Origin of the sequence: Bacillus cereus group sp. BfR-BA-01355, assembly GCF_022663675.1 — a bacterium.
Classification (GTDB): Bacteria; Bacillota; Bacilli; order Bacillales; family Bacillaceae_G; genus Bacillus_A; species Bacillus_A thuringiensis_S.
Window position 1 is genome coordinate 57,672 of sequence record NZ_JAKUFY010000004.1, and the last position, 57,671, is coordinate 115,342.

Consider the following 57,671-nt stretch of genomic DNA (forward strand, 5'->3'; position numbering starts at 1 on the left):
TCCAACCAACAAATGGCGTTAATTACGAAGTTAGCAATAAAGATGTTATTTTTAAACTAAGAAAACGGAATGATCGCTATCCTTTTATCATAATCAGTGCAGATTATGACTGGGTTGATACCATTTTTAGCGTGTTACCTACAGACGCCGAAATGCAATCTTTCGCGCAAGAAACGTATGAATTTTGTCCAGATATAGTGGAACAAGGAACAGAAAGCATTGAGGAGTTAGTCGAAGAAATTAAGAAAACGAAAAAGCTTTTTTTATGGTGGGATTAATCATAACTAAGGCCGTTACCCTTTTTTACATACCAGAGGCGTTTCTATCACTTACAGAAACGCTTTTTAAGCAATATAGCGTTTTTCCTTAATAAGAACAATAAAAAAACGTCTCATACGAAATGAGACGTTTTTTTATGCTAATAGCTGGATAACTAACTTATTCACAAGTGATCCGTCTGTTTTACCTTTTACTTTCGGCATAACAGCAGTCATCACCTTACCCATATCTGCTTTAGAAGTCGCACCAACTTCAGAAATAACTTGTTTGATTACATCAACTAGTTCTTCTTCAGTTAATTGCTCTGGCAAATATGCGCTTAAAATCTGAATTTCACTTTGCAGTTTATTAACAAGGTCTTCACGACCAGCTTTTTTAAATTCAAGGAGGGAGTCCTTATACTGTTTTACTTCACGAGCTAAAACTGTTACTTCCTCTTCTTCAGTAAGAGTATGTTGCAGTTTAATACCTTCATTTTGTAAAGCAGCCTTAACCATACGAATAACGGTTAATTTTTCTTTTTGTTTATTCTTCATCGCTTGTTTCATATCATCGTTTAAACGACCGAGAAGACTCATAACTTACACCCTCTCTTAGAATTTACGCTTTCTTGCCGCTTCAGATTTCTTCTTACGTTTTACACTTGGTTTTTCATAAAACTCGCGCTTTCTTGCTTCAGCAAGTGTACCAGTTTTAGAAACCGATCTTTTAAAACGGCGAAGTGCATCCTCCAAAGACTCGTTTTTACGAACGACTGTTTTTGACATTCTCTTTCCCTCCCTCCGAAACATCACACTTACATACTAACTTCAGCATGCAAAAAGAAACACTTCTTCAGCATGTCTTTTACGATTATAATACATTTTATCACTTCAGGTCAACTATTTGGCAGAATAAAAGAAGAATAGAAGCATTTCCTTTTCAAAAGTTATACAAATATCTAGTATCCTTCTTTCATGAAGACAACTATATTTTTATCATTTCAACTTTTTTCATAAAGGGATGCACGAAACGCCTCCCCACCTTCTAGTACTTAACCGCTTCAAATAAAGAAAGCATGCAAACCATTTCCGGTTGCACGCTCTTTTTTATGCGCTTGCTGATTCTTTTTTCACATCATCTTCAAGAACACGAACAAATTGCGCTTCGTTATATGGATAGCCAGCTTTCGTAATTTTCACTTTCACTAGCTTACCAATTAATTCTTCTGATCCTTCAAATACAATTTTCAAGTAGTTATCTGTATACCCTACATATAACCCTTCACGGTCGCCGTCTTTAAATTGCTCTTCTGGAATGATTTCAAGCACTTCACCTTCAAACGCTGATGCATATTCTTTCGCTAATTGATTAGATAGCTCAATTAAACGATGAACACGATCGTTCTTCACATCTTCAGGAACTTGATCTTCCATGCGTGCTGCAGGTGTTCCTGTACGTTTTGAATAAGGGAACACGTGTAACTCAGAGAAGCGGTTCTCTTTAATGAAATTGTATGTTTCCATGAATTCTTCTTCTGTTTCACCTGGGAAACCAACGATTACGTCAGATGTAATCGCAAGGCCTGGTAACGCTTCTTTCAAACGATCTAAACGCTCTTGGAAGAATTCCATCGTATATTTACGACGCATACGTTTTAATACAGTATTAGAACCAGATTGCAACGGAATATGCAAGTGACGTACAACTACTTCAGATTTATCTAACACTTCAATTACTTCATCTGAAATTTGACTCGCTTCAATAGAAGAAATACGAAGACGTTTTAATCCGCCTACTTCCGCTTCCATATCACGAAGTAATCCAGCTAAGTTATAATCTTTTATATCTTCGCCGTATCCACCTGTATGAATACCCGTTAATACGATTTCTTTATAGCCTGCATCCACTAATTGTTGTGCTTGTTTAATAACCTCTTTTCCATCACGAGAACGCATTAAACCACGCGCCCAAGGAATGATACAGAATGTACAGAAGTTATTGCAACCCTCTTGTATTTTTAAAGACGCACGTGTACGATCCGTGAAATAAGGTACATCAAGTTCTTCGTACACACGTGTTTTCATAATATTGCGGACAGCATTAATTGGTTGACGCTCTTTACGGAATTCTTCGATGTAACCTAACATCTTTTCACGATCCTGTGTACCAACTACAATATCTACACCTGGAATCGCCATAATTTCAGCTGGAGATGTTTGTGCATAACATCCCGTTACGCAAATAACTGCATCTGGATTTTGACGCACAGCACGTCTGATTACTTGACGGCTTTTTTTGTCCCCAGTATTCGTTACTGTACATGTGTTAATAACATAAACATCAGCTTTCTTTTCATATTCTGTTCTTTCATAACCACCTTGTTTAAACAATTGCCAAATGGCTTCTGTTTCATAGTGGTTTACTTTACAACCTAACGTATGGAACGCAACAGTTGACATTGATCATCACCCCATCAATTCAAAATGATACGAAGCAGCACTTAACGCGTATAACGGCGCCGTTTCTGTTCTTAAAATTCTTGGTCCTAAACTACATGGTACAAATTTATGTTCACGAAGCGCTGTAATCTCTTCCTCAGCTAAACCGCCTTCTGGGCCAAATACAATCAATAGCTTTTGACCTGGTTTCATTGTCGTTAAAGCTTTCGCAAAATTAGATTTCTCGCCTTGTTTTGCTTCCTCTTCGTAAGCAACAAGACAAACATCATAATCACCACTCATTGTAAGCAGTTGCTTAAATGATGCCGGAGCATGTACTTCCGGAATTTCACTTCTATGTGATTGTTCCGCAGCTTCTTTCACAATTTTTCTTAAACGCTCAACTTTTTTATCAGCTTTTTTCGCATCCCATTTTACGATAGAGCGAGATGCTTGAAATGGTAAGAATGCAGCTGCCCCAAGCTCAGTTCCTTTTTGAAAAATCAACTCTAGCTTGTCTCCTTTTGGCAGTCCACTTGCAATCGTCACGAAAACAGGAAGTTCACTTGACGCCTCTACCCATTCTACAATAGCCGTATTAATAAATTCACTGGTAATTTCATCAATTGAACATACTGCTGTTTTTCCGTTTACACAGCAATAAATTTGATCGCCAGCTGTCATACGCATTACTCTCGCAATGTGATGTACATCATCACCTACAATGCGAATTTTTGCTTCACTTACATGTTTTTCTTCTACAAAATAACGTTGCATATAATCACCTTAGTAGAGTTTCGTTCCTTTCGTAAGTCAACACTTACGAAAAGAACGAAATATTATCATTTTTCATATAACAAACGGCAAGTCCCTCACCTTATAGTGAGAGACTCCCCTTTTCATTATAGACTAAAATCTATATTACGCATTTCGTGCAATAATTGCTACCCAATCTTCCATTCGTAACACTTCTTCAATTGTAAATCCAGCTTGTTCTAACGCCTCAGAAATTACTTTTTCCTTCACAGCAATAATGCCCGATGTAATAAATAATCCACCTGACTTCACAACTCTCGCTGCATCTTCAGGGAATAAAAGAATAATTTCTGCTAATAAGTTAGCTACGATTAAATCAACAGGACCTTCAATACCTTCTAAAAGACTATTTTGCCCAACAGACACGATATCATCTGTTTTATTTAAACGCACATTCATTTCTGCACTTTCAACTGCAACCGGATCTAAATCATATGCTTGAACAGAAGACGCACCTAATTTTGCCGCTGCAATACTAAGCACACCAGAACCTGTTCCTACATCAATGATAGCGTCACCTGGCTGTACTGTTTTTTCTAAAGCACGAATACACATCGTTGTTGTTGGATGAGTTCCTGTACCAAACGCCATACCTGGGTCTAATTCAATGATTTTTTCATCAGGAGAAGATGGTGTATATTCTTCCCACGTCGGTACGATTGTGAATGTATCAGAAATTTGTACTGGATGGTAATATTTTTTCCAAGCAGTAGCCCAATCTTCTTCATTGACTTCGTTAACGGTAATATTTCCAGTACCAATTTCAATGTCGTAAGATGGAAGCACATCAATAGATGATTTTACACCTGCAATCGTTTCATGTAAAGAATCCGTTTGCGGGAAATATGCTTTTATTAATACACCTTCCGCCGGATATTCATCTGGATTCAATGCATAAATTTCACCATATTGTTGCTCGCGCTCTTTCGTTAACTCCGCTGGATCCTCAATCGCAACTCCGCTAGCACCAGCTTCATGTAAAATATGAGAGACAGCTTCTACTGCTTCTTCTGTTGTATGAATACTAATTTCTGACCATTTCACAATTTACCAACTCCATTTTTTATTTCCATTATTCCCCTTTGAAAGCACGTTTAAGCTTTCCGAATAAACTATCATCCTGCTCTTCTTGTCCTGCAAATTCACGTAATAAATCTTTTTGCTGTGAAGTCAATTTCGTCGGTACAACAACACGAACGACTACATATTGATCTCCTTGGCCGTATCCACGTACGTTCGGAGCACCTTTTCCTTTTAAGCGGAATTCTGTTCCAGTTTGTGTTCCTGCTGGAATTTTCAGCTTCACTTTACCATGAACAGTAGGAACTTCCACTTCATCACCAAGCGCCATTTGCGCAAATGTTAATGGCATTTCGCAAATAATGTGATCTCCTTCACGCTCGAAGAATTCATGATTTCTTACATGAACGACAACATATAAGTCTCCTGCTGGTCCGCCATTTACGCCGGCTTCACCTTTTCCAGACACACGAATTTGTTGACCATTATCGATACCCGCTGGAATTTTAACATTGATTTTTTTACGTTTACGAACTTTACCTGAACCGTGACATGTCGTACATTTTTCTTTAATAATTTGTCCAGTTCCTGAACAATGACCACAAGCTTGACGGTTTACGATACGACCAAACGGTGTGTTTTGCTCTACACTCACTTGACCAGAGCCTGAACAATGTTTACATGTTTCTTTTGAAGTTCCTGGTTTTGCTCCACTACCTTTACAAGTATCACATGGATCTTCTACTGGAATTTCCACATTTAATTCCTTACCAAAAATAGCTTCTTCAAAATCTAAAGTGACTTGATATTGTAAGTCAGCACCTTGGCGCGGAGCATTTGGATCACGACGTCTGCCGCCGCCACCGCCAAAGAAAGAACTAAATATATCTTCAAAACCGAAGCCACCGCCGAAGTCTCCTCCGCCGCCAAATCCACCGAATCCTTGATTTGCACCAGCATGACCAAATTGATCGTACTGCGCACGCTTTTGATCATCACTTAACACTTCGTATGCTTCTTGTACTTCTTTAAACTTTTCAATTGCATTTTCTTCTTTGCTTACGTCTGGATGGTATTTTTTAGCCAAACGACGATACGCTTTTTTTATTTCATCTGTTGAAGCGCCCTTGCTAAGTCCAAGGACCTCATAATAGTCTCGTTTACTCATAAATTTACAACCCCCGAATCTTTCACATAAACGTAATTTTAACACCGAAAGAAAGTGCTTTGCAACAAAGTTTCCTCACTTACAGTATGCAAAGCGAAAAACTTAAGATCCTCACACATCACTTCTCATTCGTGAAAAAAGCCAAAGTCAAGGCACGCTTGACTTTGACTTTTTGTCATCTTACTTATTATGTTTACAGTTGAATTACTTGTCTTCTTTTACTTCTTCAAACTCAGCGTCAACTACATTGTCTTTCTTCGTGCCAGCGTCTTGTGCACCTTGCGCACCTTCTGCTTGACCAGCAGCTGCTTGAGCTTGCTCGTATAATTTAACAGTTAATTGTTGTACGATTTCTTGTAAAGCATCTTTTTTCGCACGAATTTCTTCAAGCTCGTTTTTCTCAATTGCAGCTTGTAATGCTTCTTTCGCTTCTGTTGCTTTTGCAACTTCAGCTGCATCTACTTTACCTTCTAAATCTTTTACAACTTTGTCTGTTTGGAATACAAGTTGGTCAGCTTCGTTACGAAGTTCAACTTCTTCCTTACGTTTTTGGTCAGCGTCAGCATTTGCTTCCGCTTCTTGTACCATACGTTCTACTTCTTCATCAGAAAGACCTGAAGAAGATTGGATTGTAATAGCTTGCTCTTTGCTTGTTCCTAAGTCTTTCGCACGTACGTTAACGATACCGTTCGCATCAATATCGAATGTTACTTCGATTTGTGGAATACCACGTGGTGCTGGTGGAAGGTCAGTTAATTGGAAACGACCTAACGTTTTGTTGTCAGCTGACATTGGACGCTCACCTTGTAATACGTGAATGTCTACTGCTGGTTGATTATCAGCAGCTGTCGAGAATACTTGTGACTTACTTGTTGGAATTGTAGTGTTACGCTCGATTAATTTCGTGAACACGCCACCCATAGTTTCAATACCTAAAGAAAGTGGAGTTACGTCTAATAATAGAACGCCTTCTACATCACCAGTAAGTACGCCACCTTGAACTGCAGCACCTAATGCTACAACTTCATCAGGGTTTACACCTTTATATGGCTCTTTACCAGTTTCACGTTTAATAGCTTCTTGTACAGCTGGGATACGAGTAGATCCACCAACAAGAATAACTTTATCTAATTCGCTTGGAGCAAAACCAGCGTCTTTTAATGCACGACGAGTTGGCTCTAATGTTCTTTCAACAAGACCTGCTGAAAGCTCTTCGAATTTCGCTCTTGTTAACGTTAATTCTAGGTGTAATGGACCAGCAGCTCCAGCACTAATGAATGGTAATGAAATTTGAGTTTGTGTTACACCAGAAAGATCTTTTTTCGCTTTTTCAGCTGCATCTTTCAAGCGTTGAAGCGCCATTTTATCTTGGCTTAAATCAATGTTATTTTCTTTTTTGAACTCAGCTACTAAGTGATCGATGATAACTTGGTCAAAGTCATCGCCACCAAGACGGTTGTCACCAGCAGTTGAAATAACTTCGAATGTGCCGTCTGCTAACTCAAGGATAGATACGTCAAATGTACCGCCACCTAAGTCATATACTAAGATTTTTTGTTCTTCGTCTTGTTTTTCTAAACCGTAAGCAAGTGCTGCTGCTGTTGGCTCGTTAATGATACGCTCAACTTCTAAACCAGCGATACGACCAGCATCTTTCGTTGCTTGACGCTCTGCATCGTTGAAGTATGCAGGTACTGTAATAACAGCTTTCGTTACTGTTTCACCTAAGTATGCTTCAGCAGAAGCTTTTAAGTTTTGTAAAATGATTGCAGAAATTTCTTGAGGTGTATAATCTTTACCTTCAACTTCTACTTTGTAGTCTGTACCCATATGACGTTTAACAGACATGATTGTATTTGGGTTTGTAATTGCTTGGCGCTTTGCAACTTCCCCAACTTGACGTTCTTCATTTTTGAAAGCTACAACAGAAGGTGTTGTACGGTTTCCTTCTGGATTTGGGATAACCTTTGGTTCTCCACCTTCCATAACAGCTACACAAGAGTTTGTTGTACCTAAGTCAATACCGATAATTTTACTCATGGCGAATCCTCCTAGTTTTATGTAAATTATTGATTTACTTTTACCATTGATGGGCGAATCACACGGTCTTTTAATTTATAACCTTTTTGGAATTCTTCCACAACCGCGTTTGATTCAAATTCACTATCTTCCACTTGCATAATAGCTTGGTGTTCATTAGGATCAAACTGTTTACCAACAGCTTCAATCACTTCCACACCTTCTTTAGTCAGCGCTTCTAACAATTGACGATGCACCATTTCCATGCCTTGTAACAAGGATTTCGTTTGCTCATCAGTTGCTTCCACTTGCATTGCTCTTTCAAAATTATCAAGAGCTGGCAAGATGTCTGAAACTAGACTTTGTGCTCTATATTTTTCAGCAGCCTGTTTATCCATTTGGACACGGCGCTTATAATTTTCAAAATCAGCTTGTAGACGTAATGTGCGACCTTCCGTTTCCGTTAGTTTCGCTTGTAACTCATCTACTTTTTCTTGTAAAAGAGCAGCCTCACTTTTTTCTTCTACAGTTTCTTCACTGTTTTCTGGCGTGACAGCTTCTTCAACTTGCGCTTCTTTTACTTCTTCTACCACTTGTTCGTTACGCTCTTCCACAATATTCACCTCCTTAAAAGGTATTAGGTATCATGCATAGCATGATTACCTAAGCATTATATATTACACACAGCAATGAAAATTTCATCACTTGAGCGAATGTATTACTCTCATTTACTTTTTAAGTCCATCTGTAAATTGTCTCGTAAATAACTGTAACAAACTAATTACACGAGAATATTGCATTCTTGTCGGACCTAAAATAGCAATTGTTCCAAGTTGCTCTTCGCCGATCGAATATGTTGCAGAAATTAAACTGCAATCCTCCATAGCCGTCGAAGTGTTTTCCCTACCAATTTTCACTTGAATCCCGACTTGTTTATGACGCAAAATGTCATAAAATTCGGCTTCATTATCAATCATGGTAAGCAAAGATCTAACCTTTTGAATGTCATGGAACTCTGGCTGCGAAAGCATATTTGCTTTTCCTCCAAAGTATATCTTTTCCGATAACGGAACTTGAAATGTACCATCTAACATTTTTATTGCACTATCGTAATTATGAACATACCCACGTAAAACTGTAACAATTTCCTTAAAGATTTTATTATGAAGTTCTTCCATCGGTACGCCAGATAGCTTTTCATTTAAAACATTAACCATTTTTTCTAAATCTGATAAATCAACAGATTCCGGAACGGTAATCGTTTTACTTTGTACATGCCCTGTATCAGTTACAATAATAGCGACTGCAGTTTGACGATCAAGCGGCACAATTTGTACATTTTTAAGTTTATTTGTACTTAACTTCGGTCCAAGAACAATGGCCGTATAATTCGTAAGTTCTGATAAAATTTGAGCAGATTGCTGTGCAATTTTTTCCGCTTCAAAAATTCTTTCAGCAAATAAATCTTTAATTTGTACAATTTCAGCGTTCGGTAAGTTTTGCGGCGCTAAAAGATGGTCTACATAAAATCGGTAGCCTTTCTCAGAAGGAACACGTCCAGAAGAACTGTGCGTTTTTTCAATAAAACCTAATTCTTCTAAGTCCGCCATTTCATTTCGAATAGTAGCTGAACTAAATGTAATTTCATCTTTTTTAGCCAACGTTCTAGACCCAACAGGCTGCGCTGATCCAATAAAGTCATCAATAATTGTTTGTAAAATTAAGAGCTGACGTTCCGTAAGCATCTCATCATCACCTCTGTTAGCACTCTTTGTCTTTGAGTGCTAAATCTATTAATAACTTACCAAAATTGACATTCAATTGTCAACGGAAACGTCACGAAATAATGAAACTTTTTCACGTTAATGGAACATTTAATTAGTCAATTAAAAATGATTGGAATACTTCATTCCCTAATAATTTTCCTTTTCGCGTTAAACGAACATATCCATCGCTCTCTTCAAGCAATCCTTGTTCTTGGTTGTTTTGTAACTGCTTCGCGAAAACTTGATCCATCTCCATATTAAATTTCTTTTGAAATGCTATTTTAGATACACCTTTTGTTTTTCGAAGTCCTAAGAACAACTCTTCTTCCATCTTTTCTTTCTCCGTCACCACGTGAACATCTAAATACGGAAATCCTGTTTCATCAATTTTATTAAAATATTGCTTCAGCGGACCTACATTTTGAATACGTTCCCCATTCACATAACTATGAGCTCCAGCTCCAAAGCCATAATACTCTTCATTATTCCAGTATGTGAGATTATGTCTACTTTTATTGTCACCTTTTGAGAAATTACTAATTTCATACTGGTTATAACCGTGTTTCTCCATTTCATCCATTACCATTTCATACATTTTCGCTTCATGGTCTTCACCCGGAAGACGCAATTTCCCTTTATTCATTAAGTTATAAAACACTGTTTTAGGTTCCACAATTAATGAATATGCCGAGAAATGTTGTACACCAAGCGTAAAAGCAATGTCTAATGTTTCCTTCACATCTTCTATCGTTTGTCCTGGCAAAGCATAAATAATATCTACATTAATATTTTTAAAGCCTACTTCCTGAGCTTCTCGAATCGCTAGGAATGCATCTTCCCTCGTATGCTTGCGCCCGATTTTCTCAAGCAGTTCATCACGGAACGTTTGCACACCAAAACTAATTCGATTCACTCCACCTTCTAGTAGTACATTCAACTTCTCTTTCGGTAGATCTCCTGGATTCGCTTCAAATGTCAATTCACAATTCGGAGCAAACGGGCGCAAATGACGATTAATAATCTCGAGTAATTTTTTTGTCTGTTCCATATTTAACGCTGTCGGAGTTCCACCGCCCACAAAAATCGTTTTCATACTATCAAACGGAACTCTTTGAACCGTATTTATTATTTCCTTCTCTAAATAATCTAAATATTGATCAACCGGTTGGCGTTCAATAAACACTTTATTAAAATCACAATAGTGACAAATGTGCTGACAAAACGGGATATGAATATATGCAGCTTGTACCAAATATAACTCCTACCTTTCTAAAAAGAAAACCTCCGCACTCCGGAGGATTCTCTACTTCTCTAACGTATTACGAATTTGTTCCATTCGCATTTTTCCCCAATCATACATCATTTCAACGATCGGTAAAAGTGACATGCCTAGTTCCGTCATATAATACTCAACACGAGGAGGAATTTCGGGATATACTGTTCGATCAACAATCCCATCTTCCATTAACTCTTTTAATTGGTTCGACAAAACTTTATGAGAAATGCTTGGGAATAACCGTTGTAATTCACTAAAACGATGAGGCCCTTCCACACCAAGATGCCACAGTATCACAACTTTCCACTTTCCACTAATAATAGAAAGCGTCAATTCCTTTTCACAATTAAAATTGCCATTTTGTATTTTATCTTGAATATCTTTTCGAATATTTTCGGACATTAACAATCTCCTAACTCTATATGAACTAAAAAGCTCTCTCATTATTGTAAATGAGAGCTGCTCAGATGTCTAAAAAGTAATTATACAGAAAAAAGAAGCCGCACAAACGACTTCTTTTTTATTTCAAATATTAGTTGTCATCCATTTTCAGTACAGCCATGAATGCCTCTTGCGGCACTTCTACAGAACCAACAGACTTCATACGTTTTTTACCTTCTTTTTGCTTATCAAGAAGTTTACGCTTACGAGAAATGTCACCGCCGTAACATTTTGCAAGTACGTTTTTACGCATCGCCTTAATTGTAGAACGTGCTACAACTTTATTTCCGATAGTCGCCTGAATTGGCACTTCGAACTGTTGTCTCGGAATTAATTCTTTTAATTTCTCTACAATTACTTTACCACGGTCATACGCTGAATCACGGTGTACGATAAATGATAAAGCATCCACTTGTTCATTATTTAAAAGAATATCCATTTTCACAAGTTTAGATGGTTTATAACCAATTAACTCATAATCAAATGATGCATACCCTTTCGTATTTGATTTCAATTGATCGAAGAAGTCATATACGATTTCTGATAACGGGATTTCATATGTTAATGTAACACGCGTTTCATCTAAATATTGCATATCAATAAACGTTCCACGTTTACCTTGGCAAATTTCCATTACAGCTCCAACATAGTCATTCGGAACCATAATTGAAGCCTTCACAAACGGCTCTTCTACACGATCGATAGACTGTGGGTCTGGCATATTAGATGGATTATCAACAATAACATCTTCACCGTTTGTTAAATAAACTTTATAAATAACGCTTGGCGCTGTTGTAATTAAGTCAATCTTAAATTCACGTTCAATACGTTCTTGAATGATTTCCATGTGAAGAAGTCCTAAGAATCCACAACGGAAACCAAATCCTAACGCTTGAGATGTTTCTGGTTCAAACTCAAGAGCAGAATCGTTTAACTCTAATTTTTCTAACGCATCACGTAAATCGTTATAACGAGCAGAATCAATTGGATACAGCCCACAGAATACCATCGGGTTTAATTTACGGTAACCTGGTAACGCCTCTGCAGCTGGACGTTTCGCATGTGTAATCGTATCACCAACACGTGTATCACCTACGTTTTTAATAGATGCTGCTAAGAAACCTACATCACCTACTGTTAACTCGTCACGTTGCGTAGTTTTCGGTGTAAATACACCTACTTCTGTTACTTCAAATTCTTTACCCGTTGCCATCATACGTACTTTATCGCCAACTTTTACCGTTCCATTTACAACACGGATATAAGCAATTACACCACGGTACGGATCATATAAAGAGTCGAAAATCATACATTGTAACGGCTCTTCTGAATCACCTGCCGGAGCTGGTACTTTTTCAACAATTTGTTCTAAAATTTCTTCAATACCAATTCCAGCTTTTGCAGAAGCAAGTACCGCTTCTGATGCATCTAAACCAATTACATCTTCTACCTCTTGACGTACACGTTCTGGATCCGCACTTGGTAAGTCGATTTTATTGATAACTGGTAAAATTTCCAAGTTGTTATCAAGCGCTAAGTATACGTTCGCTAACGTTTGCGCTTCAATACCTTGCGCTGCATCTACTACAAGAATCGCGCCTTCACAAGCCGCTAAACTACGAGATACTTCGTACGTAAAGTCGACGTGTCCTGGTGTATCAATTAAATGAAGAATATACTCTTCACCATCTTTTGCTTTATAGTTTAATTGTACTGCGTTTAATTTGATTGTAATACCACGCTCACGCTCTAAATCCATAGAGTCAAGCAACTGAGCTTTCATTTCGCGTTGTGTTAACGCATTTGTTTTCTCTAAAATACGGTCTGCTAACGTTGATTTTCCGTGGTCAATATGAGCAATAATAGAGAAATTACGAATTTTGGACTGTCTTTTTGCTCTTTCTTCTTTGTTCATCTATGTTCTCAACTCCTAATAGTCTCGCCAATATACACTAGCACTGATTATATCAATAGAGCAACAAAGATTCAATGAAAACTCGTGCTGCTTACGATACAAATCATTCTATCTATATCTTATGCGAATAAACCATAAGAGACAAACCCTTTTCAAATTTTAAAACGGTTGTCTTACAAATCAGTAAAACAACCATCTCCCATGCTACTCTTAGCTAAAAATCCCCTTTATTTTCCCAACAACTATATCCGTTCCGAACTTCGTCATTTCATAAGCTACACTTGCTAACGCCATCCCAATTCCTTCTACAACATTAAAACTTCTTAAACGTTCTAATTGTTGTTGTTTTTCTGAAGCTGAAAACGAACTACCCAAAATTTCTGATTCAGCACCTGTACTCTCTGTCCCTGTCATATGAGCTATTTGTTCATACGACAATTGCCGATAACCTTTCATACTTTTCAAACCATGATTAGCAAGTGACACTCCTGCTATCATCATAAGTAAACATAAAGCTACACTACATATACACAAAAGCGCAAAACGACTCAAACTATTATCATCTTTCTCCCTCAATGTGTATACGCTCCCGTATTATCTTGATCAATTTGATGATGCAGCGCTGCATTTAAACCACTCGCTATTACATTCGCCATATCCTCAATAAAAGTATCTACTTCTTTTGGGGTCACCATTAAGTTATGACCAAGAGGCGATAGCACTTCATAAATCAACCTTCTTTTTTCTTCTTCTTCTAACGTACCAACAGCACCTAAAAACATATTTCGGCTCTTTTCATCTGGCATATCTTCTTCTGTTAATTTTTTCTTTTCTCCAAATGAAAATCCCGCTGGTAACAAAGATCTTGAAGGTTTGTTTCCTTCTTTCATCTCTCGACCAAAATGTTTCAAAATAAAATCAATCGTATCACTTGTAATCGAAACGGCATCGACCACAGTCGGAACACCAATTGCGATAACAGGGATACCTAATGTCTCTTTACTTAGTTCCTTACGTTTATTCCCAACCCCTGATCCAGGATGGATTCCAGTATCAGAAATTTGTATCGTGCTATTTACTCGTTCAATAGAACGGGCAGCTAATGCGTCAATCGCAATTACAAAGTCTGGATTTGTCTTCTCAATAATCCCATAAATAACATCGCTCGTTTCGATGCCTGTAATCCCCATTACCCCCGGCCGAATTGCACTAACAGGCCTGAATCCTTCTTCTACACTTTCAGGCTGCAATTGAAACAAATGTCTCGTTACTAATACATTTTCTACAACTATTGGCCCAAGAGCATCCGGTGTTACATTCCAATTCCCAAGGCCTACAATTAAACAGCTCGCTTCTTTTGTAACACCAACCTCTTCTAAGAAATAAGAAAATTCTTTTGCAAAAATACGCTCCACTTTTTGTTGAAGTTCTGTATCTTGCTGACGTATACCTTGTACTTCAAGCGTTAAATAATTTCCAGGTTTTTTACCCATCGCTTCAGAGGCAGCTTCATCAATTGTTACTTTTGTAATTATAGTACCTTCTTCTTCCCTCTCTTTTACAATTACCCCCTGTATCCCTTTTTGTTCTTCTTGGCTTTCTTGCAACATTTGATGAGCTTCTACAGCAAGGTCAGTTCTAACGCTATATTTACTTAAATCCAATGGTTCTTTCATCGTATCTCCTCCGTAATTCATAGTAAATATCGTTAGATTTCCCAAAGTTATATAAGGTCATTCTTTCCTTTACGTGAAATTTCATGGATATACTATTGCAATTCTCTTCACCGTTTGATAGAATATCACTTGTTCTATGTAAGAATCGAGTCATTCGATTGCACCAGGGAGGTGAAAAGTATGGCAAACATCAAATCTGCTATCAAACGCGCTAAACTTAGCGAAGAGCGTCGTGCACATAACGCTTCTATCAAGTCTGACATGCGTTCTGCTGTTAAAACTGTAGAAGCTTTAGTTACTAATAACGATCTTGAAAATGCTAAAGAAGCTTTCAAAACTGCTTCTAAAAAACTTGACAAAGCAGCTCGTAAAGGTCTTATCCACCAAAACGCTGCATCTCGTCAAAAATCTCGCTTAGCGAAACAAGTAAACGCGTAAGGCGTTTAAAAAACGATCCATTTGGATCGTTTTTTTATATACAAAAAAAGTTCATGCACTAGGTACATGAACTTTTTTTGTGTCATCACATATGATTTAATCGCATTAAGAAAAACTCGAGCACAAGTTTCTTATCCATCTTTCCCGTCTTCATACTATAATCAGCTTCCGCTAATTCTATAATCACTTTTTTTAATTCTTCAAAAGAGAAAAATTTCGTTTGATTCATCGCCAATTTTACACGATACGGATGTACACCAATATGAGATGCAATTTGATTTTGCCCATAACCACGTTGCTGTAACTCTTTCACTTGATACAACAAACGGAATTGACTCACTAATAACGCAAGCAATTTAATCGGTTCTTCCTGCTGCGTAAATAATCCATCCAAAATTTGCATTGCACCTGCAATATCTTTTTTCACCACTTTTTCTGTCAAAGCAAATACATTTTGCTCAACTGATTTTGGCACAAGCTCTGCAACAAGTTTCGTCGTAATCTCTCCGCCCATACCAACGTATAACGTTAACTTGTCCATTTCCTTCGCCAACATCGTTACATTACTTCCCACAAGCTCTAGCAACAAACTAACAGCCGCGTTATCAATGTGCACATGCACTTCATCTGCCCGAGCAACAATCCACTTCTGAACATCCTGCACTTGCATCGCATTCGCTTCTACTACATCTGCTGTTTTCTTTAATAGTTTTGTAATTTTTTTTCGCTCATCAAGTTTTTCGTAAGGCGCAACAAAAACAAGAATAGAAAATGGAGAAGGTTCACCAATGTATTCTTCTAAAATTTTTATATTTTGCTCTAACTTTTCTTTTTGCGAAGTCAAAAATAGCGGTGATTTTATTAACAGTACTTTCCGCTCTCCAAAGAAAGGAAGCGTACGCGCATCCTCAACCACATCTTCTAAATACGCTTCTTCCAAATCGTATGTCACAACATTAAACTCTCGATCTTCTTCTTCAAGTGCTTCTGTCGTAATAAGCTTTATCGTTTCATTTATAAAAAAAGCTTCCGTCCCATATAGTAAATATAACGGAGCAAACTGTTTCTTTTTAATTTTTTTATGTATATCACTCATACTTTTTCCTACTCCCTAACTTGGCAATATATATTTATACTAATGCCCTAGCTTTTGTTTTACAAGTACAAAGGAACAGGCTTTATAACCCGTCCCTTTATTTATATTAAACGCCACGCAATAAGCCCCGGGTTTCTTATTGGTGTGCGGTAATCACCTTCCCTTTATTATTCACAATAAAAATTCCAGTATAAGTGCCAACTGTTAACATGCTTGGAAACAAAAAACTCACGTTACTTCATAATCTAAAACTCGCAAAAAGCTCATTTTCTCTTCACATTGAAATTGTAGATTTTTTTCTGACAATATTTTATACTAAAGTGGAATGTTGGGGAGGGATTCTAAATGAATGATTTTGAACAAAACGTTCAAAGTAAACGCAATGACGCTATTGATTCAGGGGTAGGATTTATCGTCTCATTTGGTTTTTTCGCAACACTTTTCATCATTGCAACTGTTATTAAATTTATCGGTTCTTAAAGGCTGCCACTTCATGGCAGTCTTCTCTTTTTCACCTATTATATGTCTTATCGTATGTGATTTTACTTTGAAAGGTTCCATTTTCCCCTTTAAAAACATAGGAAATAGCACCTTGCTTGTCCGTGCGCCATATCGCACTCCCCATCTTCTCCAAACGCTCTATCACTTCTTTATGCGGGTGTCCATATCTATTCTGCTTACCAACAGATATAATCGCTACACGGGGCTGTATAACGTTCAAAAAAGACTCTATAGATGACGTATTACTTCCATGATGAGCAACTTTTAAAACATCTACTCGCAAATCTGGATACGCAGATACTAAAAACTGCTCTCCTTCTTCTTCTAAATCTCCTGTAAATAGCCACGTCAATCCTCCAAATTTTGCCCATATTACAATTGAAGCATTATTTTCACTTTTTTCTTTTCCTTTTGGAGCTAAAACGAAAAATTCAGCTTCATTTACACTCCAACTTTCCCCTTCCCCCACTTCAGTTATTTTCATTTCCTTTTCTAATGCCTGTTTCTTTACTACTTTTTCTAATACTGCATCTTTTCCCTTCCGGCCAAATACAACTTCTTTTACAGGTATATATGATAATAATTCTTGCGCAGCACCTATATGATCTGCATCTCCATGCGTTACGATTAATTTATCAATTGTTTTAATACCTTCTTTTTGTAAATAGGGTATTAAAACATCAGTTCCAACAGAAAATTCATGCTTTTTTTGTTGCCACTCTTCCTTATTGACACGAAGCGTTCCACCTGTATCAATAAGATAAACCCCTTTATCATACGGAAGGCGAATTAATATTGCATCACCTTGTCCAACATCAATAAATGTTACACTTCCACTTCCTCTAAAATATGGATATACATAATGACACGTGCTAATAAAAAGAAATATACTCACAACTATACAAACCATTTTTTTCGGCGCTCTCCTTTCCCAAACTATCAATATACTGACAATACTCGCGCAATATACAGCTACAAGATTGAAGGACGTTTTCCCGAAAATAAGCTGGTTAAATGGTAAACTTTCACAATAACTTAGAAGAACATTAGACATACTCAAGCCTATTGATAACACATCCGCAAATCCTTTTGCGAGAAACGGGACAATTGGCATACACAGTAAAATAATAATGCTACATGGTAATACAATGATAGATAAAAACGGAACGTATAAGAGATTGAGGAAAATGCTATATGGAGAAAAATAACCAAAGTGATATAACAAAATCGGAGTACTAACGAGCTGTGAAATGATAGAAATATAAATAGAATTTCGGATTACTCCGTTGCTACTCCCTAATAAGAACGGAGCAGACAAAAGTAAAGCGAAGCTACCTACAAAAGAAAACTGAAATCCAATATTAAAAACAAGATAAGGGTCATATATAAGCATACATATAGCTGTTACACTTAAAGCATCTAAACTAGATAAACGAATCGAGCACATAAAAGCAATCAACATCAAAACTCCTGCTATAGAAGCCCTTATAACAGATGGTGACGCCCCTGCTAAAACCATATACAAAGGAATACAGACGATAAGGCAAATTGTTGCTACCTCCCTCGTCGCACCACTTCTTAGCAAAATAAAATATACTATCCCCATTAACAATACAATGTGCGAACCTGAAATTGCTAACAAATGTATAAGACCAAACTGTTGATATTGCTCTTCCACTTCAAACGTCATTTGTTGTCTATCACCAAATAGTAACGCATTCATAAAAGCACCTGATTGCTCTGGAAACATTTCTGTAACTTTCGAGATTGCTTGTTGCCTCAAAAGGAGAATCCATTGCATAAGCGACAGTGATGTTTTATAGCATTCAGAAATATATGTAGCCTCAAATGTGAAATGAATATGTTGCTTGTATAAATAATCACGGTAATTAAAACCATGAAAATTCCGAGCTGTTTGTGGTTCTTTCCTCTCACCCTCGAATACACATGATATCCCTGCGTATAATTGTTGCATTTTTTCCTTTTCCAGAGCTGATTTTATTCTATAACTTAATTGCACTATATTTTTATTGTGATCTTCAAATTGAAAAGATAGGCGATCGCCATTAACAAGCGGTGTATTTTGTATAACACCTCTTGTAACTCCATAGGACTCTCCTAGAGACTTATTCCACCCTTGAACATAAGAAGTGTATATAGCACCACTAAAGCACGCTACAATGCAAAAAAAGAAGGTTTTACGCGAAGTGCGATATAAACAGAAGAAAATATTTAAAAAGAGGCAAAAAACTATCAATAAAATTGTCGAGGAAAAGGCAATTGCAATCCCTATTATAAACGAGATTGCAACATACCCCCATTGTTCCTGCAACTTATACTCACTCCTTATAGCATCATTTTTGCTTTCGTGAATACATGCTGTAATTCTTCCATTGATAAATTATCTTTTTCTAAAGACGCAAATAATTCTTTTAACTCCGTATAACGTTTTTGCTCCTCTAATGCAGCAATATCATATTCTAGCGGAACGTGCTTCACTGTTACATTCGCTTGTTCAAATAACTCTATGGCGTATGGATGATTTTTATAATCCTGCGCATAATAAACCGCTGTAATACCACTTTGAATAATTGCCTTACAACATTGTAAACAAGGGAAATGCGTAACGTAAATTTCTGCTTCCTCTGTTTTCGCACCAAACTTGGCACATTGTAATAAAGCATTCATTTCGGCATGAATTGTCCGAACACAATGATTATCGATTACGTAACAACCATCATCTATACAATGTACGCCACCTTTAATCGAACCATTATATCCACCAGCAATAATTCGTTTATCGCGAACGATTGTCGCTCCTACCGCAAGCCTTGTACATGTACTACGTAACGATAGTAGATGGCTTTGCGTCATAAAATATTGATCCCATGAAATTCGTTCCATATTTTTCACCTACTTTTTTGTCTACTTGTAGTGTAGCGAAAGAAGAAAAACTTCGTCAATCTTTTACGGAATAATAATTTGATCTTTTATCTTTTCAAGAGACTTCGCACCAATCCCATCAATCTCTAATAAATCTTCTATTTTCTGAAACGGACCATGTTCTTCTCGATATTTCAAAATACTTTCTGCCTTTCGAGAGCCAATTCCTGTAATCTTTTCCAATTGCTCCTTCGCTGCTGTATTTATTCGAATCTTGCCATCTTCCTTAGAAGAAGTAAACATCCCTTGTTCTGACTCATTTTTACTCGGTATATAAAGAAGCATTTGATCTTGTACAATTTGTGCTAAATTCACTTTTTTGATATCTACTTCTGATAAAAAACCACCAGCCTTTTGAACCGCATCCTTTACGCGATCTCCTTCCTTCATTTCATATACCCCTTCTTTATTAACCGCTCCTTTCACATCAATTATAATTGTTCTTTTCTGTTCCTTTGTATCCGATATTTTCGGTTTACCCTTTTTTTCTATCTCCTTCTCTTGCACATTCATTGTAATAGGCGTTCGTTCTACACTCTGATTCGTTTTCCAAAAAACAAGAAAAAGTAAAGTTCCAATAATAGCTACTAAACCTAACCACTTTTTCGGAAAATCCCACATCATTTTACACCTCTAATCATAAATTTATAACATCATTCATATTGTTTAGGAGAAAGCTGTTACGAAGGAGGGATGAAACTTTGAACATAGGAATTATAGGGACAGGAAACATGGGGAATATACTAATCGATGCATTTTTAGAAACCCGTGCTGTCAAACCTTCGTGCCTTACAATCATTAATCGGACGCCTGCCAAAGCATATCATATAAAAGAAAAATACCCTTCTGTTCATATAGCAAAAACAATCCCGGAAGTAATCGAACAATCACAACTTATTTTTATTTGCGTTAAGCCGATAGATATATACCCTATCCTAAAAAAATACGCTGAACATTTTTCTGATGAAACGTGCTTAGTTTCTATTACGAGTCCAATATCTCCATCACAATTAGAGACTCTCGTACCTTGTCACGTCGCGCGTATCATTCCAAGTATCACAAACCGCGCCCTCTCTGGCGCCTCACTATTTACATTTGGAGATAATTGCTCTGAAGAATGGCAACAAAAATTACTTCGTCTATTCAAAAACATTTCTACACCTCTTGTAATAGAAGAAGATATAACGCGCGTTTCATCTGATATAGCAAGTTGCGGTCCTGCTTTCTTTAGTTATTTACTACAATGCTTCATTAACGCTGCTGTAGATAAAACAAATATTACACACGAAGAGGCTACTACTTTAGTAAGTGAAATGGTCGTGGGGATGGGGAAATTACTTGAAAAAGAAATCTTCACATTACCTACCTTACAAGAAAAGGTTTGCGTGAAAGGCGGCGTTACTGGGGAAGGCATTCGGGTTTTAGAAGAACACGTTGGAGATATGTTCCATAAGTTAATCGAGCGAACACATGAAAAATTTGATGAAGATTTAGAATGCGTTGATCAGCAATTCAATAAACACACATAATAAATACGTCATTTACATTCCAAATCCTTTTTATAAATAATTACTTTTTTACAATACATTTTCACTTCAACTACTATTCCCACACTTTACGCATACGATCTTCAGATTATGCTAGAACTAAAAATACATCTTCTTTATAAAACAAAAGCAACCTTCTCGGTTGCTTTTGTTTTATCCCGCATTAACGGCCAGTAAGATCCTCACCTTAAAACTCAGCGAAAGCAAAGAAGTTAGGAGGGGGTCGGGCTGCCCGTAAAAGCCCGATTGGTTCAACTAATAATCAGCGGGGAGCTTCGCACCCCGCTGATTAAAGTTTCACTTTATCCGTTTTTCTTCGCCATGAAGAAAATACGCTCTGTTTGTTCTGTAACTTCAAGTCGCTCAAAATCACCTGTTACACGAAGCACTGTAAAACCTGCTTCTTCAAGCCATTTCGTTAAATCTTCCACTTGATATGCACGTTGCACGTGACATTCGTCAAACCGATGGTACACATCTTCTTCTGGATCTTGAACAAAGAATGTTAAATCATGCTCTACACTATTTGATTCTTCACCAGGGAAGCAATTCCAAATAAGAGATATTTCTTCTCCATTCACTGTATACGTTTCATTTTGAAATACATGATGTATTTTATATAAAGAATGTACATCAAATAAAAACAAGCCATCTTGGCGTAAATGGTGAAATACTCTTCTAAATGTTTCTTGCACTCCATCTTCTTGCAATACATAATTTAATGAATCACAAAAGATGGTTACACAATCAAACTCACCTGGAACATCAAGCTCTCGCATGTCTTGTTGATAAAAAGGAATAAAGTATCCCTCTGCTCCCAGTTTTTGCTGAGCGACTGTTAACATTTCTTCTGAAAGATCGACACCTATTAAATCGTAACCCTTTTGCACAAGCGGAAGGGTTACATTACCCGTACCGCATGCTACATCAAGAATTTTTGCCTCTTTCATATCTGCTTGCTGCAGGCTTTCCTCTGTGAATTCCACCCATTTATCATAAGGGACATCATTCATTAGTTCGTCGTACAACAATGCAAATTGTTCGTATTTCATTGGCCTAGCTCTTCTGTAATATCTTCACGTGGCACATCGCCCCATAGACGCTCTAAATTATAGTGATTACGCTCATCTTTATGGAATACATGAGCAACTACATCTCCAAGATCAACTAATACCCAACGCGCTTCGTCAAAACCTTCCATACGTTGTACGTCGATTTGGAACTCATGTGCTTTTGATTTAATTTCACGTGCAATTGCTTGCACTTGTTTATCTGAATTACCGTGACAAATAATGAAATAATCTGCAATTGGTGAAATACCTTGCATATTTAGGACAACCATATCTTCTGCTCTTTTATCATCAGCTGCTTTTGCCGCTAATACTAATAAATCTTTATCGTTCATTTACTCATTTCCTCCTTGATAACTGCATTGTATGTTTGGAATGTTAATGGATAAATCGTCTGATTTTTTTCCATTAAAAATTGAATTGTTTTCTTTAACGCAAATAATAAAGCTTGATTTATATCCGTATATGCGAGTTTACGAGCCTCTTCCACACCTGGAAACTTTCGCCCTGGCTCAATGTAATCAGCTACATAAATCACTTTATCTAACATTGTCATGTTCTCATGACCACTTGTATGATATGTAATAGCTTGCAAAATTTCAGAATCCGTAATGCCTACCTCTTTTTCTACTAAGTATGCCCCAACAGGCGCATGCCACAACTCTTTATTATAGCAAAGTAAATCTTTCGACAAATCTTCACGTTTAATAATCTCTTCCATCTCTGAAATCGCTCTACATTTCGCATAATCATGGAATATAGCTGCCATCTCTGCTTTTTTCTCGTCCACACCGTATAACTTAGCCAGCTCAATCGCTGTCTCCATTACACCAATTGTGTGTGTATAACGTTTTTCATGCATTTGTTGTTTAACAATATGAAGTGCATTCTCACGATTCATACAACCCATTCCTCTCGATATATACCTGTACTTTTTCAGGAAGTAAGTATTTACACGTTTTCTTCTCCTTATATCTCTCACGTAATAAGGATGAAGAAACTGCAAATTCCGGAATTTCCACTGTAGTAATCTGATACGGCGTATGCAATGTGTACCCAGGTCTCGCAACTCCAACAAACGTTACAAGATTAAGTAAAGCTTCAATGTTATACCACTTCGGTAAATACTCAACCATATCCCCACCAATAATAAAGTGAAACTGCACATCCGGATACTTCTTCGTCAATTGCAACATAGTGTCATACGTATAAGATGGGCCCTTCCTGCTTAACTCTTCTAAACAAATAGAAAAGTGTTCTTCTGCCTCAGTCGCGAGCTCTAACATATGTAAACGTCTTTCTATACTTGTAATATTACGTCCTTGTTTATGTGGCGGAATCTGGTTTGGCAAGAACCATACTTCTTCCAAATCCAAAGCGTGATATACTTCATTTGCAATTAGCAAATGTCCATAGTGAGGCGGATCAAATGTACCGCCAATGATGCCAATTTTCCTCAAAAGAAACGCCCCTTCCTTTTACATACAGCAACTCTCCTTGGTTAGGAATGAAGAGAGTTGCTATTAATAAAAGTTCAATTGGTTTCGCTCTCTACATCATTACGCATCAGCGATAAAAATAGCGCATGCTAATCTTTTTATCGAGGAAGCTTAATTTGTTTATTTTCTCTTGATTCTTTGTATAAAACGATTGTGCTTCCAATTACTTGAACGATTTCAGCACGTGCACCTTTTGCAAGTTCTTCCGCAACCTCACGGCGATCAAATTCACAGTTTTGTAATACACTTACTTTAAATAACTCACGAGCTTCTAAAGTATCTGCGATTTGTTTAATCATATTTTCATTTACTCCGCCTTTTCCTACTTGAAAAATTGGTGTTAAATGATGTGCTTGTGCACGTAAAAATCTTTTTTGTTTTCCTGTTAACATATATGTTAGCCTCCAAGCTTTTCTATAACTAATTGTTTCATTCTCCCGATATTCGGTACACGTCCTGTCCACATTTCAAATGCAAGTGCTCCTTGATACACAAACATATCAATACCATTTTGAATGATTGCACCTTGCTCTTTTGCCTCACATAAAATTTTCGTTTCAAATGGATTATAAATTATATCTGATACAATCGTTCCTTTTTTTAACGAACAAATTTGTAATGGCGTATGTTCGACGTGTGGATGCATACCTATTGTTGTCGTCTGAATGATAATATCATAATTCCCTTGTTCTTCTGTCGCTTTTTCTAACGACAAAGCAACAGAATTAACATCGGCCGTACGTGCAGCAATAAGTTCTTTCGCCTTATCTACTGTACGATTGGCTACATCAATCTCTTTTACACCTACATCAGCAAGAGAAAAATAAATAGCTCGGCTAGCACCACCTGCACCAAGTAACAAAATACGTTTCCCTTGAAGTGGTTCATGACTAATTGACTGCAACGCTCGAACAAAACCAATCCCATCTGTGTTGTAGCCAATTAACCTTCCATTCTTATGAACCACTGTATTTACTGCACCGATTTTCCTTGCCAATGGGTCAATCTCATCCAAATACTCCATAATAGCAACCTTGTGCGGAGTTGTTACATTAAATCCTGAAATACCTAATGCTTTTAAACCTCTTACTGCTTCCCCTAGCACTTCCTCTTCAACAAGAAACGCATGATAATGGGCATCCATATTCAAGTGTTCAAATGCATTGTTATGCATAACGGGTGATAATGAATGTCCAATTGGATTTCCGATTACACCATATAATTGTTTCATAAATCCCTCTCCATATTAAATTAAAGATTTACGTAGTGAAACACTTACTCCTTTTGGTACGTGTGCAACAATTTTTGCTCCTGGTTCGTTCACAGTAACCCATCCTAATCCAGAGAATACAACATCCGTTTTAGGTTCACGAATATTAAATTCGTATTTCACTAGCTCAGGCATATTTGCTAATTCTTCTGGCGTTGGTGGGCTTAGTAAATCCCCAGCATGATTTTTATATAATTCATCTGCTTTCTCAAGCTTTGTACGATGAATTGTTAAGCGATTCGAGAAGTGACAAGTAAACGCACGACGACCACCACTTACATAATCAAAACGTGCCAATCCACTAAAGAATAACGTTTGTTCTTCGTTTAATTGGAATACCATCGGCTTAATTTCTTTTGTTGGTGTAATAAGCTTTAAGCTTTGCTTTCCAACATAATGAGCCATTTGGTGGTGGTTAATAATACCTGGCGTATCATATAAAGAAGATTCTTCGTCTAATGGAATATCAATTAAATCAAGTGTTGTTCCTGGGAAATGAGATGTTGTAATTACATTTTCAGTCTCATCACTAAATTCTTTAATCATACGATTAATAAATGTCGATTTCCCTACATTCGTACATCCAACAACGTAAACATCTTTGCCGCCGCGATAATACTCAATAGCATCTGCTAGTTCAGCAATTCCTTGTCCCTTCGCTGCACTAATTAAAAAGACATCTTCTGGTTTTAATCCTAGTTGCTTTGCACTATAGCGCATCCAATGCTTTACTTTATCATGTTTTACTGACTTTGGAATTAAATCAGCTTTATTTCCAACAAGTAATACTTTATTATTTCCTACGAAACGATGTAAACCAGGTAACCAGCTACCATTAAAATCAAAAATATCTACAATTTTGACTACTAATGCATCTGATTTTCCAATTCCATTTAAAATGCGTAGGAAATCATCATCTGTTAACGATACATCTTGAATTTCATTGTAATGCTTCAAGCGAAAACAACGTTGACAAATAACTTGTTCTTTCTCTAAAGATGAGGTAGGAGCATACCCCACTTCGTTTTTATTTTCTGTTTGAATTTCTACACCGCAACCAATACATTTAATTGTTTCAGTCAAACTTTATTCCTCCCAGTTAATTAAACCTTTTTTCTTCATATTTTTCATAATTCTGCGTTCAATTTTCCGATTAAAGCGCGTCACTAATCCGTCCGTTTGTGCTACCGGTACAACTAAAATTGTATGAAGCCCTACTCGGTTTCCACCAAGCACGTCAGTCAGTAACTGATCTCCAATTACCACAACTTCCTCTGCCTGTAAATGCATCTCTTGTATCGCACGCTTAAACGCTCGAACAAATGGTTTACGTGCACTATGAATAAATGGAATGCCTAATGGGTCAGCAAAATCTTTTACACGTTGCTCATTATTATTTGAAACAACCGTTACTTGGATGCCGTGCTCTTTCATTTTCAAGAACCATTTTTCAAGTTGCGGGGTTGCATTTGGACGATCCCATTCAATTAAAGTGTTATCTAAATCAGTAATAACACCTTTAATCCCACGTTTTTTTAAATCTTCTGGTTGAACATGATATACATTTTTCACATATTCATTTGGTAAAAATAGTTTCAATTTCTTTCACCTCTTTGAGGATTTTTCATAAAATTTTTCGACAACATTTTTCGATATATAACCTGTGGATAAAATTGTACACATTTTCCACATTAATTTTTCAGTTAATTCGGAATTTACTAACAAACTATACACACTTTATCCACCTAGGTATGTGGATAACCACCCGTTTGTGACTGTCATATTTTTTTGGTACATTAAATGCATCAACGAATCAATCCTTATATTATTAGGAGGTGACTCACCTTGAAAACAAAACATATGGAACAGTTATCCACTGAGTTACTCACTGAGTCTTATTATAAAGCAAAAGAACTAAAATTAAATCCCGACTTCATTTTACTTATAAAACAAGAAATCATTAGACGCTCATTAGAGGACAAGCTTGTCAAATCTTCTTGATTACATATAAAGTGAAAGTTTAATTAGCCCGTACCAATCAAACAGTTACAGGATAAATTATTGGATGCCCTGTAAAAAGAGCCATCCTACGATGGCTCTCGAATAAACAAGTACTCCCATCTAGGGGATTTCATCATTAAGTATCTTTGCCCATAACTCTTACTTACGGTTATAAAAGCTTTTCTTTATTTATGAGCTAATCGAGTAGCTATTTTTTCACCAAGACGAAGCTCTTGTCCACTCTTTAATTCCTGCACTACTTCTATCATATCTTTTTCAAACAATAACACAACTGTTGAACCAAATGTAAAGTATGCCATTTCTTCACCTTTTTGAACAGTATCTCTCTCATGCAAAAGCTCGATACTATTAACAAACATGGCACCTACTTTTACAAGAGCCATATGCTCACCATCACTGCTTATTTCTGTAACAGAACGATAATTTTTTGACAGCGGTTCTTTCCCGTATTCCATACCAGCTGCATTTACCGGATATGATTTTCTACCGAGTACAAACCTTTCAGTCACAGAACCAGAAAGCGGACTATGAATGCGATGATAGTGACTTGGACTCAAATAAATTACCATATATGTACCGCCTGCATATCGCGTTGCACGTTCTTCATTACCTAGCATATCCACAATTGAATAGCGCTTTCCTTTAATATCAAATGTTTTTGTATCCTCAATAGGACCATGATCTGCAAAAACACCATCAACAGGACTAACGATACTCGATGCATCTGTATCAATACTACGCTTTCCTTCTTTTAGCTTACGCGTAAATAATTCATGCAATGTTCTATATTCCTTCAAGCCCTTTTCCATCTCATCTTGATTAATTTGAAAAACTTTCGCATACGATGGAATAATGATAGAGCTCAAACGAGATTGTGCAAATTTACGTAATATATAAGAAGTAAAGCGACCATTTGTAAGTTCTATCATAAGTCGATATAATGTACGTCGCAAATTGCGAAACCCCCTAATCAGTCTATAACTTTAGTTTTCCCTTCTTTTCTTTCTATATCATATGTAAAATTGGTTCTTATTCCCACATATCATATAAAGCAGCCTTATTATACATACAGAAAACTAAGTATGGTATTATTCTTAAATTATTTAGCACCTTCTAATATTACAGATAGAATCCGTCATTTTCAACAGTGAACATGTATTTCTTCTTAGCATAACGCGTTTTCTTTTCTTATTTACAATAAGAAAAGCAGCCCCTTTTAAAATATGGCTGCTTCTAATACACTTTACTCTTTCGCTTTTTTCTCTTTCTCTGCCCTTACAAACTCGTGGAACATCTTCATTAAAGCACGCTTTTCAATCCTTGATACGTAGCTTCTAGAAATACCAAGCGCCTTAGCGATTTCCCGCTGTGTTTTCTCCTTATCTAGCCCAAGTCCAAAACGTTTCACAATCACTTCTTTTTCTCTTTCGTCTAAAATATCGATATACTCTTTAATTTTTTCTAACTCCATACTAAGCTGAATCATATCAATTACATCTTCAGACTCTGATTTTAATATATCAATAAGCGATATTTCATTGCCCTCTTTATCTTGCCCAATCGGATCATGAAGTGAAACATCTTTTTTCGTTTTCTTTAGTACACGTAAATGCATCAAAATTTCATTTTCAATACAGCGTGCTGCATACGTCGCAAGCTTTGTTCCCTTTCCTGCAGAATAGCTCTCGATCGCTTTAATGAGCCCGATCGTACCAATTGAAATTAAATCTTCTGCATCTTCTCCTGTGTTCTCAAATTTTTTAACGATATGAGCTACAAGCCGTAAATTATGTTCAATCAAAAGATTTCTCGCTTGAGCATCACCTTGCTCCATTAACTCTAAGTACTTTCTCTCATCATCTGATGATAACGGCTGCGGGAACGCATTATTCTTTACATAAGAAACAAAGACAAACACTTCTCGAACCATATATCCAATTGCGGCGAATAGACTCAAACCTTTCACCTCCGCCAAAATAGTGGTCTTTATTATGTGTATGTAGGCGTGAGGTTGTTTGTGTCTGTACAGTTTATTTATAAAACTCAACACTTCTAACATTTAAAATATTTTATTGTTATATTATAATTAAAAGAAATTGTTATTTATATATGAATATGCTATTAAAGGGGACACTATTCATGATTACATTAGATCGATTATTAAATGTAACAATTTATTTAGGGGGATTTTTACTTTTCATTTCGTTCATTACTTTTGTTATTAAAAGAGGGCCTGATTTATTATTTTTTCAATTTGGAATTTCTTTATTTTTTGGAGCTCAAATTATAACTGGAATGAAATTTTTTCATAACTATGGTTTTTCCTTTCACTCAAAACTAGAACTACTTATCTTTATTCTCTATGTAATTGGAATTATTACATGTATACTATTTTTCTTTCACTTTCAAAATCCGTATCGAATTTTTTTATTAATTTGTAGTTGTTTATTTTTGACTGGATCCAATTATTACTTTAAAGAAACATTAAAGTTTAATAAAAAATTTCCAAAGCAACATAAAACCTTTTTAAATACACAAGAAGAAGACTCTTTTCCAAAAGAAGTTCGTAAATTTTCAGAAGACTACAATACTATAATAAAAAATGAGTTTTATGAAATACCCATGATTCCTACTGAATTACATATTACAAGCAAAACAGATTCTTCCCGTAGTACATCTTTCTTAGTTGAACTTTATAATAGCGAGAATGAAATTACCGATGACTCTGTACAATTAACTCAATCAGACCGTTTTTATGTAGTGTTAAATACACCAAAAACAAAAATAGCAAGGATAGTATATGAAGGGCAGAATTTTTTCACATTTACAGTCACACTAAAGGCTCTTAATTTACAGCAAGAACCGGAAATTCATAATATGTTTTTAGAAATAGATAAACGTAGAGCAATGAATCTTCTTAATTTTGAAATTAAAGCCCATACTAAAGAATGGAAAGTAACATTTAAAAATGATAGTTCTCATTCCGATCTTCCTATCACATTTACTTTTGAAAAACGAACAGGCAAATTATAAAAATAAAAAGAGTTATTTTTATATTCTTTGAAAAATAACTCTTTTTATTTTACTTACTCCAAATCTTTCTCCCAGTTTGAGCATCAATATAACGAATTTCCCGACTACAATCAAAAGGTTCTTTATGTTTTTCATCTGTCGTTTGTTTGTACAGTAGTTTGTATTTCGTTTCCTCTGCATCATGATCTACAAACCATTCTAATTTAACTCGGATAGCCTCTCTGTATATTTCTAACGCTTTTTCTTTTGTTACTTTTGGTGTTGTTTCATATGTAAGTAATTCTTTTATAAAGTTGCCACACTCTCCAGAGTAGTGCATCACAGCACCATTTTCTGCATTGATGTTGATCATAATATATTTCCGCTCTACATGAATGTCATTTACATAGATTGAAAAGGAAAACCTCTCTATCCCCTCTTCCTCCTCATAATTATCCCAAAGTTGAACATACTTTGTCGCATCTGGGATAATATGCTCTAAAAATTGAAGTGCCTTGCTTAAACATTGCTCTCTTGATAAGATTGTTTTCCTTTTTTTCTCATCCTTCCACATAAAAAAAGAAAGCAATTGATTTGTTTCTTTATCTAGAGTAATTACAACGAATTCATCATGTTTCAACATTGGAAAATGTTTTTTATAAAACTCATCCATTGAATATGAATCCTTCTCTTCTATTTCTTTTTGTAATTCTTCTTTTAATACAAATTTTATCCGGACTTCATCCTCATCTACTTTTTCATCTATTTTGACAAACTTCCCCTTGTCCCAATCAAATAACTCAAACACATCTTTTTTTTGACTACTCTTTAGCGGTTTATCAACAAGTACTGTAGAAGGTAATTTATAGTGTTCTGGCCCATATAAATCTTTACCTGTACTTGCATCAATAAACGCATGACTAGGCTCTGGTTCATATACAAGATGGTACCCTTTTACTTCTTCCCCGTTTTCATACTCACATGAAGAGTATGTTAAATCTACAAATACAAGTCTCATATCTTGTCTAGCTTTCAAATTTTCTAAAACGATATTCTCCCCAACAATTTCACTTGGCCATAACGGCTTTTTCTCTATGGCTTTTTGTCCATTGTAATGAAAATGCACAACATTACCTGAAGGGTGCACTTGCACAACACACCCAGTATTCGGCAATGGATGGCTATTCACTTCTTGCATATAATTTACTTCTTTCCAACCGCGCCTGTCGTCCTTAACCGTTACATATGTATAGAATTCATATCCTTCTTTTGTATATTTTTTTAAGAATGCATTTGCAACCTCTCTTGCTTTATTCTCCTCTATCGCTCCCTTATCACTCGAAAAAGAATTTCCATCATCTATCCTAAATTCAATTAAATTACCAGTATGTCTATTTAATGTAATTTGTATCTGTTTCTCCTCATCATCTTTATGTCCCCACCATAATAGATGATACGGGTCATCAACCCCTTCTTGATCATCTACAACAAGCCTATATTCATCTGGAATTTCAATAAGATGAGCTACGTGCTCTTTTCTTTCTTTATCTTTTTGATTCACCATGCCCTCTCCCTCGTTACAATTTAAGGTAATTATAACAAAGAAAACCAAAACTTATTAACAAAAGAAGACTAGAGATATCTCTAGTCTTCTACTTCGTCTCACGGTGTAACGTTACTCGCTTTAATCGTGGACAATATTTTTTTAGTTCGATACGTTCTGGATTGTTTCGTTTATTTTTTTTAGAAATATAATTACGATCACCGCACTCCGTACAAGCTAATGTAATATTTACACGCATAGGTAATTCTCCTTTCTTTCAAAGATCGCAAACTAAAACGTAATGATTACGATTTATATATTATAAAACTTCATTCTATTTGTCAATTGCAAAAACAAGAAGATTCCATTTAAAATCCCCTTGTTTTTATAGTTAAATAAATTTTATTAAAACGATTCGTATGTAACAAACTCACTAATTGGCTTTCGATATCCTCTTGGACGAACTTTAGTCGTATCACTTTTCCCTATCGTAATCATTAAAACAGGTATTACATGCTCTGGCATATTTAATTCACTTTGTACTGCTTTTTCATCGAAACCAATCATTGGACATGTATCATAGCCATAATATTTAGCTGCGTACATAAAAGTCATCGCGCTTAATGAAGCATTTCTAATCGCTTCATCCTCCATGAAACGCTCTCCTTTTCCTTCATATAAACCTTTCGTTTGCCTAATTGTATCTTCATATTCGCATTCATCAATCATTTTTAAAACTTTCATACCGAAGTAAATATTTTCGACATTTTGGTATGCTCTCTTATCACCACAAACGAGCACTACCGCTGATGCACTCGATACTTTATATTGACCGAATGCTAATTCTTTTAATCTTTCTTTTCGCTCTTGATCACGAATTACAACATAATGTGTGTGCTGCAAATTATAGCAAGATGGAGAAAGCTTAGTTAACTCAAATATTTTTTTAAAATCCTCATCAGGGATTTCTATACCTTGTATAAATTTCATTGCAGAACGTCTAGCAATTGCTAATTCTTCAAAGTTCACCATATATCCTCCTCGATAACTGTAAATTTAAATATACATTAATTTATACGAATAGATAAATCAAATAAAAACACTTTAAATCCGAATAATAATTATGATTAACAGCAAAAAAGACAAAAAGCTGAAACAATTAGTTCATACGAAATTCACACGAATCCATTACTATAGAAATTGTACATAGTGAACTTATTAACAATCACGTTTATTTATATAGAATCTTACTCGAAAGGAGTTGAAAGTATGAAAACTAAATATCGCTTTATGATTTCATCATTTGCTGCTTGTGCTTATATGATTTGGTATTTAGTATAATAACGACCTCACTTGTAAATAGGAAAAGGTGTGTATATAAATGGAATATAATCAATCAACAGTTAACTACTGGAAAGCTTTTGTATTACCATATACATTTGCTTTAGAAGAGTTAAAAACTAAATTTGAAATTATGAACCGGGAAGCTCAATTTCTAGAGGATTACAACCCGTTTGAACATATAAAAACAAGACTAAAACAACCTGAAAGTATTATTAAAAAGCTAGAACGCAAAAGCTTATTACCAACAGTTGAAAACGCTCAAACACATTTACAAGATATTATTGGTATTCGTATTACATGTTGCTTCGTAGAAGATATTTATCATTTGAAAGAAGTCATTCAAAAACGCGAAGATATGGAAGTCATTGAAGTAAAAGATTATATCGCTAACCCAAAACGAAACGGATATAAAAGTTTACACATGATTATTAAATACCCTTTATCACTAAATTCTGGTACAAAAGATGTATTTGCAGAAATTCAGTTACGTACACTGGCAATGGACTTTTGGGCAAGTTTAGAACACAAACTTTATTATAAATATGAAGGGAAAATACCGGAGTATTTAAAAGATGAACTACATGATGCAGCAATGAAAGCTGAAGATCTTGATAATAAAATGGCCACAATTCGTCAAGATATTGATGATATTGAGGCATGCTCAAATCAAATTATGCTACCACTATAAAAGAAGGTTCTCGCCAATGAGAACCTTTTTTCTACCAGTTTGGGAAGTACGACCCCCACACTTATGAAAGTTTCACGTTATTTTTTCTCTATTGTTCGAACCTCTTCAATCTTCCATTTACCATCTTCTTTTCCAAGAGCATACTGTACTTTCTTTTGAAGAGTGATACTGTCATCTACTTCCTTTTCTTTCGTTTCAACAATAACATACCCTACTTTACTAGCTTTCATATCTATATGTTCCAATTCAATTTTCTTATTTCCCTTTTGAAATGCGGCTTCTTTTTGTGTTTTTAAGTCTTCAGCACTAGGCATCTTCTTTGAAAATAACTCCATATGTTCTGCAAGATTTTTTTCATTCGTCGTTCGCACAAATGTATTCATAACATCTTGAATAGATCTCTCTTCTTCTTTTGTTATTTGTACCTTTTCCTCAGTTTTTTTAATAATAGATTTTTGTTCTACGTTATTCTCTTCTTGTTGACATCCAACTAGTAATACTACAAATACTAGAAGGAATCTTAATTCCCTAAATAATTTTTTCATATTCCCAACTCCTAAAAAGAAAAGTGAGGCAGTTCGCCTCACTTTCGCTCTTAATTATCGTCTTCCTTTATTCGGATCGCCGCCGCCAACAATATCAAAGACACGTTTCGCTATATTTGTATTCTCTTGAACGCCAGAGAATAAGTATTTACCAGGACCAAATGCATACACGTTTACATCTTCCCCTGTATGCCCGCCTGTTGTCCAGCCTGTAACCGAGCGTTTATTGAAAATATCTTCAATTGCATTATCAATCTTTGTTACATCTTTTGACGGAGCTATATCATTTACAGCTTGAATTTCTTCTGGAGTTAATTGTAAATCAATATATTTTTTTAATGTTTCTTCTACATTTGCACCTTTTGCAATCTCATTTGCCATAAAGTCTGGTGTGCGTTTTGCAGCTTTAATTGGATCTACTTTAAAGTTATACTCGCCATTGGCACCTAAAGATAATCCACCTGTAGCGTGGTCTGCCGTTGCAACAACTAACGTATTTTTATCTTTTTTCGCAAACTCAATCGCTGCTTTGAAAGCTTTTTCGAAGTCTTCCATTTCACTCATTGCACCAACGATATCATTATCATGTCCAGCCCAGTCGATTTGACTTCCTTCCACCATTAAGAAGAAACCATTTTTATTTTTGTTCAAACGCTCAATTGCTGCATTAGTCATTTCTTCTAATGAAGGTGTTTTATCATTACGGTCAATCATTTTATCTAATCCACCTGGTGCAAATAAACCAAGAATTTGATCATTTTTATCATTTAACAATTGATCTCGATCCGTTACATAGCTATAACCAGATTTCTTAAACTCTTCTGTAAGATTACGATCTTTTCTAACAAAGTTCTTTACGCCGCCGCCAAGCATAACATCTACTTTATGCTTCCCTTTAATTTTCTCATCAAAATAATCATTTGCAATTGCGTCCATATTTTTACGGCTAATGTCATGCGCACCGAAAGCAGCTGGTGTTGCATGTGTAATTTCAGAAGTTGCAACAAGTCCCGTTGATTTCCCTTTTTCTTTCGCTTGCTCAAGAACCGTTTTCACTTCCGCTTTATCATTATCAACTGCAATTGCAGCATTATATGTTTTAATCCCTGCTGACATAGCTGTTGCTGCTGATGCAGAGTCTGTAATATTTTCATGTTCATCTTCTGGGTATGTTTTTTGTGTTCCTACAAGATGCTTATCAAATTCTGTAGATTCCATTTCAAAAGTTTTTGGATTATCTTTCATATACCGGTGAGCCGTCATATATGAAGGGCCCATACCATCCCCAATTAATACGATAACATTTTTAATCTTTGCATTGCTTCCGTTCTCATCTGCATTAACCTCACTAGAACGAGTAAAATTCCATGTTGCTACCGAAGTAACTGCTAATGATGCCACAACTGCAAATGGCCATGCTTTTTTCACAAACTTTTTCACTGTCTTGTCCCCCTAATTAGGTTATTCATTTCCCACTATCAAATTTAATGGAAGACTATTAAGAGAAAATTAGCTGTATGTAAATTTTTTGTTAACTTATGTAAATATCAGTTATAATTTGTATAACTTTGTCTTTTCGTATCAACTATCCTGCCCTTTACAATTTAAATATAAACAAGTTGGATTTCATTTAACGTAAATCTCTTTTTTTACATTTTGACTCTATGTTTATGAAAATAAATAGAAATGCGGTGAGCCTTTATGAAAATAGTAAAGCTAAATGAATCTTTTATTTTTGAATTACTTAATCTTTGCAAATCTGTTGGATGGTTACACGATGAAATTTTTATGAAAAAACAATTCGAAATGTATCTTTCTATCGGCACACTTGTAGGTTACATTCATGAAAACAAACTCATTGCGACTGGAGGAGTATTTCCCTTTACAAGTAACTTCACTTCCATTGGTATGTTAATCGTTCACCCTAATTTTCAAGGACGCGGAATCGGGCGCATGTTGCTAAATCATTGCTTGGAACAAATTCATCCAAAACAACCCATTGCACTTATTGCGACAAAAGCTGGCGAACCTCTATACACATCATGCGGATTTCAAACAGCAACAACGATTCATCGTTTTGAAAAGCAAACTATTAAGACGTACCCTTCTCACTTACAACAAGTACAAGAAGAAGACCTTATATCTCTTACTTCTCTCGATCAAATTGCAACTGGTATGAATCGTTCTCTACTTTACTCTTTGCTATTACCAAGGGCCGTACACTCTTTTAAAATTGAAAGAAATAACTGTATAGAAGCTTTTTCATTATGCATACGAAAGGGCAATATATTATGTATCAATCCACTTATCGCCAAGCAAGAAGAAGATTCTATTCAATTATTAAAAAAGATATGTGAATGTTGGAATGGTATAGTACGAATTGATGTCCCACACTCACAATTTACATTTCGTCAATTTCTTCAAACAGAAAATTTCCAAGAAACGCTCCTTTCACCTCTTATGATAAAAAATGGTAGCCAACTTCCTGGAAATCGTAATATGCTATTTGCTATGATAGATACAGCGTTATGTTAGAAAGGAGACACCTAATTGAAGCGATTTAGCTATTTTATGGTAGGTTGTCTTACTCTTACACTATTAGTAGGATGTAGTGCAGCAGAAAAGCCAGTAGAACAAGTAAAGCAAGTTAAAAATACAATTACAGCGAAACTAGCTACCGAGGAAAAAATGGTAGAAATAGATGGTCAAACCATTTACTTTAAAAAGATTGGTAATGAAAAACCACCTTTACTTATGATTCATGGCTTTGGAGGGTCATCAGATGGTTTTCAAAAGATCTACTCCGATTTAGCAAAAGATCATACAATTATTTCTGTAGATGCTTTGGGATTCGGGCGCTCATCTAAGCCAATGGATTTTTATTATTCTTTTCCAACTCATGCAAATTTGTATTATAAATTAATGAAAAAACTAGGATATGATTCATTCGCAATACTGGGGCATTCCATGGGGGGAGAAATTTCTCTAAATTTAACATATTTATATCCTGAAGCAGTTACTCACCTTATTTTAACTGATGCTACAGGTGGCCCTCATACATTCGTTAATAAACAAGGCTCACCAAAACCACAATTGTCGACTGATTTAAATGCCGTTTCTTCTATTACAGATTATGATGAGAGCAAAGTGAAATTCAAACGTAATGATGAAGAACATTATAACAAAATGAAACTATGGCCTAGACGTCTTAAAATTAATGCGAATGAAATGAAACAGCCAACTTTAATTATATGGGGCAGAAATGATAGTAGCGTTTCTTGGAAAGAAGGAGAAACGTATCATCAATTCTTAAAAAATAGCACTTTACATATTATTGAAAAAGGTTATCATGCACCATTTCGCCAAGAACCACAAGAATTTGTCGGGTATGTACAAGACTTCTTTAAGAACAATCCGATCAAAATTGAAAAATAACATAAACGGGTATCTCATTGTGAGATACCCATTTTCATATATTAAGCAGCTTGCTTTTGGCGTTTTTGAGTTTTTGATCCTAATACTTTCGGGATAACGAAGCCATCCATTCCAAATTTCCCAGCGTTCATACCGGCAACAAGAACAAACATAGATAAGATAACCATCTCAGGATTCACACCAATTGACCCACTAAACATATAGGAAAAGTTCATTACAAGACCAAAAAAGACCGCTGTTTTTGTTAAACAGCCTACAATTAAACCAATTCCGACTAAAATTTCTCCCCATGTTACAAGCGTATTAAACAAATCTACATTTGGAATTGCAAACTCTTGTAAGAATGATGCCCACCAAGATTGAACAGCCGGTTGTGCGCCTTTAGATTTTTCAATTGCGCCTTGCAAATAACCTGTTGCATCGAATCCTTTTCCTTGTAGTTTACCGATTCCAGCCATTAACCATGTGTAACCAAGATATACTCGAATTACTGCTAATGCAAAAGAAACTGCTTTGTTTTCTCTTAAAAATTGAATAACCATATCTTCCTCCTAAAGTTGTAATTAAGTTAGTTACAGTTAATATAATAACATTAGTTACTTATTTTTCAAACGTTAATTATGAATAATTCATGACATATGTATGAAACATTAAAAACTAACGTTTATATAGTAACTTTTATTACCTGTAAAAACTTGAACATATCATACCACAGGTGATAATCATTTTCATTGAAAAAAATGTAAAAAAATTGTGAGTTAAATGTGAAACACGTTTATTCGAATATAGAATAAACGTGTTTCACACTAATTATAGAATCGAAATGTATGTGTCTCCTCATCAATTAAACTCGATTCTTGAAACGCTTCTTCTAACGTTTTCCCATGGTTAATAACCCCATAAAATAAGCGTATAGTAAACATAAGTGCTGCATTTCCATCTACATAATTAATCGATCCAATATATGATTTCGCACCACTATGTAAAAAAGATTTTGCTAGATTTTGCTCCCCTAACGTGCACCCGCTATTTACAATATGTGTATTATGCAATTTTGCATATTTATAAATTTCTGCTGCACCAAAATACCCTCTCGGTTCATCTTGTTCATATACTTCTTCGCCTAACTCTTCCATGACAAACTTCCCTTCTTCACCATGAAAGCAAAAAATAATATAATTAATATTGTTAAATAAGTTCTTTCCAGAAAGAACTTCCACAAAATCTTTCGGTCTACCAATCCAATATGTCACAACCCTTGCACCAAAATATTCAAGAGATGCTCGGATTGATTGCGCCTCTAAATCCGAATTAAAACCAATTACTAATGCAATATTCAACATACAACCCCCATTCTATAATCAGCCCTTATCAATCAGACTTTTATGGGATAAAGCCATTTCATATATACCTGTTTCTTTCAAAAAATCTGATCTAGTTAAAACGACTTTCTGTAAATATTGTCTATATGCTGTAATTGTTCCATCATGAGATACAATGCAAATTCTTTCAGCACCCAGTCCATAAGACCAAAGAAGAAATTCATCTACTATTTGCTGAAAACTATTCTCTGAAATATTGTTTATACCTTCCTTCCATAACTGATTATTTGAGCTTTTCTCTATCGAAAAATGTGGAAATAACTTTTTTATCATATCCTGATCTACTATGCGATCGCATGGTAATGTTTTCGCGCCTTCTCGATAAGGAAAAATACACGGAGATACATATGGATGAACGATTTTTTGACAACTACATTTCGCACTCCATATTGTCGCTGTTTGCAAAGTTCGAAGTGTAGGGCTAACAATTAATATATCCGTTTCTTGTAATGATACATCACGTTGAAGTAATTTAGCTTGAGCCCTTCCTACTCTCGTCAATGGTGGATCCAACACTTGCAAACTTTCCGGTAAATCCGTTGTATGTTCACCTTCACCATGCCGAACAAAAACAAGTTTCATATTCAGCCTCCTCTTACTATAAAATCCTCACACATATTTCTTCCCTATTGCATTCTTTATTCCTGCTGTATGAAAACCAATATGTAAAACACTTTTTACACTGAAAGGAGAATTACATATATGAAATGGATAATTGTCTTTATTGGAATGATTGTATGGGGATATATAAACGGCTTCTTTAGTAGTGATAAAACTGCTAATCCTTGGATTGCAGATGATGAACGTGAAACAAAAATTAAACAAAAAGCAATTACGGCAAGCTGGTCCGGTGTTTTTATGTTTTGTACCATTAGCCTCTTAAATAAATGGTTAGGTTTAAGCACAAACGATAAATCACCGTACTTACCAGACCCTATCGCAGCTTTTTTAAAAGAAAATGTAGAGATACAAGTTTTACTCATGCTATTTGTTATGTATGGAATATTTTACTTACATTATCGAAGAAAATTAAGTGCCTAATTTCTAACTCATGATTATCCTCCTAAATGGTTATAGTAATCATGACAAAATGAAAGGAGAGATATAAACATGAGTAACTCGAATGAATTTTTAGATACACTACATGAAAAACAAGCAAAAGATGAACAAAATAGAAAGCGCCAAGGGAACGGAAACCCAGCGAAAAAAAAGCCAAATAAAACACATAAATAACAATAAAAAACTGCCTAAAATGATTTTTTAGGCAGTTTTTTTATTGTTATTTCACCGAGATAACATTTCCCCAATTCCATTTCTCATAATACCACGCTGGTACATCTATATTTTCAATCCACTTCTTTTCCTGTTTCCCATCTTTATGAGCAAGCCATACATCCGCTTTCTTACGGTCTGAACGTATCCAAATTAATTGATTACTCTTCTTCATGAAGATCGGGTGGTAATCCCCTTGCTTGTTCGTTTTCTTTGTGATTTGATGCTGTGCATTACTTGTACTATCGACCTCATATAAAGATGGTAGTGGCCTTTTTTCTGGTGGAGTTTCTATTCCTGCCTCTTTTGCTCGTGAAACGATAATTACTCTATCGTTCTTCCATACAAAATCCCAATCAACATATCCTTTCGGCGTAAATATGTTCTGCTGAAGTGCTGGCAATTCCTTTACTTTTAAATGTTTATTTTCTAATGCAACTCTTCCGCTCCCTTCAATATAAGCTAATATATTTTTTGATGGTGCCCATTGAAACCATTGTTCGTTTAATAACATTTGATCTACTTTTTCAAACCGACTTCCATCTGCACGAACTAAGCAAAGCGTATTACTATCAGCTGACCATGAAGCTGTCGGTACTGCTAAAAATGAAATCCACTTTTGATCTGGTGACCACTTAAAGCCACTTGCTACTAGCGCTAGGAAATCATCATGTTCATTTGGCAATGCATACAAATGCTTCATTTTGTGAGGATTCATATGTGCATCTTTTTGCACTTCATATAGCTGAGCCCCTGTCCATCCTGTTGGAAGTAAGTTCGCTTCAGAGGATACAAGAAAGTTCTTTCCATCGGGGTACCATGCATAATCCCCTACACCAGCCGATACATTTTCAAAATCTGCATTCTTTTTTTCTACATCAAATGTATTTAATGTACCTGTAAATATAAATGCAATTATATTTTCTGTTGGTGACCATTGATAATTCGATGCTTCTGAGTGAAACGGCGTAACTTTTTTTCCATCTTTCAGCCGATATAACTCAAGAATACTTTGTTTCTTCCCTTTTACATATGCTAGCCACTCCCCGTCATATGACCACTTCGGCCCTGTTATGTACTCTCCTTTTGTAATCTGTATTTCTTTCCCATCAACTTTAATCCAAAGGTTATGATGACGAATAAAAGCAACTTTCACACTATTATTTTCTGCACTAGTAATAGTGATAGAACTTAAAAACATAAACAACACTACACTACCACTTACCATTAGCCTTTTCATACCATCACTCCATTTCCCTCATAGCATTCCTCACTTTCTCCCTACAATATGTGAAAAATATCGATTCGACATAATCAGAAAAAATTTCCCAAGAAATTTCCAATCCATAGAGGATTGGTATGAATTATGTCGAAAGTATAGTTTAGCTAACATTTATATTTATAATTTCCAAATTAAATGTAAGATTTTATTTCTGAATATTAGCACTTTTATTAGGGGGAGTATCAATGAAAAAAACTACATCTACACTATTAAGCATGGCGCTTGTCTTTTCTAGTTTTGGAGCTTTAAGCGCTCATGCTGAATCACTACAAAAGGAGAAGCAATTTAGTCCACAATTAAAAACAACGATTGAACAGTGGGGAGAACATAAAATCGCTCAAAATGTTGAAACGAAAACAACAAAAGAAATATCAGTAATTGTAGAATTACAACATGCACCTCTCGCTGCTCAAACTAATATTCAGCATGCTCCAGATTTACAAAATAGTAATGCGCAGTCTTATCATGCTGAGCTAAAAAAAGCACAAGAAGATACGACTAAGAAAATAAAAGAAAAAGCACCTGGTGCAAAAATTAAAGAAGTGTATAATACGTTATTTTCTGGATTCTCTATTTCAGTTCCTGGAGATCAAATTACCTCTCTTGCCTCTTTACCTGAAGTAAAAGCAGTCTATCCGAACTTAACATATAAATTGCATGAAACATCAAAAAGTGCTACTAACGAAGAAGCACCAAATACCGGTGGACTGACAATTGGTGCACCTGAAGCGTGGAATTTAAAAGATCCATCTGGCAAACCGCTTGATGGAAAAGGCATGAAAGTAGCCATTATCGATTCTGGCGTAGACTATACACACCCTGACTTAAAGGCAAATTATATCGGTGGATATGACACGGTTGATGAAGATAACGATCCAATGGATGGTAACGTACATGGTACTCATGTAGCTGGAATTATTGCAGGTAATGGAAAAATTAAAGGCGTTGCTCCAAACGCTTCTATTCTAGCCTATCGTGTAATGAATGACGGTGGAACTGGTACAACAGATGATATTATCCAAGGAATTGAGCGAGCAATTCAAGATGGTGCGGATGTGTTAAACCTCTCCCTTGGGCAGGATTTAAATGTACCTGATCAGCCTGTAACATTAACGTTAGAACGAGCAGCGAAACTTGGTGTTACTGCTGTCGTTTCAAATGGAAATGACGGACCAAAACCTTGGTCTGTTGATGCTCCCGGTAACGCAAGTAGTGTCATTTCTGTTGGAGCATCTACGGTTTCTATCCCGTTTCCAACATTCCAAGTAACTGGTTCCAGCAAAACATATCAAGGGTTACCATTATCAAAATCCGATTTTCCAATAGGAAATGATTCTCCTCTTGTATATGTTGGTTATGGCAATCCAAGTGATTATGCAAAACAAGATGTGAAAGGGAAATTCGCACTTATTTTACAAGGTACTTCTAGTACATTAGTAAAAGCAGAACAAGCGAAGCAAGCTGGTGCACTTGGTGTGTTATTAATCTCTAGCGAAAAAGAAATTAATATGATGCCGGAATATTTTTCACGTGAACATCTAGCTGTCCCAGTAATGCAATTATCAAATACAAATGGGGAAGAATTAAAAACTTTAATTACAAAACGAAAGAAAAATATAAAAATTGGACAACCAAAGCACACAGAACTTATCGGTAACTTTAGTTCAAGAGGACCATCACAAGGAAGTTGGCTAATAAAGCCTGATGTTGTTGCACCTGGAGTACAAATTACTAGTACAGTACCGCGAGGCGGATATGAATCGCATAACGGAACAAGTATGGCTGCTCCGCAAGTAGCTGGAGCGGTTGCCCTCTTGCGTCAAATGCATCCTGATTGGACGACAGAACAATTGAAAGCGGCACTTGCTAACAATGCAAAAACATTACATGATGTCAATGAAAATACATACCCTGTTATGGCACAAGGATCTGGTTTAATTAACATTCCGAAAGCAGCTCAAACAAATATATTAGTAAAACCTAACAATGTCAGCTTTGGTCTTATTAAGCCCAATAGCGGAAAAGTAAAACTAACACAAAATGTTACATTACAAAACCTTTCTAGTAAAAAGAAAAGTTTTTCAACTCGGGTGGAATTATTAGATGCAAACACAAAAACAAAAGTAAAAACTTCTGTCCCTTCATCGATTAGCATACAACCGAATAGTAGTACCGAAAAACCATTTACTATCACTGTAGATAGCTCACTACCACAAGGTGTGTATACTGGAAATGTATATGTAAAAGAACACGGGGCGAAAGAAGAAATTCGAATTCCATTCACATTTAGTATCGATCCTAAAGATTATAAACGTATCGATGGACTTGAAATTATTAATTCTACTTTTAGCCCAAATAGCGACCACGTACTAGATGATAATCTCATCAACTACTATTTAGTTGCACCTGTGGATGATGTCACATTGCATGCAAATTTAGTTACGAAAGAACGTGTAACTTATCAAGGGATTATCCATCAAGCTAAAAATGCAACTCCTGGGTATAAACCTTTCAAATGGAATGGTACAAAAGCAGATGGCACTCCTTTAGCTGACGGGCTATATCAAATTGAAGCAGTTGCTTCAAATTCTGGCGGAGAAACAAAGCAAACAGCTGCTGTATTTCTTGATCGAACTGCACCTAAGTTAACACACGAGATTGACCAAGAAAATCTCGTAATTAGAGGAAAAGTTGATGATATTCTACTAGATTGGATGTCAGAATCTGGTTGGATAGCACCTGGTATTCCAGTGAGAATGCAATATGAAATTAACGGAAATGGTGTATGGGAACAGGCATTCCTGAACCCTTGGGAGAAAAGCTATGACATTTATTTCGATCGCACTCAATTACAAGAAGGAAAAAATACTATTCACATTGTAGCAACTGATGCAGCTGGCAATACCTCTAATTTAACTGTTAATTTAGAAGTGAAATAAAGTGAAACTTTAATCAGTGGAGATTTCGTTCATCCCCACTAATTATTAGCCTTCACCAATCGGGGGTTCACGAGCAGTTAGGCTCCCATCTCACTTCTTTACTTCCACTGAATTTTGAGGTAGGAATCTTACTGCTCATTAACACGGGATAAAAAATTTTTGTTGACAATTTTTTAAATATAGTTTTATAATACAAAACATAGTTTAGTTGAACAAATTATATATCGGCTTTGAAGGAATACTAGTAGCGACTTATATCACTGTCTCAGAGAACTGATGGTTGGTGCGAATCAGTACATATACAAGCGTGAATTACAATTCTGGAGCTTCTTTCCCGTAATGCTTTTTATGCATGAAGAGAAAGACGGATCTTTCCGTTATCGTAAAGTGAGTGGTAAACAATTAGTTGTTTACAAATAGGGTGGTACCGCGATTTTTATCGTCCCTATCGGATTTTCCGATAGGGACTTTTTTGCATCCATCCTCTTACACAATTTCATATATACGCGTTGAAAGAATCGCAGTAGTATCTTATATCCCTGTTACAGAGAGCTAATGGTCGGTGGAAATTAGCACATATATAAGTATGAATTACAATTCTGGAGCTTCTTTTTCGTAGTGCTTTTATGCATGAAGGAAAAGACGGAATTTTTCCGTTATCATTAATTGAGATGTAAGTATATTTTCACTTACAAATAGGGTGGTACCGCGATTCTTTCGCCCCTATCGGATTTTCCGATAGGGGCTTTTTCTATTTCTCACAGAAACAGATGTTAAATAATTCCGAATCTTATGATAAAATTTTATAAGCGCTTACAAAAATGAAAGGAGGTGATACAAGCTATACGAAATCGATATTCAATTTTATTGAAAAAAAGGAGGATGTCTAAATGACAAAGAAAACAGAAATTCCATCGCATTTAAAACCATTCGTATCCACACAACATTATGATCAATACACACCGGTGAATCACGCTGTGTGGCGTTATATTATGAGACAAAATCATAGCTTCTTAAAAGATGTTGCTCATCCAGCCTATGTGAACGGACTACAATCATCTGGTATTAATATAGATGCAATTCCAAAAGTAGAAGACATGAATGAGTGTTTGGCACCAAGTGGCTGGGGCGCTGTAACGATTGACGGACTTATTCCTGGCGTAGCATTCTTCGATTTTCAAGGACACGGATTACTACCGATTGCAACAGATATCCGGAAAGTAGAAAATATCGAGTACACACCAGCTCCAGATATCGTACACGAAGCCGCAGGACACGCACCGATTTTACTTGATCCTACATATGCAAAATATGTGAAACGTTTTGGGCAAATTGGTGCAAAAGCTTTCTCTACAAAAGAAGAACATGATGCATTTGAAGCTGTTCGTACATTAACGATAGTAAAAGAAAGCCCTACTTCTACTCCTGATGAAGTTAAGGCTGCTGAAAATGCTGTAATTGAAAAACAAAACTTAGTTTCTGGTTTATCGGAAGCTGAACAAATTTCACGTCTTTTCTGGTGGACAGTAGAATATGGATTGATCGGAAATATAGATGATCCAAAGATATATGGTGCTGGTCTCCTTTCTTCTGTTGGCGAAAGCAAACATTGCTTAACAGACGCTGTAGAAAAGGTTCCATTTTCTATCGAAGCATGTACAGGGACAACTTATGACGTAACAAAAATGCAACCACAACTATTTGTTTGTAAATCCTTTGAAGAATTAACAGATGCGCTTGAAACATTTTCTAAAACAATGGCCTTTAAAACAGGTGGAAAAGAAGGTTTAGAAAAAGCAATTCGCTCTGAGAACTATGCAACAGCTGAGCTAAATAGCGGATTACAAATTACAGGTACATTTAGCGAGACAATTGAAAACGATGCAGGTGAATTAATTTACATGCGAACAAATTCGCCAACGGCATTAGCGCTTCATAATAAACAATTAGCAAATCATTCTACTTCTGTACACAGTGACGGATTTGGAACACCGATTGGATTACTCACTGAAAATATTGCATTAGAAAATTGTACAGACGAACAACTACAATCATTAGGAATTACAATTGGAACTATCGCTGAGTTTACTTTTGCAAGTGGTATTCATGTAAAAGGAACAGTAACAGATATTGTAAAAAACGATAAGAAAATTGCTCTTATTTCCTTTATCGATTGCACAGTTACTTATAACGCCCGCGTTTTATTTGATGCTTCATGGGGCGCATTTGATATGGCTGTTGGCTCACAAATCACTTCAGTATTCCCAGGTGCCGCAGATGCCACAGCATTTTTCCCAATGGATGAAGAAGTTCACGAAATTCCTGCTCCACTTGTACTGAATGAACTTGAACGTATGTATCAAACAGTTCGAGATATTCGAATTGAGGGGATTTTACACGACGCGCATATCGATCAATTAGTAGCAATTCAAGAAGTATTAAATAAATTTTATGCGAAAGAATGGTTGCTGCGCCTTGAAGTATTAGAGTTACTTTTAGAGCATAACAAAGGGCATGAAACATCGGCAACATTACTACATCAACTTTCTACTTTCACAACTGACGAAGCTGTAACACGCCTTATTAACAATGGTCTTGCGTTACTTCCAGTAAAGGATGTGAAAAATGATGCTAAGATTAACTGAAGAAGAAGTTCACGAAGAATTATTGAAGGTAGATAAATGGATGGTAAAAGATGAGAAATGGATTGAACGAAAATATATGTTTTCCGACTACTTAAAAGGAGTCGAATTTGTCTCTGAAGCCGCCAAACTATCAGAAGAACATAATCACCATCCATTTATCCTTATCCAGTATAAAGCAGTTATTATTACTTTGTCATCTTGGAATGCAAAAGGTTTAACGAAACTAGATTTTGAGCTTGCAAAACAATTTGATGAACTATTTTTACAAAACGAAAAAGCAATTATAAGAAAATAAAAAAGAGAAGCCTTTTTAGGCTTCTCCTTTTATTTTGAAATGGATACAATGTCCAAATGGATCCTCGACTTGTAATATTCCATCTTTGTACGTAGCAATCTTGCCAATATTTTTTAAGCTTTCACATACTTGCTCTTTTTGTTTTTCATTCGCTAGTACAACTGTGAAATGTTTCAAACCAACAGAACCTGGCATTTGCGGTGGTACCCCTTCACCTTGCCATGTATTTAAACCGATATGATGATGATAACCACCTGCAGATACGAACAATGCTCCATTACGAGCTGGAATCGTTACTTCAAAACCAAGACCATCAACATAGAAACGTTTCGCTTCCTCTAAATCAGCTACATGAAAATGAATATGCCCCATCACAGTACCAGCTGGAAAGCCATTCCATGTACTTCCTTGCTGTAATAATTCTTCACCAGCTAACGGGTTACTAACAAATGGGAGTTCTCCATTCTCATCACGCCAAACTTCTTTTTGTCGATCATGATAAATTTCAATCCCGTTTCCATCTGGATCAGCTAAATAAAGAGCTTCACTAAAGTAATGATCGGCTCCGCCATGTAGTGGATATACCATCTCTACAAGATGACGAAGAACATTCGCTAAATCCTGCCTACTTGGTAATAAAATTGCGTAATGATATAACCCTGTTCTTGCTCTTTGCTTCGGAAAAGCTTCTTTCTTTTCTTCAATGATAAGAAGTGGTTCATCATTTTCATTCCCAAATGTAACGACTGCTTCTTCTTCTTTTAGCACCTTCATACTTAGTACTTCCGTATAAAACTCTAGTGATTTCTTTACATTAGATACGTATAAATGAACAACATCAAGTGTTGTATCGGGATGAAGTTGAAAACTCATCTTGTTAGCCCCCCCATTTAAATTAATTCTTCTTTGACATTTTTTCTTTTAAGAAATTATCTACAAAACCATCAGCTTTTGCAACAAATAAGTATGCACCCATTGCTAATAATGCAAGTTCTAATTCGAAACCAGGATTTTTTCCATCTCCCAATAAACCAGCTGACCATTTCACTTTTACGATTGCTCCAACCATAACAAGTGCAAATAATAATCCAATATATCTTACACCTAAACCTAGAATTAATAATAGACCTCCAACTAATTCAAATGTTGCTACACCGTATGCAAGTCCTCCTGGTAAACCAATGCTTGTAAACCACCCTGCAATATTGTCAATTCCTGATTGGAATTTTGTTAAACCGTGCATGAAGAATGTTACCCCTAACACGATACGAATAATTAAGTTACCAATATGTTGATTCATTTCATTCTCTCCTTTATAGTTTTCTTATACAAAACTTTTATTTATATTACAAAACATACACTAATTTTTTTTATTCGTCAATTCATTTTCACTGGGAAAAAATATATTTTTTTTGCTATGATACAAATAGTTGTTTACAAAAAGGAGCTTGATTTTATGAATATTGGTTCTGCAATACGTGAAATTCGTCAACGTAGAGGCATAACAATTGCACAAATTTGTGAGGGAACAGGTCTTTCTAAAGGCTTTATGAGTCAGGTTGAAAATAATAAGACATCACCATCTATCTCAACTTTAGAAACGATCTCCAATTTTTTAAATGTTCCCCTTCCCTATTTATTATTAGAACAAAAAGATCGCTTAAAAATTGTCAAAAAAGAAGAACGGAAATACAGTGTATACGGCAAAGATGAGCAAAGAATTGAACATGTTGCGGAGCAAGGGGGGCTTCGCCTATCTCTAGTAGAAATCCCTACTGGGTTCCCGAAAGAAAACTCACCAAATGCCCATGAAGGGGAAGAATGTCACCTTGTATTACGTGGGAAATTAGAAGTTCAGCACGGTGAAGATATTGCAATTGTAGAAGAAGGTGATTCTTTCTCATGGAATGCATGCGTTCCTCATATTGTTCGTAATATAGGAGAAGAAACTGCATTATTACTTATCTCTAGTTATGCGGAAAATCGAAAACGTGTTTACTAAATAATAAAAAAGAAGCCTGATTAACAGGCTTCTTTTTTATCCCCTTATAATTCCATAACTTGTCCCAACTAGTACCGTCTTTTCATGCTGATTGCGATAAACTGACTCGATTGAAACTTTTTTATAACCTTCCATTTGCTCAATATTTGTTAAAGTTAATTCACAAGTGATCGTATCTCCTGTAAAAACTGGTCTAATAAACTCACTTACTAATTCTCTTGCTATGTAATGTAACTCTTCGCCCACCTTTGTTCCGATACTAGCAGTCAATAAACCATGAACCATTAGTCTTCCGTTTTCATCGTATTCCATATGGTGTCTACCTTTATCACCTGTAATATTTGCAAATTCAAAAACTTCCTCCTCAGTAAATCTTCTTTCATATTTAAATACATCCCCAACTTTTATACTCATTTTTATCCCCCTAATAATAAACGGAATTTTCTTTTATTTTATCATAAAAAGAGCCTCAATCCATTCTCTATTATCAAAAGTCTCAAAATTACCTCGCTATACTTTTTTACTTTCCGTTCATTTATCGGTGACCATCTCTTTTCGCGACTTGATATCCATAGTACGCACATGTTCCATTTCTCGATAGCTCTCTAACTTCAAATCCACAACTTCTATAAAAATCAAAATTGTTCGCAGATGTATGCGCAAACCAATCACCGTGGGGAAGTTTTTGCAAACAAAGAGCTACAAGCTTCTTACCTAATCCCTTCCCTCTATATTCACACTTCACAACTAAATTTACTATATTCGCGATCATAATTCCATCCGAAATGACCCTAACCATCGCAATCATCTCTTCTTCATCCCAAATTGTGAAAGCCCATGTTGAATTTTCAAATGCTATCGTAAATTTTTCAATTTGCCAAGAAGGGATATTATCATTACTCCAACCGGCATCTTCAAACAATGCTTTAATTGCATATGCTGGTACGCTACTCGTTCCCTCACGAATAATAAGTCCATTATGATAAATGTACATGTAATCCCCCCTTTATTTTCATATACCATTCTTCAAAAAATGCAATTTACCTTTAAAAAAGTAATTTTTCATCCAACACGTTTAATGGAATAAACAAGAACATCCATCCCATGAAATAAAGTTGTTTTCTCATAGCTGAGCCCTGTCTTTCTAGCAACAAATATTGAGGCGGGATGATTCGGGTTAATGAGAGAAATTAATTTATTCATTCGTAATGCTTGGAAACCGTAGTCTCGAAATGCTGCCGCCGCTTCTTTTGCATACCCTTTTCCCCAATACTGAGGAAGTAACCAATAACCAATTTCAATTTCCTCTTTTCCATCAATCTGCTGCTTTACCAGCCCTGCATGACCAATTCTTGTTCCCGTTTCCTTTTCAATCAATACAAATAAACCGAGACCGTTTTTATAGCTAGGAATGACCCACTCCTCCAAACTTTTTTTACACTGTATATATGTTTTTAACGTCCCATTTCCAATATAGCGCATTACCTTCTCGTTCCCCCATAGTGAAGCATAGAACTGTAAATCATCCATTGTATATTTGCGAATTTGTAAACGATCTGTATGAAACATGCCTGCACTCCTTTCCACTAATTTATTCTTAATTTCACGATCATGTTTTGTATGCATACGAAATGTTACTATTAATTATAAAGTGAAACTTTAATCAGTGGGGAATTTTGTTCACCCCCACTGATTATCAGCCCTCACCAATCGAGCGTTTACGGGCAGTGGATCTCCCATCTAACTTCTTTGCTCTAGCTGAATTTTGAGGCGGGAGACTTACTGCCCGCAAATAGCGGGATAAATGAACCCACAATAAAATACAGAATATTCATTCTTAACGACTAAAAAAAGCAGTAGACAAATTTCGTCTACTGCATCCATATCATAACTAGTATTAAGAAAACTACAGTTGAGGGGGTGTAGGATTTTCAAATATACTAGATACTTATCCCGTTCTAACGGGCGGTAAACTTTCCAATTGTTTCAAGTGAAAAGTTTACCGCACATAAGAACTTCCTTCGTTCATTAAGATAGTATTGCTAAATAATCATATACACGCTTAGATTTCTCTCCACCCATTCGTGCATGCTGAAGAAGAGAAATGCCATGAGGACCAGATGCACGCAATGCTTCTGGTTGAGCTACTAAAATAGCTTGTACAACTTCTAATTCACCAAGCATAGCTGCTGCAAAAATATCCATCCGAGCACCCTTTTCTAGTAAATAAAGAGCAATATCTTTACGACCTACATGTGCCGATGCCCCTAACGCACTTTCCCAATCTGATCCACCCCAATTATAAGAGGCGTGAAGTAAGCTTGGCGATTCAACCAATAGCTCTTGTACTTTCTCTAAATCCCCGTGAGCTGCCATAACAAATTCTCTTACTAATTCAGTGGTAATACGCTCTTCTGTTTGCATCGCTCTTCTCCCCTTTTAGAAATTCGTTTCGGTGTAAAAAACGGCTTGTCACTTCCTTGAAAGATATCTACATCTATGCCAAATACATGTTGAAACATTTCATGGCATAGCACTTCTTCTGGTATACCATCATACTGAATCTTTCCTCGCTTTAATACGAGTAAACGATCGCTATATTGAGCAGCTTGGTTAATGTCATGTAAAACCATTATAATTGTCATTCCATACTCCTCATTTAATCGTTTCACAAGTTCCATTACTTCCAACTGGTGAACGATATCTAAAAAGGTTGTTGGTTCATCCAATAATAAGACATTTGTACGTTGCGCTAGCGTCATGGCAATCCAAGCACGTTGCCGTTCCCCTCCTGATAAAGAATGTAAAAGACGATATTCATACCCTTCAAGATTTGTAACAGACAATGCCCAATCAACAATTTCTTCATCTTCTTTATTTAAGCGGCTACTCCATGATTTATGTGGACCTCTTCCGAACTCAATTAGTTCTTTCACTGTTAAATCTAATTGATGATCATGCATTTGTGGTAACATTGCTAATTGCTTCGCTACATCAGCACTCTTCATCATATGAATGTTTTTCCCATCTAAAATGATGTCCCCTTCGCTTTGTTTCAGTAGCCTTGCTATTAAACGAAGCAAAGTAGATTTTCCCGATCCATTCGGACCAATTAAACTAACGATTTCTCCAGCCTTAATATGTACATTCATATTTTGCATTTGAAATCTTTCAGAGTGTGCATAAAACACTTTGTTAACGGAAATCACGTTGTTTTCCTCCTCTATGAATTAAATATAAGAAGAACGGACCACCTAAGAAGGACAGTAAAATACCAACAGGCAATTCGATTGGATCGAACCAACTTCGAGCTATTGCATCCGCAAAAACAAGTAATACACCGCCGCCAAGGCATGATAAAGGTAGCAAATATCTATAATCATTTCCAACTAATAAACGTAGCATATGTGGTACGACAAGACCGACAAATCCAATAAGACCAGATACACTTACTGCAATTCCAGCTAATAATGTACTTACTACGATTAAATAAAACCGACTTTTTTCCACGTTATGTCCTAATAACTTTGCCATTTCATCTCCAAGCATTAACACTCGAATATGCTTAATGCCAAAGAAAGCTAATATAATGGCGAATATTGCATAATAAATAATCATGTTTAAATGTGCCCAACTTACACCACCAATACCACCCGCTAGCCACGGTAACACGGATTGTACTTTGTCACTATGTAATAACATTAATGCTGACGTTGCTGCACCAATTAATGCATTGATCGACACCCCTACTAAGACGATTCTTGAAGGTGGTGCCCCTTTTTGCCATGATAAAGCATAAATAACCATCGCTGTTATGAAAGCTCCTAAAAACGCCCCTAGTGGTAAAAAAGCTAGATGCTGTGGGAATAAAATCATGATGACAATTGCTACAAGGCCTGCCCCAGATGAAACTCCGATAATACCAGGATCTGCAAGAGGGTTTCTCATAACCCCTTGCAGCAGTGTACCAGATGCAGCTAAACATGTTCCTACTATAAACCCAACGAGAACTCTCGGTATGCGAAGATCCCATACAATTCGATGAACTGTCGAACCCTCATCTTGTATACCTGTTAGAATGTCTCGTACAGAAAAAGATAAACTTCCTGCGAAAAGTCCGTAAAAGAGGCCTAGAATTGTTAATACAACTAAAGTAACTGCTATTATCCATCTTTTTTTCGCAAAAGGATGTTCCTTTTCTCTTACTACTTCACTACTTTCCATACGTATCATTTCCTTACATCTTGTATACTTTTATACATAAAGTCCATTGCTTCTGTAACTTTTGTCCCAGGATTAGATCCAAATAAATCAGGTGGCAAAATAACTACGTGGTTTTGTTTTACTGCATCTAAATTTTTCCACGCTTCATTTTTCATCATTTCGCCTTCGAATGCTTTTTTCACACTTTTTGGATCTCCGTGTGTAATTAAATAAATGACATCTGGATTCGCCTCAATAATACGTTCTACACTTAGCTGTGCATATTGCGGATATTCTTTCGTTTCTGGAAAATCAGAAGCAATATTTTTCCCGCCTGTTTTTTCTAAAACATCACCTGATAAAGATGTTGGTAATGCCGCTAAATAAGTACCTGGTGCGCCATACACTAGCAATGCTTTCACATCGCTCTTTTTCTCATATTTCTTCATTTGATCATTGATTTTTTGATTAAGTTCTTTTGCTTTATCTTCTTTCTTCATTACCGTTCCATATAATTCAATATTCTTTTGAATATCTTGTACAGAATTCGCAGAAGAAATGATTACTTTCGTTCCCTGTCCTTCAACCGTTGGCACATTCTTTTGGAATCCATTGTTAGCAACAAGTACATCGGGCTTTAAACTAGCAATTTGCTCAAAATTCGGTTGATGTGCATTCCCAATTACTTTTGCCTTCTTTAACTCCTCTGGAAGAGTTAATTTCGTATCCGGACGACCTACTACTTTTCCACCTAAAGCATGAATAATATCCATGTCCCCCATACTTAATGTTGCAAAACTTTCTGGTACTTTATCGAATGTTACCTTTCTCCCTGACAGGTCGGTAATTTCGATTTTTTCTTTTCCTTTTTCTGTTTTGGTTGCAGACGCTTTTTCGTCCCCTTTGGCACTGCAACCTATTAACAAGAAAAAAATAGATAAAATCGCTGTAAATAGCGTAATAGATTTTTTCATTCCTTCACCTCTAGTTGATAATGATAATCATTAACTACTATTCTACTTTAATTGATAAGGATTATCATTGTCAACATGAAACGCATACATTTTTCTACAAAAAACAAAAAGCGCGACAAAAAGATTCTTTCTTTTCGCCGCGCTCTAGTTAACAATATTATTCACATTCATTTTCCTCTAACTGGTCACGCATCACTTTCACACGCTGAAAGAAAAAGAACGATAAACTTAAAAATATAACGATACTCCCCATCATAACAAAAAATTGGATTGTCTCTTTTGCTCCATCCGGAATCAACAAGCCAACCATTAACAATGTACTTACAGCGAGAAGAATTTGTCCGAACCTAGTATAATCTTCTATTTTCCCTTGTAATTCTTTCATTATATTCTCACTCCTCCATTTCACTTTATCATATTCTATGAAACTGAAAGACCAGTAAATACAGCCATTCTGGGAGATGTTTTCCAACAAAAAAAGAGCCGCTTTACTGCGGCTCTTTTTTAATCATTATTCACCTTTATATGCTTCCATATAAATTTCTTTCAGCTCTGAAATAAGCGGTAACTTTGGATTAGCAGTTGTACATTGATCTTCAAAAGCTCTTTCTGCTAATACTCCAACAACCTCTTCAAATTGCTCTTTATCTACCCCTTGTCCTGCAATACTCATATTAATATTTAAGCTTTTTCCAAGCTCAATAATTGCTTTGACGAGTGATTCCACACCTTCTGCTACTGAGCTTGCTGGAAGCCCGAGCATTCTCGCAATATGTGCATAGCGTTCATCTGCTACAAAGTGCTCATATTTTGGGAACAATGCGTGTTTTCTTGGCTTAATAGCATTATAGCGGACTACATGCGGCATAAGAATTGCATTTGCACGTCCGTGCGGAATATGGAATTCTGGACCAATTTTATGTGCTAAGCTGTGATTAATACCTAGAAAAGCATTTGCAAATGCCATCCCTGCAATTGCAGAAGCGTTATGCATTTTTTCCCGTGCTTCTTCATCATTTCCATCTTTATATGCTCTCGGTAAATATTTGAATACGAGATCAATAGCTTTTAATGCTAATCCATCTGTATAGTCATTTGCCATAACAGACACATACGCCTCAATTGCATGTGTTAAAACATCCATACCAGTATCTGCTGTTACATGTGGTGGTACTGTCATTACAAATTGCGGATCAACAATTGCTACATCTGGTGTTAATTCATAATCTGCGAGCGGATACTTTATATTATTTTTCTTATCTGTAATAACCGCAAATGGTGTCACTTCTGATCCTGTTCCTGATGTTGTTGGAATCGCAACAAACTGTGCCTTATTTCCTAATTCCGGATATTTACATGTACGTTTTCTTATATCTAAAAACTTCTGTTTAATGCCATAGAATGTCGTTTCTGGATGCTCATAGAATAACCACATTCCTTTTGCTGCATCCATAGCTGAACCACCACCAAGTGCGATAATTACATCTGGCTTAAAGCTTCTCATCATTTCCGCACCTTTAAAGACAGTTTCATCTGATGGATCTGGTTCGACCTCAAAGAAAACTTCAATTTTCACATCATTTGCATGCTTGTTTAAATAGTGCGTGACTGTATCCACATAGCCATGTTCAACCATTCCAGGATCCGTTACAATAAATGCACGTGAAATGTTAGGCATATTTGCTAAATACGCTGTAGCATGTTTTTCAAAATAAATTTTTGGTGGCAATTTGAACCACTGCATATTCTTTTTTCTATTTGCCAGCCTTTTTATATTTAATAAATGAGTCGCTGTTACATTTTGGGAAACTGAATTTTTTCCGTAAGAACCACAACCAAGTGTAAGTGATGGAATAAATCCGTTATATATATCCCCTATTCCACCTTGTGATGAAGGTGCATTTACAATGAGACGGCAAGCTTTCATACGTAATCCAAATTGCTTTTGCACTTCTTTATTTGTAGAATGAATAACTGCTGAATGTCCTAAACCACCGAGGTTCAACATTTCTTCGCAATATGTAAATCCTTTTTCTAATGAATTCGCCTTCACACAGGCTAATACTGGGCTCAGTTTCTCACGAGATAACGGGTATGCTGCTCCGATACCTTGAATTTCAGCTACAAGCATTTTTGTATGTTCAGGAACAGTAATCCCAACTAATTCGGCAATATACTGTGCTGATTTTCCTACAATATCACTATTTACTGCACATGTATTTTCATTTATAACGAGCTTTTCTAATTTTTTTCTTTCTTCTTCTGTTACAAAGTAACAATTGTTTTCGATCATTTCTGTTTTAACATCATCATAGATTTCTTTATCGACAATGATTGCTTGTTCCGATGCACAAATCATACCGTTATCAAATGTTTTCGATAAAATTAAATCATTAACAGCTCGTTTTACATGTGCTGATTTTTCTATATAACACGGTACATTACCAGGACCTACACCTAGCGCTGGTTTTCCAGTAGAGTAAGCTGATTTCACCATACCAGCGCCTCCAGTTGCTAGAACGAGTGCCACACCATCATGGTTCATTAATTGTTTCGTCGCTTCGACAGACGGTCTTTCAATCCATTGAATACAATGTTTTGGTGCACCAGCTTTCATTGCTGCATCATATACGGTTTTCGCTGCTGCCACCGAACAATTTTGTGCAGAAGGATGAAATGCGAAAATAATTGGATTTCTCGTTTTTATCGCAATCAACGCTTTAAACATTGTTGTCGACGTTGGATTCGTTACTGGTGTTACCCCAGCTACTACACCGACAGGTTCTGCAATTTCTATTATTTCTTCATGAGGATCTTCGTGAATAATTCCTACCGTTTTATCTTGCTTTATACTATGCCAAATATATTCAGTGGCAAAAATATTTTTAATGCATTTGTCTTCATAGACACCACGGCCTGTTTCTTCAA

62 protein-coding genes, 1 pseudogene and 2 other annotated features (2 of these 65 cut by a window edge) are annotated in these 57,671 nt (G+C 36.0%); of the genes and pseudogenes, 15 read left to right on the forward strand and 48 right to left on the reverse strand.

Going from position 1 to position 57,671, the window contains the following annotated elements:
* Positions 1-278, forward strand: a pseudogene (locus tag MR167_RS33290) (DUF4253 domain-containing protein) (it extends 353 nt beyond the left edge of the window).
* Between the two features lie 135 nt (positions 279-413).
* Here the strand turns inward: MR167_RS33290 and MR167_RS02465 are convergent.
* The 14 genes from MR167_RS02465 to gpr form a co-directional block, all read right to left on the reverse strand.
* Complete coding sequence (locus tag MR167_RS02465) at positions 414-857, reverse strand: GatB/YqeY domain-containing protein (RefSeq protein WP_000054582.1); 444 nt, start codon at positions 855-857, stop codon at positions 414-416.
* A gap of 15 nt (positions 858-872) precedes the next feature.
* Positions 873-1,046, reverse strand: a complete 174-nt coding sequence (gene rpsU, locus MR167_RS02470; protein WP_000048061.1) for a 30S ribosomal protein S21 — start codon at positions 1,044-1,046, stop codon at positions 873-875.
* 321 nt (positions 1,047-1,367) lie between these two features.
* The gene (gene mtaB, locus MR167_RS02475; protein ID WP_000108679.1) at positions 1,368-2,720 is read right to left on the reverse strand and encodes a tRNA (N(6)-L-threonylcarbamoyladenosine(37)-C(2))-methylthiotransferase MtaB; all 1,353 of its coding nucleotides are present in this window, start codon (positions 2,718-2,720) and stop codon (positions 1,368-1,370) included.
* A gap of 6 nt (positions 2,721-2,726) precedes the next feature.
* On the reverse strand, positions 2,727-3,476 hold the full coding sequence (locus MR167_RS02480) for a 16S rRNA (uracil(1498)-N(3))-methyltransferase (RefSeq protein WP_242313836.1): 750 nt from the start codon (positions 3,474-3,476) through the stop codon (positions 2,727-2,729).
* A 144-nt stretch (positions 3,477-3,620) separates the two neighbouring features.
* Entirely contained in the window at positions 3,621-4,559 is a 939-nt protein-coding gene (gene prmA, locus MR167_RS02485) for a 50S ribosomal protein L11 methyltransferase (RefSeq protein ID WP_242313838.1), read from the reverse strand.
* A 28-nt stretch (positions 4,560-4,587) separates the two neighbouring features.
* The gene (dnaJ, locus tag MR167_RS02490; protein ID WP_000043947.1) at positions 4,588-5,703 is read right to left on the reverse strand and encodes a chaperone protein DnaJ; all 1,116 of its coding nucleotides are present in this window, start codon (positions 5,701-5,703) and stop codon (positions 4,588-4,590) included.
* A gap of 204 nt (positions 5,704-5,907) precedes the next feature.
* Positions 5,908-7,743, reverse strand: a complete 1,836-nt coding sequence (dnaK, locus tag MR167_RS02495; protein WP_000034701.1) for a chaperone protein DnaK — start codon at positions 7,741-7,743, stop codon at positions 5,908-5,910.
* Between the two features lie 26 nt (positions 7,744-7,769).
* Positions 7,770-8,336: a nucleotide exchange factor GrpE gene (gene grpE, locus MR167_RS02500; RefSeq protein WP_000392711.1), complete on the reverse strand. Its 567-nt coding sequence runs from the start codon at positions 8,334-8,336 to the stop codon at positions 7,770-7,772.
* A 114-nt stretch (positions 8,337-8,450) separates the two neighbouring features.
* A complete protein-coding gene (hrcA, locus tag MR167_RS02505; protein ID WP_000954942.1) occupies positions 8,451-9,467 on the reverse strand; it encodes a heat-inducible transcriptional repressor HrcA in 1,017 nt (338 codons plus the stop codon).
* A gap of 133 nt (positions 9,468-9,600) precedes the next feature.
* Complete coding sequence (gene hemW / locus MR167_RS02510) at positions 9,601-10,740, reverse strand: radical SAM family heme chaperone HemW (protein ID WP_000249440.1); 1,140 nt, start codon at positions 10,738-10,740, stop codon at positions 9,601-9,603.
* A 51-nt stretch (positions 10,741-10,791) separates the two neighbouring features.
* Positions 10,792-11,166 carry a winged helix-turn-helix transcriptional regulator gene (locus MR167_RS02515; protein ID WP_001293539.1) on the reverse strand — a complete coding sequence of 125 codons (375 nt, stop codon included), beginning with the start codon at positions 11,164-11,166 and terminating at the stop codon, positions 10,792-10,794.
* Positions 11,167-11,296: 130 nt separating this feature from the next.
* On the reverse strand, positions 11,297-13,120 hold the full coding sequence (gene lepA, locus MR167_RS02520) for an elongation factor 4 (protein WP_001030948.1): 1,824 nt from the start codon (positions 13,118-13,120) through the stop codon (positions 11,297-11,299).
* Positions 13,121-13,330: 210 nt separating this feature from the next.
* Positions 13,331-13,696 carry a YqxA family protein gene (locus tag MR167_RS02525; RefSeq protein WP_001207093.1) on the reverse strand — a complete coding sequence of 122 codons (366 nt, stop codon included), beginning with the start codon at positions 13,694-13,696 and terminating at the stop codon, positions 13,331-13,333.
* Positions 13,693-14,796, reverse strand: coding sequence for a GPR endopeptidase (gpr, locus tag MR167_RS02530; protein WP_000662644.1), 1,104 nt, complete (start codon positions 14,794-14,796; stop codon positions 13,693-13,695). The genes MR167_RS02525 and gpr overlap by 4 nt, the downstream gene beginning before the upstream one ends.
* 180 nt (positions 14,797-14,976) lie before the next feature.
* Here gpr and rpsT point away from each other — a divergent pair, with 180 nt between their 5' ends.
* Positions 14,977-15,234 carry a 30S ribosomal protein S20 gene (gene rpsT / locus MR167_RS02535; protein ID WP_001274012.1) on the forward strand — a complete coding sequence of 86 codons (258 nt, stop codon included), beginning with the start codon at positions 14,977-14,979 and terminating at the stop codon, positions 15,232-15,234.
* Positions 15,235-15,319: 85 nt separating this feature from the next.
* Here the strand turns inward: rpsT and holA are convergent, their stop codons facing one another.
* Positions 15,320-16,330 (reverse strand): DNA polymerase III subunit delta, encoded by a 1,011-nt coding sequence (gene holA, locus MR167_RS02540; protein WP_001279923.1) that lies wholly within the window; start codon positions 16,328-16,330, stop codon positions 15,320-15,322.
* 345 nt (positions 16,331-16,675) lie between these two features.
* Here holA and MR167_RS02545 point away from each other — a divergent pair, with 345 nt between their 5' ends.
* Positions 16,676-16,810: a YqzM family protein gene (locus MR167_RS02545; RefSeq protein ID WP_000997609.1), complete on the forward strand. Its 135-nt coding sequence runs from the start codon at positions 16,676-16,678 to the stop codon at positions 16,808-16,810.
* Between the two features lie 31 nt (positions 16,811-16,841).
* Here the strand turns inward: MR167_RS02545 and MR167_RS02550 are convergent, their stop codons facing one another.
* The 3 genes from MR167_RS02550 to MR167_RS02560 form a co-directional block, all read right to left on the reverse strand.
* Positions 16,842-19,163, reverse strand: coding sequence for a DNA internalization-related competence protein ComEC/Rec2 (locus MR167_RS02550; protein WP_242313840.1), 2,322 nt, complete (start codon positions 19,161-19,163; stop codon positions 16,842-16,844).
* 14 nt (positions 19,164-19,177) lie between these two features.
* Entirely contained in the window at positions 19,178-19,735 is a 558-nt protein-coding gene (locus MR167_RS02555) for a ComE operon protein 2 (protein ID WP_000439773.1), read from the reverse strand.
* Positions 19,736-19,798: 63 nt separating this feature from the next.
* Positions 19,799-20,398: a helix-hairpin-helix domain-containing protein gene (locus tag MR167_RS02560; RefSeq protein WP_000989935.1), complete on the reverse strand. Its 600-nt coding sequence runs from the start codon at positions 20,396-20,398 to the stop codon at positions 19,799-19,801.
* 77 nt (positions 20,399-20,475) lie between these two features.
* Between MR167_RS02560 and comER the strand changes: the two genes are divergently transcribed.
* Complete coding sequence (comER, locus tag MR167_RS02565; RefSeq protein ID WP_001020554.1) at positions 20,476-21,303, forward strand: late competence protein ComER; 828 nt, start codon at positions 20,476-20,478, stop codon at positions 21,301-21,303.
* A gap of 320 nt (positions 21,304-21,623) precedes the next feature.
* On the opposite strand, the gene MR167_RS02570 is transcribed toward comER, so the two are convergent.
* The 8 genes from MR167_RS02570 to MR167_RS02605 form a co-directional block, all read right to left on the reverse strand.
* Positions 21,624-22,373, reverse strand: coding sequence for a class I SAM-dependent methyltransferase (locus MR167_RS02570; protein WP_242313842.1), 750 nt, complete (start codon positions 22,371-22,373; stop codon positions 21,624-21,626).
* The gene (rsfS, locus tag MR167_RS02575; protein ID WP_000998173.1) at positions 22,370-22,726 is read right to left on the reverse strand and encodes a ribosome silencing factor; all 357 of its coding nucleotides are present in this window, start codon (positions 22,724-22,726) and stop codon (positions 22,370-22,372) included. Before rsfS ends, MR167_RS02570 begins: the two co-directional genes overlap by 4 nt.
* Entirely contained in the window at positions 22,723-23,292 is a 570-nt protein-coding gene (gene yqeK, locus MR167_RS02580; RefSeq protein WP_242313844.1) for a bis(5'-nucleosyl)-tetraphosphatase (symmetrical) YqeK, read from the reverse strand. Before yqeK ends, rsfS begins: the two co-directional genes overlap by 4 nt.
* Positions 23,282-23,851, reverse strand: coding sequence for a nicotinate-nucleotide adenylyltransferase (nadD, locus tag MR167_RS02585; RefSeq protein WP_001226031.1), 570 nt, complete (start codon positions 23,849-23,851; stop codon positions 23,282-23,284). The genes yqeK and nadD overlap by 11 nt, the downstream gene beginning before the upstream one ends.
* Positions 23,852-23,988: 137 nt before the next feature.
* Complete coding sequence (yhbY, locus tag MR167_RS02590; protein ID WP_000955224.1) at positions 23,989-24,282, reverse strand: ribosome assembly RNA-binding protein YhbY; 294 nt, start codon at positions 24,280-24,282, stop codon at positions 23,989-23,991.
* 5 nt (positions 24,283-24,287) lie between these two features.
* Positions 24,288-25,121, reverse strand: a complete 834-nt coding sequence (gene aroE / locus MR167_RS02595) for a shikimate dehydrogenase (RefSeq protein ID WP_000812104.1) — start codon at positions 25,119-25,121, stop codon at positions 24,288-24,290.
* 15 nt (positions 25,122-25,136) lie between these two features.
* A complete protein-coding gene (gene yqeH, locus MR167_RS02600) occupies positions 25,137-26,243 on the reverse strand; it encodes a ribosome biogenesis GTPase YqeH (protein ID WP_000140807.1) in 1,107 nt (368 codons plus the stop codon).
* Positions 26,244-26,246: 3 nt separating this feature from the next.
* A complete protein-coding gene (locus MR167_RS02605; protein ID WP_000765315.1) occupies positions 26,247-26,759 on the reverse strand; it encodes a YqeG family HAD IIIA-type phosphatase in 513 nt (170 codons plus the stop codon).
* Positions 26,760-27,005: 246 nt separating this feature from the next.
* On the opposite strand from MR167_RS02605, the gene sda reads away from it, so the two are divergent.
* Positions 27,006-27,161 (forward strand): sporulation histidine kinase inhibitor Sda, encoded by a 156-nt coding sequence (gene sda, locus MR167_RS02610; protein WP_000850094.1) that lies wholly within the window; start codon positions 27,006-27,008, stop codon positions 27,159-27,161.
* A 185-nt stretch (positions 27,162-27,346) separates the two neighbouring features.
* On the opposite strand, the gene MR167_RS02615 is transcribed toward sda, so the two are convergent.
* Both MR167_RS02615 and sigK read right to left on the reverse strand, forming a co-directional pair.
* A complete protein-coding gene (locus MR167_RS02615; RefSeq protein ID WP_001254999.1) occupies positions 27,347-28,135 on the reverse strand; it encodes a phosphatidylserine decarboxylase in 789 nt (262 codons plus the stop codon).
* A gap of 290 nt (positions 28,136-28,425) precedes the next feature.
* Complete coding sequence (sigK, locus tag MR167_RS02620) at positions 28,426-29,139, reverse strand: RNA polymerase sporulation sigma factor SigK (RefSeq protein ID WP_000051382.1); 714 nt, start codon at positions 29,137-29,139, stop codon at positions 28,426-28,428.
* 182 nt (positions 29,140-29,321) lie between these two features.
* Between sigK and MR167_RS02625 the strand changes: the two genes are divergently transcribed.
* Complete coding sequence (locus MR167_RS02625; RefSeq protein ID WP_000631115.1) at positions 29,322-30,215, forward strand: hypothetical protein; 894 nt, start codon at positions 29,322-29,324, stop codon at positions 30,213-30,215.
* Between the two features lie 49 nt (positions 30,216-30,264).
* Here MR167_RS02625 and MR167_RS02630 read toward each other — a convergent pair whose 3' ends face one another.
* From MR167_RS02630 to MR167_RS02640, 3 genes are all read right to left on the reverse strand, one after another.
* Positions 30,265-31,758, reverse strand: a complete 1,494-nt coding sequence (locus tag MR167_RS02630) for a YcdB/YcdC domain-containing protein (protein ID WP_242313846.1) — start codon at positions 31,756-31,758, stop codon at positions 30,265-30,267.
* An 88-nt stretch (positions 31,759-31,846) separates the two neighbouring features.
* The gene (gene rpmG / locus MR167_RS02635; protein ID WP_001265617.1) at positions 31,847-31,996 is read right to left on the reverse strand and encodes a 50S ribosomal protein L33; all 150 of its coding nucleotides are present in this window, start codon (positions 31,994-31,996) and stop codon (positions 31,847-31,849) included.
* Positions 31,997-32,142: 146 nt separating this feature from the next.
* Positions 32,143-32,769, reverse strand: a complete 627-nt coding sequence (locus MR167_RS02640; protein ID WP_000245980.1) for a nitroreductase family protein — start codon at positions 32,767-32,769, stop codon at positions 32,143-32,145.
* A gap of 349 nt (positions 32,770-33,118) precedes the next feature.
* Between MR167_RS02640 and MR167_RS02645 the strand changes: the two genes are divergently transcribed.
* Complete coding sequence (locus tag MR167_RS02645) at positions 33,119-33,769, forward strand: GTP pyrophosphokinase (RefSeq protein WP_000456230.1); 651 nt, start codon at positions 33,119-33,121, stop codon at positions 33,767-33,769.
* Positions 33,770-33,846: 77 nt separating this feature from the next.
* On the opposite strand, the gene MR167_RS02650 is transcribed toward MR167_RS02645, so the two are convergent.
* Both MR167_RS02650 and MR167_RS02655 read right to left on the reverse strand, forming a co-directional pair.
* Positions 33,847-34,314 carry a hypothetical protein gene (locus tag MR167_RS02650; protein ID WP_097981579.1) on the reverse strand — a complete coding sequence of 156 codons (468 nt, stop codon included), beginning with the start codon at positions 34,312-34,314 and terminating at the stop codon, positions 33,847-33,849.
* Positions 34,315-34,368: 54 nt separating this feature from the next.
* Positions 34,369-35,754 (reverse strand): alkaline phosphatase, encoded by a 1,386-nt coding sequence (locus MR167_RS02655; RefSeq protein ID WP_000714908.1) that lies wholly within the window; start codon positions 35,752-35,754, stop codon positions 34,369-34,371.
* 261 nt (positions 35,755-36,015) lie between these two features.
* Here MR167_RS02655 and MR167_RS02660 point away from each other — a divergent pair, with 261 nt between their 5' ends.
* Together MR167_RS02660 and MR167_RS02665 are read left to right on the forward strand one after the other, a co-directional pair.
* On the forward strand, positions 36,016-36,849 hold the full coding sequence (locus MR167_RS02660; protein ID WP_000706701.1) for a GNAT family N-acetyltransferase: 834 nt from the start codon (positions 36,016-36,018) through the stop codon (positions 36,847-36,849).
* A 15-nt stretch (positions 36,850-36,864) separates the two neighbouring features.
* A complete protein-coding gene (locus MR167_RS02665; protein ID WP_000819811.1) occupies positions 36,865-37,749 on the forward strand; it encodes an alpha/beta fold hydrolase in 885 nt (294 codons plus the stop codon).
* A 41-nt stretch (positions 37,750-37,790) separates the two neighbouring features.
* On the opposite strand, the gene MR167_RS02670 is transcribed toward MR167_RS02665, so the two are convergent.
* The 3 genes from MR167_RS02670 to MR167_RS02680 all read right to left on the reverse strand — a co-directional run bounded on the left by MR167_RS02670 (position 37,791) and on the right by MR167_RS02680 (position 39,713).
* A complete protein-coding gene (locus MR167_RS02670) occupies positions 37,791-38,291 on the reverse strand; it encodes a DoxX family protein (protein WP_000236591.1) in 501 nt (166 codons plus the stop codon).
* Between the two features lie 264 nt (positions 38,292-38,555).
* On the reverse strand, positions 38,556-39,092 hold the full coding sequence (locus MR167_RS02675) for a hypothetical protein (protein WP_003309942.1): 537 nt from the start codon (positions 39,090-39,092) through the stop codon (positions 38,556-38,558).
* 18 nt (positions 39,093-39,110) lie between these two features.
* Entirely contained in the window at positions 39,111-39,713 is a 603-nt protein-coding gene (locus MR167_RS02680) for a histidine phosphatase family protein (RefSeq protein WP_063675709.1), read from the reverse strand.
* A 120-nt stretch (positions 39,714-39,833) separates the two neighbouring features.
* Here MR167_RS02680 and MR167_RS02685 point away from each other — a divergent pair, with 120 nt between their 5' ends.
* A complete protein-coding gene (locus MR167_RS02685; protein ID WP_000871144.1) occupies positions 39,834-40,172 on the forward strand; it encodes a hypothetical protein in 339 nt (112 codons plus the stop codon).
* Between the two features lie 69 nt (positions 40,173-40,241).
* Entirely contained in the window at positions 40,242-40,364 is a 123-nt protein-coding gene (locus MR167_RS02690; RefSeq protein ID WP_000071866.1) for a DUF4023 domain-containing protein, read from the forward strand.
* Positions 40,365-40,410: 46 nt separating this feature from the next.
* Here the strand turns inward: MR167_RS02690 and MR167_RS02695 are convergent, their stop codons facing one another.
* On the reverse strand, positions 40,411-41,643 hold the full coding sequence (locus tag MR167_RS02695; RefSeq protein WP_242313848.1) for a TolB family protein: 1,233 nt from the start codon (positions 41,641-41,643) through the stop codon (positions 40,411-40,413).
* Between the two features lie 227 nt (positions 41,644-41,870).
* Between MR167_RS02695 and MR167_RS02700 the strand changes: the two genes are divergently transcribed.
* The 3 genes from MR167_RS02700 to MR167_RS02710 all read left to right on the forward strand — a co-directional run bounded on the left by MR167_RS02700 (position 41,871) and on the right by MR167_RS02710 (position 47,564).
* Positions 41,871-44,624: a S8 family peptidase gene (locus MR167_RS02700; RefSeq protein WP_242313850.1), complete on the forward strand. Its 2,754-nt coding sequence runs from the start codon at positions 41,871-41,873 to the stop codon at positions 44,622-44,624.
* A gap of 221 nt (positions 44,625-44,845) precedes the next feature.
* Positions 44,846-45,074, forward strand: a binding site (T-box leader).
* Positions 45,075-45,124: 50 nt separating this feature from the next.
* Positions 45,125-45,352, forward strand: a binding site (T-box leader).
* A gap of 162 nt (positions 45,353-45,514) precedes the next feature.
* Positions 45,515-47,269 carry an aromatic amino acid hydroxylase gene (locus tag MR167_RS02705; RefSeq protein WP_063675717.1) on the forward strand — a complete coding sequence of 585 codons (1,755 nt, stop codon included), beginning with the start codon at positions 45,515-45,517 and terminating at the stop codon, positions 47,267-47,269.
* Positions 47,250-47,564, forward strand: coding sequence for a 4a-hydroxytetrahydrobiopterin dehydratase (locus MR167_RS02710; protein WP_000979537.1), 315 nt, complete (start codon positions 47,250-47,252; stop codon positions 47,562-47,564). Before MR167_RS02705 ends, MR167_RS02710 begins: the two co-directional genes overlap by 20 nt.
* Positions 47,565-47,579: 15 nt before the next feature.
* On the opposite strand, the gene MR167_RS02715 is transcribed toward MR167_RS02710, so the two are convergent.
* Both MR167_RS02715 and MR167_RS02720 read right to left on the reverse strand, forming a co-directional pair.
* Positions 47,580-48,437 carry a VOC family protein gene (locus tag MR167_RS02715; protein ID WP_242313852.1) on the reverse strand — a complete coding sequence of 286 codons (858 nt, stop codon included), beginning with the start codon at positions 48,435-48,437 and terminating at the stop codon, positions 47,580-47,582.
* Positions 48,438-48,459: 22 nt separating this feature from the next.
* Positions 48,460-48,864 (reverse strand): DoxX family protein, encoded by a 405-nt coding sequence (locus MR167_RS02720; RefSeq protein ID WP_001071553.1) that lies wholly within the window; start codon positions 48,862-48,864, stop codon positions 48,460-48,462.
* Between the two features lie 156 nt (positions 48,865-49,020).
* Here MR167_RS02720 and MR167_RS02725 point away from each other — a divergent pair, with 156 nt between their 5' ends.
* A complete protein-coding gene (locus tag MR167_RS02725; protein ID WP_001020693.1) occupies positions 49,021-49,566 on the forward strand; it encodes a helix-turn-helix domain-containing protein in 546 nt (181 codons plus the stop codon).
* Between the two features lie 36 nt (positions 49,567-49,602).
* Here the strand turns inward: MR167_RS02725 and MR167_RS02730 are convergent, their stop codons facing one another.
* The 9 genes from MR167_RS02730 to adhE form a co-directional block, all read right to left on the reverse strand.
* Positions 49,603-49,980, reverse strand: coding sequence for a hotdog family protein (locus MR167_RS02730; protein ID WP_000025008.1), 378 nt, complete (start codon positions 49,978-49,980; stop codon positions 49,603-49,605).
* Between the two features lie 121 nt (positions 49,981-50,101).
* Positions 50,102-50,560 carry a GNAT family N-acetyltransferase gene (locus MR167_RS02735; RefSeq protein ID WP_000276126.1) on the reverse strand — a complete coding sequence of 153 codons (459 nt, stop codon included), beginning with the start codon at positions 50,558-50,560 and terminating at the stop codon, positions 50,102-50,104.
* A 68-nt stretch (positions 50,561-50,628) separates the two neighbouring features.
* A complete protein-coding gene (locus MR167_RS02740; protein ID WP_003263049.1) occupies positions 50,629-51,192 on the reverse strand; it encodes a GNAT family N-acetyltransferase in 564 nt (187 codons plus the stop codon).
* 402 nt (positions 51,193-51,594) lie between these two features.
* Positions 51,595-51,990: an ankyrin repeat domain-containing protein gene (locus MR167_RS02745; protein ID WP_001192766.1), complete on the reverse strand. Its 396-nt coding sequence runs from the start codon at positions 51,988-51,990 to the stop codon at positions 51,595-51,597.
* The gene (locus MR167_RS02750; protein ID WP_000626531.1) at positions 51,957-52,775 is read right to left on the reverse strand and encodes an ABC transporter ATP-binding protein; all 819 of its coding nucleotides are present in this window, start codon (positions 52,773-52,775) and stop codon (positions 51,957-51,959) included. The genes MR167_RS02745 and MR167_RS02750 overlap by 34 nt, the downstream gene beginning before the upstream one ends.
* The gene (locus MR167_RS02755; protein WP_002082127.1) at positions 52,762-53,790 is read right to left on the reverse strand and encodes a FecCD family ABC transporter permease; all 1,029 of its coding nucleotides are present in this window, start codon (positions 53,788-53,790) and stop codon (positions 52,762-52,764) included. Before MR167_RS02755 ends, MR167_RS02750 begins: the two co-directional genes overlap by 14 nt.
* Before the next feature lie 5 nt (positions 53,791-53,795).
* Entirely contained in the window at positions 53,796-54,743 is a 948-nt protein-coding gene (locus MR167_RS02760) for an ABC transporter substrate-binding protein (protein WP_000748463.1), read from the reverse strand.
* A gap of 157 nt (positions 54,744-54,900) precedes the next feature.
* Complete coding sequence (locus tag MR167_RS02765; protein WP_000661454.1) at positions 54,901-55,128, reverse strand: YrhC family protein; 228 nt, start codon at positions 55,126-55,128, stop codon at positions 54,901-54,903.
* A gap of 126 nt (positions 55,129-55,254) precedes the next feature.
* A protein-coding gene (adhE, locus tag MR167_RS02770; protein ID WP_000260462.1) for a bifunctional acetaldehyde-CoA/alcohol dehydrogenase crosses the window boundary here: on the reverse strand, positions 55,255-57,671 show its 3' portion. It continues 187 nt past the right edge of the window; 2,417 of the gene's 2,604 nt are visible here — the last part of the coding sequence; its start codon lies off the right edge, out of view; the stop codon is at positions 55,255-55,257.

Excerpts from the sequence above, each read along its gene's own strand:
- MR167_RS02765 (WP_000661454.1), bottom strand. The coding sequence starts at position 55,128 with ATGAAAGAATTACAAGGGAAAATAGAAGATTATACTAGGTTCGGACAA.
- MR167_RS02695 (WP_242313848.1), bottom strand. The coding sequence starts at position 41,643 with ATGAAAAGGCTAATGGTAAGTGGTAGTGTAGTGTTGTTTATGTTTTTA.
- MR167_RS02670 (WP_000236591.1), bottom strand. The coding sequence starts at position 38,291 with ATGGTTATTCAATTTTTAAGAGAAAACAAAGCAGTTTCTTTTGCATTA.
- MR167_RS02705 (WP_063675717.1), top strand. The coding sequence starts at position 45,515 with ATGACAAAGAAAACAGAAATTCCATCGCATTTAAAACCATTCGTATCC.
- MR167_RS02650 (WP_097981579.1), bottom strand. The coding sequence starts at position 34,314 with ATGAAAAAATTATTTAGGGAATTAAGATTCCTTCTAGTATTTGTAGTA.
- MR167_RS02700 (WP_242313850.1), top strand. The coding sequence starts at position 41,871 with ATGAAAAAAACTACATCTACACTATTAAGCATGGCGCTTGTCTTTTCT.
- dnaJ (WP_000043947.1), bottom strand. The coding sequence starts at position 5,703 with ATGAGTAAACGAGACTATTATGAGGTCCTTGGACTTAGCAAGGGCGCT.
- MR167_RS02685 (WP_000871144.1), top strand. The coding sequence starts at position 39,834 with ATGAAATGGATAATTGTCTTTATTGGAATGATTGTATGGGGATATATA.
- MR167_RS02720 (WP_001071553.1), bottom strand. The coding sequence starts at position 48,864 with ATGAATCAACATATTGGTAACTTAATTATTCGTATCGTGTTAGGGGTA.
- MR167_RS02745 (WP_001192766.1), bottom strand. The coding sequence starts at position 51,990 with ATGCAAACAGAAGAGCGTATTACCACTGAATTAGTAAGAGAATTTGTT.
- gpr (WP_000662644.1), bottom strand. The coding sequence starts at position 14,796 with ATGAAAGAACCATTGGATTTAAGTAAATATAGCGTTAGAACTGACCTT.
- MR167_RS02465 (WP_000054582.1), bottom strand. The coding sequence starts at position 857 with ATGAGTCTTCTCGGTCGTTTAAACGATGATATGAAACAAGCGATGAAG.
- rpsT (WP_001274012.1), top strand. The coding sequence starts at position 14,977 with ATGGCAAACATCAAATCTGCTATCAAACGCGCTAAACTTAGCGAAGAG.
- MR167_RS02675 (WP_003309942.1), bottom strand. The coding sequence starts at position 39,092 with ATGTTGAATATTGCATTAGTAATTGGTTTTAATTCGGATTTAGAGGCG.
- MR167_RS02660 (WP_000706701.1), top strand. The coding sequence starts at position 36,016 with ATGAAAATAGTAAAGCTAAATGAATCTTTTATTTTTGAATTACTTAAT.
- MR167_RS02725 (WP_001020693.1), top strand. The coding sequence starts at position 49,021 with ATGAATATTGGTTCTGCAATACGTGAAATTCGTCAACGTAGAGGCATA.
- yqeK (WP_242313844.1), bottom strand. The coding sequence starts at position 23,292 with ATGAATCGTGAGAATGCACTTCATATTGTTAAACAACAAATGCATGAA.
- MR167_RS02755 (WP_002082127.1), bottom strand. The coding sequence starts at position 53,790 with ATGGAAAGTAGTGAAGTAGTAAGAGAAAAGGAACATCCTTTTGCGAAA.
- MR167_RS02625 (WP_000631115.1), top strand. The coding sequence starts at position 29,322 with ATGATTACATTAGATCGATTATTAAATGTAACAATTTATTTAGGGGGA.
- lepA (WP_001030948.1), bottom strand. The coding sequence starts at position 13,120 with ATGAACAAAGAAGAAAGAGCAAAAAGACAGTCCAAAATTCGTAATTTC.
- MR167_RS02645 (WP_000456230.1), top strand. The coding sequence starts at position 33,119 with ATGGAATATAATCAATCAACAGTTAACTACTGGAAAGCTTTTGTATTA.
- MR167_RS02560 (WP_000989935.1), bottom strand. The coding sequence starts at position 20,398 with ATGATGTGGGATTTTCCGAAAAAGTGGTTAGGTTTAGTAGCTATTATT.
- MR167_RS02740 (WP_003263049.1), bottom strand. The coding sequence starts at position 51,192 with ATGCATACAAAACATGATCGTGAAATTAAGAATAAATTAGTGGAAAGG.
- MR167_RS02690 (WP_000071866.1), top strand. The coding sequence starts at position 40,242 with ATGAGTAACTCGAATGAATTTTTAGATACACTACATGAAAAACAAGCA.
- MR167_RS02570 (WP_242313842.1), bottom strand. The coding sequence starts at position 22,373 with ATGAAATACGAACAATTTGCATTGTTGTACGACGAACTAATGAATGAT.
- hrcA (WP_000954942.1), bottom strand. The coding sequence starts at position 9,467 with ATGCTTACGGAACGTCAGCTCTTAATTTTACAAACAATTATTGATGAC.
- yhbY (WP_000955224.1), bottom strand. The coding sequence starts at position 24,282 with ATGTTAACAGGAAAACAAAAAAGATTTTTACGTGCACAAGCACATCAT.
- MR167_RS02545 (WP_000997609.1), top strand. The coding sequence starts at position 16,676 with ATGAATGATTTTGAACAAAACGTTCAAAGTAAACGCAATGACGCTATT.
- mtaB (WP_000108679.1), bottom strand. The coding sequence starts at position 2,720 with ATGTCAACTGTTGCGTTCCATACGTTAGGTTGTAAAGTAAACCACTAT.
- holA (WP_001279923.1), bottom strand. The coding sequence starts at position 16,330 with ATGAGTGATATACATAAAAAAATTAAAAAGAAACAGTTTGCTCCGTTA.
- MR167_RS02715 (WP_242313852.1), bottom strand. The coding sequence starts at position 48,437 with ATGAGTTTTCAACTTCATCCCGATACAACACTTGATGTTGTTCATTTA.
- MR167_RS02630 (WP_242313846.1), bottom strand. The coding sequence starts at position 31,758 with ATGGTGAATCAAAAAGATAAAGAAAGAAAAGAGCACGTAGCTCATCTT.
- MR167_RS02480 (WP_242313836.1), bottom strand. The coding sequence starts at position 3,476 with ATGCAACGTTATTTTGTAGAAGAAAAACATGTAAGTGAAGCAAAAATT.
- MR167_RS02735 (WP_000276126.1), bottom strand. The coding sequence starts at position 50,560 with ATGTACATTTATCATAATGGACTTATTATTCGTGAGGGAACGAGTAGC.
- rpsU (WP_000048061.1), bottom strand. The coding sequence starts at position 1,046 with ATGTCAAAAACAGTCGTTCGTAAAAACGAGTCTTTGGAGGATGCACTT.
- rpmG (WP_001265617.1), bottom strand. The coding sequence starts at position 31,996 with ATGCGTGTAAATATTACATTAGCTTGTACGGAGTGCGGTGATCGTAAT.
- MR167_RS02760 (WP_000748463.1), bottom strand. The coding sequence starts at position 54,743 with ATGAAAAAATCTATTACGCTATTTACAGCGATTTTATCTATTTTTTTC.
- aroE (WP_000812104.1), bottom strand. The coding sequence starts at position 25,121 with ATGAAACAATTATATGGTGTAATCGGAAATCCAATTGGACATTCATTA.
- MR167_RS02710 (WP_000979537.1), top strand. The coding sequence starts at position 47,250 with ATGATGCTAAGATTAACTGAAGAAGAAGTTCACGAAGAATTATTGAAG.
- dnaK (WP_000034701.1), bottom strand. The coding sequence starts at position 7,743 with ATGAGTAAAATTATCGGTATTGACTTAGGTACAACAAACTCTTGTGTA.
- MR167_RS02515 (WP_001293539.1), bottom strand. The coding sequence starts at position 11,166 with ATGTCCGAAAATATTCGAAAAGATATTCAAGATAAAATACAAAATGGC.
- MR167_RS02680 (WP_063675709.1), bottom strand. The coding sequence starts at position 39,713 with ATGAAACTTGTTTTTGTTCGGCATGGTGAAGGTGAACATACAACGGAT.
- MR167_RS02730 (WP_000025008.1), bottom strand. The coding sequence starts at position 49,980 with ATGAGTATAAAAGTTGGGGATGTATTTAAATATGAAAGAAGATTTACT.
- rsfS (WP_000998173.1), bottom strand. The coding sequence starts at position 22,726 with ATGAACGATAAAGATTTATTAGTATTAGCGGCAAAAGCAGCTGATGAT.
- MR167_RS02640 (WP_000245980.1), bottom strand. The coding sequence starts at position 32,769 with ATGGTGAACTTTGAAGAATTAGCAATTGCTAGACGTTCTGCAATGAAA.
- MR167_RS02555 (WP_000439773.1), bottom strand. The coding sequence starts at position 19,735 with ATGGAACGAATTTCATGGGATCAATATTTTATGACGCAAAGCCATCTA.